The following is a 50,225-nucleotide window of genomic DNA, read 5'->3' on the forward strand; positions in this document are numbered from 1 at the left end:
AGGGGGCCACGCATCCCACTGCGTGTCACATACCAGCCCACCGAGGGAGGGAGCGCAGCGACCGACCGACCTGCCGCGCAGCGGCAGTGCGTGGCAAAGTTGCTGACGCCTGCGGGGGTCATAGACAACCAGCCCCCTTTAGGGGGCCACGCATCCCACTGCGTGTCACATACCAGCCCACCGAGGGAGGGAGCGCAGCGACCGACCGACCTGCCGCGCAGCGGCAGTGCGTGGCAAAGTTGCTGACGCCTGCGGGGGTCATAGACAGCCAGCCCCCTTTAGGGGGCCACGCATCCCACTGCGTGCCACATACCAGCCCACCGAGGGAGGGAGCGCAGCGACCGACCGACCTGCCGCGCAGCGGCAGTGCGTGGCAAAGTTGCTGACGCCTGCGGGGGTCATAGACAGCCGCAGTGCGTGGCAGAGTTGCTGACGCCTGCGGGGGTCATAGACACTCAGAACCGGCCGCTGACGGCGAGGCCGAGCTGCCCGGGCGCGAGGGCGAAGCTGGCCGCGAGCCGCCGCTTGTGCAGCGCACCGACCACGGTCATGGCGATGCCTCCGAGCAACAACACCCCGCCCGGCACGCCCATGGTCACCGCCGCGCGATCGCGGGCGTCGGCGAAGCAGTTGTTGCCCGCGGCCGGATCACAGGCCGCGGTCTGGCTCATGGCGATCGCGCCGCCGACGAGGACCGCGCCCGTGATCGTGGCGCCGATCCCCGCGCCGATCCAGCGCCGCGCCGCCAGGGCCTCGGGGCTGTCGCGCAGCGAATCGTAGTCGTCGTCGATGAACTCGTCGTCGTCGTCGATGAACTCGTCGTCGTCGAAGTCGGGCTCTGGGTCATCATCGAGCGCGGGCGCGGGCGGGCTCGCCGGGTTCAGCTCCGCTGGCGGCGGGGCGGGCTCGGCCTGTTCGCCGGGCTCGTCTTCGACGTTGGGGAGCGGGTCGGGCTCGCCCGCGTCGACGAGCTCGTCCGGTGGCTCCGCGGCGACCTCGACCGGCTCGTCCTCGGCGCTGAGCTCGACCGGCGGCGCGGCCGACCCGGTCAGCGGGGCGAGGGTCAGGCCGAGGGCGACAGCGACGCTGACGATGGCGCGGGACGGCGGCTCCAGCATGGACGCGAACACAGTAGAGCGCGGGCCCAGCGTTGCCAAGCTCATCGATCCTGACGCTGGATCCAGGTGTCTGCCCGGTGGCGCGCGTCGCGATCGCGGGCGGCCCAGGCCATCTGCGAGGTCGCGCCCGTGCCCCACCCGAGGTCCGAGACCGCGATCACGCCGACGCCCTCCTCGGGGCTGATCTCTCGGGTCACCAAACGGATCGCGTCGGCCGGCGTCTGGCCCCGAGCGAGCAGCTCGTAGACCCGCGCCGCGACCAACTCACGAATGATCGCCTCGCCCTTGCCGGTCGCCGCGACCGCGCCGTGCGGACCGGCGTAGAGCCCGGCCCCGAGCAGCGGCACGTCGCCGACCCGACCGTGAATTGCGAGCGTCGTGCCCCCCGTCGACAGCGCGGCCGCGTAGCGCCCCTGCGCCGTACGCACGACCACGCCGACGGTGTCCTTGGTCTCGTCGGGGGTCTCGTCGGGCGCCTCGCCCTGCGCCCCAGCCTCTGCGGCCTCGAGCAGCGCCATCGCCTCGTCGAGCTTGGCCGGCGCGGGGGTCGCGAAGTTCCAGTGCCGCCGCCAGTCCCACTCGGACCAGGGCCCGGCCTCGCCCGCGAACAGCTTCGCGTAGCCCCGCGCGAGCTTGGCCCGGGCCTGTGGGGTCGAGAGGTCCCGGGCCTCGAGCCCCAGCGTGCCCGCGAACGCCTGGGCGCCCTCGCCGACCAGGAGCAGGTGCGGCGAGGCGGCGACGGCCTCGGCCACGCGGATCGGGTGGCGAAGATCCGCGATCCCGGCGACCGCACCGAAGCGCGCGCGGTCGTCCATGAGCGCGGCGTCGGCCTCGATGCTGCGCGCGTCGAGGCGCAAGTTGGCGCCGGTCCCCGCGTTGAAGCGCGGGTCATCCTCGAGCGACTCGATCGTCGCGATCGCGGCCGCGACCGCGTCCTCGCCCTCCGACTCGAGCCGCGCGAAGCCCCGGTCGACCGCGACCGCGGGCCCATCGCTGCGCGAGGCCGGCGAGCCCTGCCCGCCGTGCGCGAGCACCAGCGGACCGACGCGCGCCGGATCGCTCGCCGCTCGCTCGACCGCGACCGCGTCCACGCTCCGCGGCGGGACCTCGCCGACCCGGGGCCGCGGGTCGCAGCCGAGCGCGAGGGGCAGGACCACGAGCGACAACCACGCGCGCAGCGAAGCGGCGCGGCTCGGAGAGGGTCGCGGGGCGCGGAGCGGCGCTGCTGCCAGCCTCGATCGTCGTCGCATCGGCCCAACCTATCGCAGGAGGCCGCTTGCGTCTGCTCGGCGCGACCGTCAAGCTTGGCCCGTGTACGGCGCCCTCCCCCTCGCGTTGGCCCTGACCCTGGGCCCCGCCAAGACCCCCGCCGAGACCCCCGCCGGCCGGGGCGCCGAGCACCAGACCCCGCTCAGCACCGAGCAGTGCCGCGAGCAGCAGCTGGACTTCTTCGTCGGCTTTGGCCCCGCCGAGGCCCCGACCCTGCTGAAGGTCTACCTCGATCCAACCGAGACCGAGACCAGCCCGCTGCGCGTGTGGCTCGAGCTCCGGCGGATCGCCGGCGAGCGCGGCGACGAGCTGCGCGTCGAGCTGATCCCAACCCGCGGCGGCCTCGCCAACCCCGACCCCGAGCCGGACTCCGTGCGCCTGTGGTTCATGGCCGTGGCCGCGCTCGGCGAGCTCGAAGAGGCCCTGCGCCTGCTCGATCGCCAGGACTGGCTGCGGATCGCGGCCGAGCTGCGCAGCGAAGACGGCCGAGACAGGCTCGCGCGCGCGGTCGGGCTCGACGCCGACGCGATCGAGGCCCTGCGCACGGGCGCGGCGGGGGGCTGCCTCCGCCGCAGCCTCGACCGAGCGTCCGCGGGCCTCGCGGTCCAGACCATGGGCCAGCGCTCATCGCTCATCGGCGTGGTCGATCGCGCGGGCACCGAGCAGTTCCAGTACGTCGACGCCGAGCTCAGCGAGCTGCGCACGCAGATCGATCGCCTGGTCACCGCCCCCAGCTACGCCGACGTGGCGATCGGCTTCGTGCCCTTCGGCCCGTCGATGATCAGCCGGACCTCGCGCCTCGATCGCACCTTCCCGGAGACCGGCGTGCTCGTCGGCGGCGAAGCCCTGCCCCACCGCCTCGTGATCTTCGTCGAGGATGAAGAGCACGGCCGCCTGCCCGACTGGCTCGGCCCGGCGATGCGCTACCGGACGCAGCACCCGGGTCGGATGTCCGTCCAGCTGATCGCCGCGGGCGTCGGGAGCCGGGCGATCGGGCTGCGGCGGCGGCTGTGCGCGGCCCGGACCCTCGGCCTCGAGGTCGAGTACTTGCTGCTGCTGTCCGAGCACCCCGCGGCCCGCCGCCTCCACGAGACCGATCTCCACGAGGTCCTCCAGCCCGTCGCCGACTCCGATGCATGCAGTGACAGCGAGCCGCTCGAGTCGCCGGGCGTCGGCGAGGAGCCGAGCTCGCGGCGCGGCGGCGACTTCGGTCATCCCCGCGGCGCGTGGTTCGACGGGCGCCCGGTCAACCCCGCCGACCTCGAGAGCCTCGAGTGGCAGCTCGACAGCGATCTTCAGCCGAGCATCATCGACTGGCTCACGACCCCCGACAGCCAGGCCATGGACGTTGTTTCGCCCGGGTTTTGAGCCCGAGCAGGCCACGCGCAAACGAGCTATCATCCGCGGCCACCCATGGACCTCAAGTACTGGGCCGCGACGGACGTGGGGCGCAAGCGCACCCACAACGAAGATAATTTCCTGATCGATCAGGATCTGCGCTTGTTCGTGGTCGCCGACGGCATGGGCGGTCACGCCTCGGGCGAGGTCGCCAGCGCGATGGCGGTCCACACGATCCGCGGCATCCTCGCGCGCGAGCAAGACCTGTTCGAGGCCGGCCGCGACGACGACCCGACCTGGCACATGGAGATCTGCATGCTGCTCGAGTACGCGGTCCACATCGCGTGCGAGCAGATCTATCGCAAGGGCGTGCAGGAGCCCGAGAAGAAGGGCATGGGCACCACGGTGGTGTCGCTGCTGATCGTCGGCGATCGCGGCTACATCGCCTACGTCGGCGACAGCCGCATCTACCTCCTGCGCGGCGGCATCGTCTACCAGCTGACGGAAGATCACTCGCTGATGAACGAGCTGATCCGCCAGGGCAAGATCACCGCCGAGGCGTTCGACGAGAGCCCCTACGCCCAGTTCAAGCACGCCATGACCCGCGCGGTCGGGCCCAACGAGAGCGTCGAGGTCGACACCCTCGACTTCGACATGATCCCCGGCGACTCGTTCTTGCTGTGCAGCGACGGGCTCTACGAGTACCTCGACGACACCGACATCTCGCGGATGTTGTCGCTGACCGAGGTCAAGGACATCCCCGGCCGGCTGATCGACATGGCCAACACCCGGGGCGGCAAGGACAACATCACCGCGCTGATCATCCAGGTCCCGGAGAACGCCGACGGCAGCGATCGCGCGGCCGAGATCAACTTCACCCTCGACACGCTCAAGTCGATCCCGCTGTTCGCCGCCCTGACCTACCAGCAGCTGGTGAGGATCATGAACCTCACCCGGATCATCCCCTTCGACGCGGGCGACCAGCTGTGCCACCAGGGCCAGCCCGCCGAGGAGCTGTTCGTGATCCTGCGCGGCGTCGTCGAGCTCGAGTCCAACGGCTCGCACGTCGCCACGCTCTCGCAGGGCTCGCACTTCGGCGAGATGGCGCTGGTCGACACGGCCCCGCGCTCGGCCACGGCCACGGCCCTGCGCCCGGGCAAGGTCCTGCTCATCAACCGCGAGGACTTCTTCGAGATCCTGCGCAAGGAGGCCCCGCTCGCCGTCAAGCTGCTGTGGGCCTTCGTCCAGGAGCTCAGCTCGCGCCTGCGTCAGACCAACCTCGACCTCACGCACGCGCGCACGGACAGCGCGGGGGCGCGCGCCGGGGGCGGTGTCGCGGGCGCGGAGCCCAGCGACGAGATCGTCGACCTCAGCGAGGAGATCGTCGTCAGCGAGTCGCACACCGAGCTGACCCTCGACGAGTCCCTGCGCGAGGGCAGCGACACGCTGGAGCTCGACCCCGAGGAGGTCGAAGAGCTCGACGAGCTCGACGAGCTCGGTCCGGGCGTCGCAGCCGGTGAGCTCGTCGAGGGCCGCGCCGAGCCCGACCGCGTCCTTCCAGGGCGCGGCGCCGGGCGGTCGACCCTGCCCAACGTCGCCAACCCCAACGCCGGTCGCTTCGGTGCTGGCGTCGGCACCTCCCCCGCCCCAGACGCCAGCGGCGCCCCTCATTCGCGCGACGCGTCGTCCAAGGACTAGGACTAGGACTAGGGTGACTCCGCTGCTGCCTGACGCCGCTGACAAGGCGGCGGCGCCTGGCATGGTCGTTGCTCACAGATCCGAGCCGCGATGTGGGATCAAACGAGTACCGTGGGAGATGAGACAATGTCGAAACCCGTGGCGCTCCTGTACGTGCCGCTGTGGGCCCTGCGGGCCAACGAGGCGAGCGCCATGGTCGGTCTGGGTGGAGGTCACTCGCGCCGGCTCGGCTGGTGGTGCGTGGTCACGCTCGTGTTGGTTCGGGTGTTCCTGCGGCTGCCTCGGATCGCGCGCTGGCATCAGGAGCAACGCCGCGCGGCGCTCGAGCGCGAGGCGATCGGTGCTCGCCAGCAGCTCATCGCGCAGCTCTCGCCCTCCCAGGTGCGGGAGCTGACCCAGCTCGAGCGCCTCGTCGACTACGTTCGCCAGCGCCAGCTAACACGCGATCAACAGACCGACTCGGAGCTCGTGTGTCGCCTCGACCAGCTGCTGTGGGAGTTTTCGCAGCGGGCCCGGCGACTCCAGGTCGCCCGCAGCGCCCTCGCGCTGACCCAGGGCGACACGGTCGAGAGCGTCGAGGTCGACGATCCCGTGTGCCCCGAGCTCGCGCAGTGGCGAGCGATGGCCCGGGCGCTGTGCGTTCGGCGGATCGAGGAGCTCGAGACCGAGCTCGCCCGCATCTCCCAGGTCGTGCGCCTGGTCTACGAGCAGACCCTCGCCTGTCACCTGCTCGGGGAGCCGGTCGACGCTGCCCTCGACGACGTGGTCGAGGAGGCCAGGCTCGCGCTCGTGGTCCGCGGGGAGGTCGAGGCCACGGTCGCCTGCCCGGCCTGAGCGACGCAGCCGCCGCACGGACGAATGCGCGAAATTTCTCGTCCTTGGGGGAAAGCACCTCGGCCGCGCTGGCCTCGTCGGGCCCCACGCCCAGCGAAGCAGAGGTCGCCTCAGCGGCACAGGCCGTGCAACCGAGCGCGATCACGAGGACAGATGATGGCCAAGCTCAGCGAAACCACGCCAGCCTTCACCCCGACCCCCGCGATCATCGACGATCCCGACCGGGCACGACGGGGCGCCCTCGGCGTCACGACCGGGCCCGTCGCGCGGACCCTGTTTGCGATCCCGTTTTTGGTCTTCGGCCTCAACCACTTCTTGATGACCAAGCAGATGGCCGCGCTGGTCCCGGAGTGGCTGGGCGCGCCCTCGTTTTGGGTCTACCTCACGGGCGCCGCGATGATCGCGGGCGCGATCGCGATCGTCACCGGGCGCTTCATCATCCCGGCCGCGATCGGGCTCGCGAGCATGCTCGCCGTGTTCATCCTGACGATCCACATCCCCGGGATGATGCACGAGCAGACCATGCAGCTCTCGATGATCAGCGCGCTCAAGGACTTCGCGTTGGGCGCCGCTGCGCTCATGACAATTCGTGCCGTGGGTCACGATCCGACCTCGGCTTGAGTCGGTCGAGGCCGGCGCGTGTGCCAAGATGGCGGGGTGAAGCGGTTGCCCCCGACGATCTTGCTGTGCCTCGCCAGCCTCGCCTCCTCGCCCGGCTGCGGCGAGGATCACGAGGCGCCCCACGGACCCGAGTTTCACTTTGGCCCGGCGCCCGAACAAGGGCCCGCGAGCGCGGCCCCGGCAGACGTCCACGCCGACGAGGCCGACGAGACCGACGTGGCCGAGGTGGCCGACGAGGCCGCGGCTCCGGGCGTGCGCGAGGACGGCAGCATCGTCTCGGCGGTCCAGTGGTTCGAGGGCGGGCTCGAGCAGGCCCTCGCCAGGGCCGAGTCCGAGGGCAAGCTGGTGTTCGTCGACGTCGGCGCGTACTGGTGCCCGCCCTGCCACGAGCTCGATGAGAAGACCTTCACCGACCCGCGCGTCGGCCGATGGCTGGCCGAGCGCGCCATCGCCGTCCACGTCGACGCCGAGAAGGGCGAGGGCCCGGACCTCGTCGAGCGCTACCAGGTTCAGGCCTACCCGACCCTGCTGATGCTCGAGGCCAACGGGATCGAGAAGGGCCGGCTCGTCGACTTCATCGAGCCCGAGGCGCTGCTGACCAAGCTCGAGGCCCTCGCCGGGGGCGACAACGTGCTCACCGAACTCGAGGCCGCGGTCGCGGCCGCGCCCGACGACGTCGAGGCCCGCTATCGCCTCGGCCACGCCTACGTCCTCGCCGCCCGCCGCGACGAGGCCGAGACCCTCTACGCCAGCGTCGTCGCCAATGACGCCGACAACGCCAAGGGCCTCGCCAGCAAGGTCGGCTACGACCTCGCGATGTTCTTCACCCTCAAGCTCGACAACGATCCCGAGACCGCGATCCGCGAGCTCGAGGCGCTCCAGGCCAAGTTCCCGACCAGCAGCGAGGCGACCAAGGCCCACCGCATGATCGGCCGCGCCTACTGCCAGCTCGGCAAGCCCGACGAGGCCGCGGCCGCGCTCGAGGCCATGGTCGCCGCCGATCCAGACGACGTCGGCCGCAAGTCGAGCTTCGGGTGGTTCGCGTTTCGCCAGAACTGCCGGCCCGACGCCGGGCTCGCGGCGGTCCTCGCCGGCATCGAGCAGGCCCCCGAGGACGCCGAGCTGCGCTACCTCGAGGCCGAGCTGCGGCGGCTGCTCGGCGAGCCCGAGCTCGCCCTCGCGGCGATGGAGGCCGCGCTCGAGCGTGAGCCCGAGAGCGCGTACTACCGGCGTCAGGTCCGTCGCTTCGAGGCCCTCGCCCGGGGCGACGCCGAGCCCGCGCACTGAGGGTCTGGCGCGAGCTCGAGCTGCAAGTCCGCGACGGCGAGGGCCGCTGGGTCATCCACGAGGCCGGGCCCGGGCAGCGCCTCGCGATCGCGGCGCTCGGAGTCGAGCTCGAGGTCGAGGCCATCTACCGCGACGCGATCGCCACACCTGCCTGAGCGCAGGGATCGAGCGGGCGCGGGGCCGGGTCCTTGCTATCGTGGGACCGGTGTTCGAGGCCGTCATCGCCGCCGCGATCATCGTCGCGCTGATCGCCGCCGCGATGATCCCCCCGCTGACCCTGCTGTGGATCGGCGTCGGCGTCGGCAGCCTCGGGGTCCTGCTCGGGATGCCCGCGGGCTTCGTCTACCACGGGCTGCTGTGGCGAGCGCTGCGGGCCGAGGAGCTCGGGACCGAGGGCATGTGGCTGCGGCCCTACCGGCTCCACGCCAAATTGTCGGACCCCCAGCGCGAGAAGGTTCAGGCGTGGTTCGCGGCCGGGGCCCTCGGCTTTGGCCTGACGATGCTCGGGGCGACCGCCGTGGTCACAGGCCTGGTCCGGCTGGCCGGGCAGTGAGCTCGTCGACACTGGCGAGGCGCGGGGCCGGGTTCAGGCGGTCACGAGCAGGATCGAGATCGACGAGCTCGCCGTGGCGGCCGAAGCCAACGATCACGTCGTGCGCGGCCATCAGCTCGACGAGCTGCGCGCCGTTGACCAGGCGCAGGCGCGGCTCGGCGGCCCCGGCCTCGCGCGCGGCCTTCGAGAAGTCCGAGGTCGTGATCAAGATCGCCTGGCCGAGGCGCCCGCGGACGAGCACGCCGATCATCTCGTCGACGACCCGCCGACCCAGCGACCTCGCCCAGCGCTTGGCCTGGGCCGCGACCGCGAGCTCGTGGCCCCAGCGGTCGCGGTGGACCGCGAGCACGTCGACGCCCCCGTCCCCGCTGCCCCCGACGACGCGGACCTGCCCGTAGCCCATCGCCGCGAGCAGCTCGGCGCAGATGCCCTCGAAGCGCGCGGGCGTGGCCCGGTGGAGCCAGTCGAGGGTCCGCTGCTTGGCCACGGCGTTGTGGTGGGCGACCATGCGCTCGAGCTGCTCCCCGAGCTTGGGGATCGCCAGCGCGCCCGCGGCCGGCTGCTCGGGCCCGATGAGGTAGCGACGCCAGCGAAGCAGGGTTCGGGCCCGGCGCCTGGCCGTCGAGCTCGACAGCCCGGTCAGCGCCTCGATCCGCCGGGCGAGCTCGGCGCTGGTCAGCGACTCGCCCGCGAACAACGAGGCGAAGGGCGCGAGCGGGGGCGCGGCCGCGATCGCCTGGCGAAACACGGCCCGCTCATCGAGCGAGCCCTCGGCCGTCGCGAGCAGGCGCTCGCCGAGGCTCGTGATCCGCAAGCCCTGCTCATCGCGCTCGGCGAGCGCGAGCAGCTCGGCGCCGTGGCGGTAGTAGTTGAAGTGGCGCGCGTCGACGCCGAGGTACTCCTGCAGCGTCGCCGGGTGGCTGACGCCGTCGCGGATCGCCAGCGCGAGGCGCCGCAGGTGGGCGAGTCGATCGGCCTGGGGTATGTCGATAGTTCGGCAAGTCGCGGGCTGAGGTCGGCGATACTTCGCGACCGTCTTCCCAACTCGAAGCGCACGACCCACGGTCTGAGCCTGCCATGGCCAGCCGAGGTCCGGCTACCCCGCCGCGAGGTCGGGCCCGCGCGCGGGCTCGCGCATACGAGCGAGGTCGAGCTCGACCGGCTAGCAGCCCGGGCTGCTAGTCCACGCGGCGAAACACCACGTAGTGAAACTGACCGCTGTCGCTGTTGAAGCGACGCTGCTCTCGCCAGCCCGCCTTGAAGCGCTCACGGTCGACCAGCTCGCGATAGATCTTCCCCCGCGGCGCGATCTTCTTGGCGCTGCGGCTGTGCACGACGATCACCCGCGGTCGCTGCTCGTCGAGGATCCAGTCGGCCGCGCGGCTCGGGTCACCGCGCAGGGGCGGCTCGGCGAACTGTGGCGTGTTGAGACAAAAGGCGTCGAGGATCGGCGCGTCGCCGGTCCAGCCCGCCACGCCGACGTCCCCGAGCAGGGCCCGCTCGCCAGGGTCGAGCTCATGGGCGAGGTAGCGCCCGAGCGCAGCGCGAGCGCGGGTCCGCGCGCCGTAGCCCTTGGCGCGCGCCTCCAGGTCTTCGCGCTCCGGGAGCCCCCCCAGCGGCGAGGCGCTGGCCAGGACCGCGAGCAAGAGCGCAGGCTCGACCCAGCGCGCCGCGATCCCGCGCCCGACCCACGCGGCCAGGCGAGTGGCGCTCACGCCCGCGAGCACGCACAAGAGCGCGTGGGCGGCGAGGAAGTGGCGCAGGTCGTGTCCGATCAGCGGATCGGCGCCGACCAGCGCGAGCGCGTAGACGGCCGCGAGGGCGATCGGCAGCAGCACGCGAGCGTCGAGTGAGCGCAGCGGCCACAGCAGGGCCAGGACCAGGGTCAAGGGCGCCGCGGACCAGTAGGCCCCGAGCAGCGCGAAGCGATCGTGATGACCGGTCTTGCACCGGACGGTGTTGGGCAGGAGCTCGCCGAAGTAGGCGTGGCGCCACGCCGCGTAGGCCAGCATCAGGGGCACGAACACGCCGACGAAGCCGAGCACCGCGCGGCGGTAGCCGCGGCCGTCGAAGCTGCGATCGTCCGACCGAGAGTCGATCCACAGCTGGGCCCCCGCGCCGACCCCGACGGCGGCCGCGACCAGCGGACCCTCGGGCCGCAGCAAGGAGCCCAGCATGCACAGGCCCCCGGCCACCGCCAGCGCCCGCGGACGCAGGGGTCCGCGGGCGAGGCCGACGCTGTCGCCTCCGCCGTCGCCCGCGTCGAGCTCGACCCGCTCGAAGCCGAGCCCGCGCAGGCACGCGAGCACCACGCCACAACACAGGGCGACGTACACCGAGGTCTCGAGCCCGCTGACCGACCACCAGATCACGCCGCGCTGCAGCGAGTAAAACGCGAAGGGCAGCAGGGCCGGGAGCGGCCGCACGAAGCGTCGGGCGATCGCCCACTGGAGATAGGCGATCGCGACGAGCGAGGCGCAGCCGAGCAGCTTGAGCGGCGCGGCGTCGAGCTCTCCGAGCGCGCCGAAGCCCGCGGCGATGACCACGTAGGCGAAGTTCGAGTAGCCCTCGACCGGGGCCTCGCCGAGGTTCCAGACCAGGCCGTCCCCGGCCAGCAGGTGCCGGGCGTAGCGCAGCGTGATGTAGGCGTCGTCGGTCGTGAACGACCAGGCCGCGGCGACCCGCGCGAGCGTGCGCCAGGCCAGCCACGCGCACGCGAGCACGAACGCGACCGCGCCGAAGCGCTCGAGCTTGCGACGGTCTCCCGGGACCTCGGAGCCCGCGCGAGCCGAGGGTGTCGGGCCGCAGGCCCGAGTCAGGCGACGATGAGCATCGCGCTGCGGCCCCTTCCCCATCGCCCGCTCAGGTCCCGGCCCGCAGCCGCCCCGGTCGCGCGTCGTGCTCGCGCAGCCAGGCGTCGACGGCGTCGCGCTCGGTGTGGACGAGCACGACCACGAGCTCACCGGGCTCGGCGAGCTCGAGCGCGGCGTCGAGCGACGCGACCTCGGACTCGGTGTGAAGGATCGCGCCCGGGTCGAGGCCGGCGGCGCGCAGGGCCTGATCGAGGATCCGCGGGACCTCGCCCGGCGCCCGCCCGCGCCGGTGACTGCCGAGCTCGCGCACGATGATCCGCCGCGGCCGAAACGAGACCAGCGCCCTCGCCTGGGCCCGGAGCTGGTCGTCGCCGCGGTCGCCGGCCATGCCAAAGCACAGCAGCGGCCGCCGAGCGAGGCCGCGCACGAGCTCGGAGATCGCCTCGAGCCCGGCGAGGTTGTGGGCGAAGTCGAGCAGCAGGTCGACGGTCTCGCCGCCTCGCCGCGTGACCTGCCAGACCCGCGCGCGCCCGGGGTTGTCCTCGGGTCGGGCTCCAAACTCGCGCAGCCCGGCGACGATCGCCGCGTCGTCGAAGCCCAGCCCCCGAGCCGCGGCCGCGGCCGCGAGCGCGTTTTGGACGTTGTGACGCGCGAGGCCCCCGAGGCTCAGGGGCATCTCGTCGACCCGGCACAGCTCGCTGCGCTCGAGCCCGACGCTCCGGACCACGCCCCCCTCGACGACGGTCCAGACCTCGCCGCCGCGGGCCCGCGCCTCGGCGAGCACGGGGTTGTCGGGCTCGCTCGAGACCCACACGATCGGGGCGGCGAGCTCCTGTGCGGCCGCCCAGGCGACCAGCGCCGGGCTGTCGGCGCCAAGGACCACGCGGCCGCCGGGCGCCACGATCTTCGCGACGATGCCCTTGGCCATCGCCATGCCCTCGACGTCGAAGATGCCGTACTCGCCGAGGTGATCGCTGGCCACGTTGGTGACGACGCCGACCGCACAGCTCGAGACCGCCGCGCCGCGCCGCAGCAGGCCCCCGCGCGCCGTCTCGAGCAGCGCGAGCTCGATCGCCGGGTTGCGCAGGACCGCCCGGGCCCCGCCGGGCCCCGTCCAGTCGCCGGACTCGACCTCGCGCTCGTCGACGCACAGCCCGTCCGTAGACGTGTTGCCGACGCGCACGCCCTGCCTGGCGGCGATCCGCGCGAGCAGCCGCGTGGTCGTGGTCTTGCCGTTGGTCCCGGTGATCAGCGCGATCGCTCGCCCGCGGAGGCGGGACCAGTCGAGCGACTCGGGCTCGGGCAGCGCGGCGACAGGCCAGCGCCCCGAGTCCGCGAAGTAGCCGAGCGAGAGCTCGTCGTCGTCGATCAGCCACGGGACCCCGCGGGCCTCGGCCGCGGCGATCAGCGCGAGCGCGCCGCGACGCTCGGCCTGCTCTTGCGCGGCCACGGCCGCGAGCCGAGCCATGGCGGCTGGCTCGGGCTCCGCCTCAGCTTCGAGCCGGGCCACGGCGACCGCCCACTCGTTGACCTCGGTCGCGGCGTAGAGGCGATCGACCGCCGCGCTGAACATCAGCTCGGCCCCGCGCAGGCCCTCGGGCGACTCGAAGGGGCGCGCGTGGAGCTCGGCGGTCCAGCCGAGCGCGGTCAGGGCCCGGGCCAGCGCCTCGCGCCAGCGGCCGATGAAGGCCTCACGGTCGACGCCCGCGCCAAAGCGCAGCTCGACCACGGCGCCCGCCGATCGGCAGTGCAGGTTGGGCCCCGTCAGCCGGCGCGAGTCGACGAGTTCGACCGCCGGGCCCACGCTCAGTCGTTCTCCTCGCGCGCCAGGCGGACCCCGCGCTCGTCGACGATCACGTCCTTGTCGCGCCCGATCGTCAGGGGTCGCGGGTCGCGAACCGGCTCGACGTCCCCCCCGCCGACCTCGACCTCGGCCCCCGCCCCGGCTTCGGCCTCGGCGGTCGCAAGGGGCACGATCGGGTGCGAGCCCGTCGCGAGGTCGCCGATCTGATCCTTGCCGGGGCTGGCCCCGGCCTCGCCAAAGCGAACGATCTGCTTCCAGCACCGGGTGATGTCGTCGCCGAAGATCACGAGCAGATCGCCGCGCTCGCCCGCGGCGAGTCCGGCGAGGATCGCGTCCTGCTCGTCCTCGATGATCGTGATCGCCTCGTCGGCCACGCCCGCCGAGCGCAGGGCCGCTCGCAGCAGCCCGGTGACCTCGCCCGGCTCGCGCCCGCGCAGCGAGTCGTCGCGCCGGAGCACGAAGCGGTCGAAGGCCGTCGCCGCGGCCGCTCCGATCGCGCGGATGTCTTCGTCACGGCGATCGCCGGGGGCCGAGAGCACGCACAAGCGCCGCCCGTTGACCTCCATCCGCCGCGCGGTCTCGGCCATCGCCGCGACCGCGGCCGGGTTGTGGCCGTAGTCCAAGATGACCTTGAAGGGCAGATCATCGAACACGTTGAGGCGCCCGGGGGCCTGGAAGAAGGTGGTGTCGAAGGTCCGCAGCCCGACCCGGATGTTGTCGACCTTCACGTCCATGACCCAGGCGATCAGGGCGGCGAACATCGCGTTTTGGACGTTGAACAGCGCCTTGCCCTCGAGCGTGGCCGGGATCAGGTGGGTCCACAGCAGCGGGATGTGGCTGCCGCGATCGTAGAGCGTGATCATCTGCCCGTTGATGCCCTCTTCGAGCACGCACGCGGCCCCGCCCGCGCGGATGTGCTCGCGGACCAGCTCGTGCTTGGGGTTTTGCGTCACGTAGGCGATGCGCTTGGCCCGGGAGTAGTCGGCCATCTCGAGGCAGCGCCGGTCGTCGGCGTTGAGCACCGCGCAGTCGCGGCTGACCTCGACGACGATCCGCTTGAGCGCGGCGAGCTCCTCGACGCTGTCGATCCCGCCGAGGCCGAGGTGGTCGGCGCTGACGTTGAGGACCGCGCCGACCTTGTTGGACCGGTAGCCGAGCCCGGCCCGCAGCAAGCCGCCGCGGGCGGTCTCGAGCACCGCGGCGTCGACCGAGGGATCGCGCAGGACCATCTGGGCCGAGACCGGCCCGGTCATGTCGCCGCCGACGGTCCGCTCGCCGTCGATGTAGACGCCGTCGGTCGTGCACAGGCCGACGGTGTGGCCCGACATCTTGAGGATGTGCGCGACCATCCGGCTGGCCGTGGTCTTGCCGTTGGTCCCCGTGATCGAGGCGATCGGGATCCGCGTGGGTGTGCCCGGCGGGAACAGCATGTCCATGACCGGCTCGGCGACGTCGCGGGGCGTGCCCTCGGTCGGGGCCACGTGCATGCGGAAGCCCGGCGCCGCGTTGACCTCGCAGATCGCCCCGCCGACCTCGCGATAGGAGCGCGAGATGTCGCGGGTGATGAAGTCGATGCCGGCGACGTCGAGGCCGATCGCCGACGCGGCCCGCTGGGCCATCTCGCGGTTGTCGGGGTGGACGACGTCGGTCAGATCGACCGCGGTCCCGCCGGTCGAGAGGTTGCCGGTCGAGCGCAGGTAAAAGACCCGCCCGGCGGCGAGGACCGAGTCCTTCGTCTCGCCCGCGAGCTCGAGCAGGCGCGTGGCCTGGTGATCGAGCTCGATCCGGGTCAGGACCTTCTCATGGCCGATGCCGCGGCGCGGATCCGAATTGACCAGGTCGATGAGCTGCTCGACGGTGTGCTCGCCGTCGCCGACGATGTGGCCCGGGACGCGCTTGGCGACCGCGCGCAGCGTGCCGTCGATGACCAGCATCCGGTGGTCGAAGCCCTCGATGTAGGTCTCGACGATGATCGTGCGCGAGTGCTCCCGGGCCTTGTCAAAGGCCACGCGCACGGCCTCCTTGTCGCCGAGGTTGATCGACACGCCGCGCCCGTGGTTGGCGTTGAGCGGCTTGACGACGACCGGGAAGCCGAGCCGCTCGGCCGTGGCCGCGGCCCGCTCGGCGCTGCGGACCAGGTACTGGCGCGGGACCGGGAGCCCGAGGTCGGCGAGGATCTGGTTGGTCTCTTCCTTGTCCGAGGCGATCTCGACCGCGATGTGGCGGGTCTCGGAGGTGACCGTGGCCTGGATCCGCTTTTGGTAGCGACCGTGGCCGAGCTGGACCAGCGAGTAGTCGTTGAGCCGCAGCCACGGGATGTCGCGGGCCTCGGCCGCGCGGACCAGCGAGGCCGTCGAGGGCCCGAGCTGGCGGCGCTGGGCCATGCCGATCAGATCTTCGAGCTCGTCGGCGAAGTCGAGCTCGGCCTCGTCGGGCACGCCGTCGAGGCCGAGCGAGGCCGGGATCAGCGAGTGGAGCAGGCGCAGCGCGAGCTTGCCCGCGGCCGCGCCGACCCGCTCCTCCTCGAACTGGTAGATGACGTGGTACTCGCCCTCGACCCCGGCCCCGCGGGTCTTGCCGAAGCTGACGTCGGCGCCCGCGAGGTTCTGGATCTCGATCGCGACGTGCTCGAGCACGTGGCCGAGCCAGGTGCCCTCGTCCTCGCTCAGGCGACGGATGAAGCCGCCCGCCCCGCCGAAGGAGCAGCCGTGCTCGTCGAGGGTCGGGATCGCCGCGAGCAGGGCATCGACGAAGCCCGGCAGCTTCGCGCTCGGCCACTGCTCGAGCTCGCCGAGCGCGACGCGCAGGCGGATGACCGGAAAGTGGGCGTAGAGGTTCGGGCCGCGGTAGATGCGTTGCTCGAGGATCTTCATCGGGACCTAGCGAAGGGCGAGGGTCCCGAGCATGCCTTTAGCAGCCCGTGGTGCAAACCTTCACGTCGCCTCGCGCCGGAAATTTCGTCGAGGGCACGAAGCCAAGACCAAACGAGGCGGCGCGACGGGGTGCACCACGGGCTCCTGGCCCCCCGCTGCTTCACTCAGTCCGTCACGCCAGGTGGCGGCGTCGCGACCCTCGCGTGCAGATCGAAGCGCGACCCACCGTTGAGAATGTGGAGCTTGATACCGGTCATGCAGATGCTGTCGCCGGCCGCCGCCGCCCCCATCGACGAGTGCTCGAGCTTGCTGGCGTCGATGACCGTGATCGCCCCGCTGCCGATGACCTCGAGCCGGTCGTCGCCGTCGATGAACGCGGCCGTGTCCTCGTCGAGCCCGATGCCGACCGCGAAGGGGTTGTAGGCCAGGGCCGCGAGCAGCCGGCCGATGCGGTCGCGCTGGCGAAAGTGCTGGTCGATGACGACGCGGTTGGTCAGGCCGAAGCCGGGCGCGAGCGAGACCATGCCCGCGCGCGGGGTCGCGCCGGACTTGCCAAACGCGATCATGTGCTCGGACAAGATCGCCGCCCCGGCCGAGGTCCCCCCGACCGCGACCCCGCGGGCGTTGGCCGTGCGGATCGCCCGGGCGACGTCGGTCCCGCCGAGGATCGTCGAGATCCGCAGCTGGTTGCCGCCGGTCAAGAACACGCCGGTCGCCCCGCGGAGGTAGGCGAGCCACTCGGGGTTGTCGGCGTCGACGCGGCGCTTGTAGTCGAGCACCCGGGCGTCGCCGGCCCCGAGATCACCAAAGATCCGCTCGTAGCGGGCCCCGGTGTCGTCGAGACGCGAGGCCGTCGGGATCACGGCGATGCGGGCCTCGTCGGCGCCCGAGATCTCGACGAAGCGCCGGAGGATGATCGGGTCGCTGTCCTTGTCCTCGGCGCCGCCGACCGGAACGATGTATCCGCGACGCTGGTTGTCTTCGATCTTCGCAGGGGACACGGGATGCCTCTAGAGGCGATGTGTCGCCGATGCGGGCCCGTTCCACAAGCCCGCGAAGCCCGCGTCAGCCTGGTTCAGCCGGTCCGCTTGATCAGGTGGTAGCCAAAGTCGGTCTCGACCACGCCGCTGACGTCACCGATCTCCATCGAGAAGGCCGCGGTCTCGAAGGCCGGGACCATCTGGCCCTTGCCAAACTGGCCGAGATCGCCGCCCTTGCGGCCCGAGGGGCAATCCGAGTGGGTCTGCGCGAGCTCGGCGAAGTCGGCTCCGCCGTCGACCTTGGCCTTGATCTCCTTGATCAGCTGATCGGCCTCGGCCTTGCTGCGGGTCGCGCTCGACCGCGCAGAGCCCTTGTACATGAGCAGGATGTGTGACGCGCGCACGCTGGACATGGGCCGTTGGTACCAGCCGATCGCGCGCTTGACCAGGGAGCTCGCTCCGTCAACGCGCACGCGAAGGGAGCTTCGCGTTGACGCTCACTTTGGTTGGGAGCCCTCGAAGGGACCGCGAACGACGGCCTCAGCTCCGCGCACGAGCCAACGACCGCGCGCGAGCAGCCCGTCGACCTCGAGCGCGTCATCGAGGATCAGCAGATCGGCGTCGTGACCCACGGCGATCTCCCCCTTGCCGCGCAACCGTAGCAGCCTCGCGACGTTGGTCGTGAACAGCGGCAGCAGCTCGGCGAGCTCGAGGCCGTGGTCGGCGCTCGCCTCGCGGATCGTGGCCAGGAGCGTCGCCGACTGACCGACGCCGTAGTGCTCGAGCTGCCCCTGGGCGTCGAAGTGGGGCATGCAGCCGCCTCCGTCCGAGGAGCAGGTCAGGTGCGAGAAGGGCAGCCCCTCGCGCTTCCACGCGGCGATCGCCTCGGCCGCCGAGAGCCCCTCGCCGACCTCGTCGGCCGGGAACGCGGTCAGATCGATGCAGGGCGCGAGCTCGGGCGCGCCGCGGACCAGCGCCGAGGCCTCCGTGAACAGCTCGCGCTTGCGGTTGACGTGGGTCGGGTGGAACACGCGAGCCGGCAGCTCGCTGTGTTCGAGGGCCCGACGGACGAGCTCGAGCCCGCGCGCGCCGTCGCCGAGGTGGAGGTGGAGCACGCCGGCCTTGCCGCTGATCATGCCGGCCACGTGGACGTCGGCGGCGACGCGCAGGAACTCGTCGAAGCTCGGCTGCGACGAGCGGTGATCGCTGATCGCGAGCTCGCCGACGCCGATGACCGGATCGACGAACACGATGTCGTCGCGGACCGAGCCCGTCAGGGTCTTGACCGGGATCTCGTAGTTGCCGGTCCAACACCACGCGCTGAGGCCCTCCTCGCGCAGGGCGTAGGTCCGCGCGAGCAGCTCGCGCATGGTCCGGGTCGTGGCGTCGGTCCCGAGCAGCCCGACCACGCTGGTGACCCCGGCCAGGCTCAGCTCGGTCAGGGTCAGGGGCGGCACCCGGCTGGGGAAGCCGCCCTCCCCGCCCCCGCCCGTGACGTGGACGTGGGCGTCGACGAGTCCCGGGACCACGCGCCGACCGGCGCAGTCGTGCTCGTCGACGCGGAGGCTGGCGGGCAGCGCCTCGAGGGCCGCGTCGCGCTCGGACAGCGCGACGATGTGCGAGCCGGCGATCAACAGATCCCGGCGCCCGAGGGGCGCGGGAGCGTAGAGGTCGGCGTCGCGCAGCAGCGTCAGCATCTACAGACCGTAGCGCTCGCGGAGGTGGTTGAGCAGGCCCTTGCAGGCGGCCTCGACCAGATCGAAGGCCAGGCGAAAGTCCTCGGGCCCGCCGTAGTAGGGATCGGGGATCTCCGCGCTGTCCGGCGAGATCGGGTCGAAGGCGCGCAGCAGCCTGATCTTGGCCCTGGCCTCGGCGCTCGGGGCCAGCGCCTCGAGATCACTGACGTTGCCGCGGTCCATGCCGATCAGCAGGTCATGGTTGTCGAAGTCCTCGGGCGTGATCTGGCGGGCGATGCTGTGGAGCTCGAAGCCGCGGCGCCGGGCCTCCTTGCGGGCCCGCTTGTCGGCCAGCTCGCCCTTGTGCCACGCCCCGGTCCCGACGCTGTCGACTCGGATCCGCCCGCGGAGGCCCACGTCTGCGACGAGCTTGGTGAGCACCCCCTCGGCCGTGGGCGAGCGGCAGATGTTGCCGAGGCACACGAAGCAGATGCTGACCTTCTTCTGGGCGGGAGCGCTCATGAGACTCGAGACCGACGGCGCGTCGGTCAGCTCAGCCGATCGAGCAGCGCCTGCTGCTTGGCGAGATTGTCGCGAAGGTCGGCCTGGCGCAACCTCTCCTTGGCCACGACCTCGGCCGGCGCCCGCTGCAAGAATTTCTCGTTGGCGAGCTTCTTGTCGAGGCCCCCGAGCTCCTTGCGCTTCTTGGCGATGTCCTTGGTCAGCCGCGCGCGCTCCTCGTCGAGATCGACGAGCCCCTCGAGCGGCAGCCCGACCTCGAAGCCGGCGACGACGGCCACCGAGCACTGTTTGGGCAGGCTCGCGTCGCGCCCGAGCACGGTCAGCGACTGCATGCGACCGACGAAGCTGGCGGGCTCGCGGATCCGCTCGAGCGAGGCGAGGATCTCGGGGTCGTCGCTGCGGACGAGGACCTCGACGGGCTGGGCCGGTGAGATCTTGGACTCGGCCTTGAGCATGCGGTGGCTGGTGACCACGGCGATCAGCCGCTCGATGTCGCGCTGAGCCTCGGTCACCCGCGCGTCGGTCAGGATCGAGCCGACGGCGTGGACGGGTCCGGCCATGGTCCGGGACGCGCCCTCGCCCTCCGACAGCGGCCACGCGGCCATCATCAGGGTGCCCGACCCGCTCGCCTCGGGTTGCGAAGCTTTGGGCAAGCGCTGCCAGATCTCCTCGGTGATGAAGGGGATCATCGGATGCAGGACGCGCAGGACGAGGTCGAAGACCGTGGCCAGGGTGCCCTGCGTCGCCGCGCGCTCGGCCGGGTCGGCGTCGGCGGCGAGGCGGCGCTTGGCGAGCTCGAGGTACCAGTCACACAGCTCGTGCCAGACGAACTGGTAGGCCGCGTGGGCGGCGAGGTCGAGGCGCCAGCCGTCGAGCTGGGCGGCGAAGCCCTCGGCGAGCTCGAGCGCGCGGCCGAGGATCCAGCGGTCGGCGATCGACAGCCGCGCGAGGCCGTCGTCCGCGTCGAGGACCTCGGCGCGCCAGCGATCGAGATCGAGCCCGTCGAGCTTCATGCTCGCGAAGCGGGCCGCGTTCCACAGCTTGTTGCAGAAGTTCCGGTAGCCCTCGACCCGCGCGCGCGAGAACACGATCCCGGTCTCTTGCCCGGCCATCGTGCACAGGTAAAAGCGCAGCGCGTCGGCCCCGTAGGCGTCGACGAGCTCGACGGGGTCGACGACGTTGCCCTTGGTCTTGGACATCTTCTGGCCGTCTTCGCCGAGCACCATCGAGTGGAGGTAGACCGTCCGAAACGGGACCTGGCCGGTGAAGTGGAGCCCGAACATCATCATCCGCGCGACCCAGAAGAACAGGATGTCCCAGCCCGTCTCCATCAGCGAGGTCGGGTAGAAGCGATCGAGCTCGCTGTCTTCGGCCGGCCAGCCGAGGGTCGTCAGGGGCCACAGGCCCGACGAGAACCACGTGTCGAGCACGTCCTCGTCCTGGTGGATGGCGGCGCTGCCACAGCCCGCGCACGCGCTCGGATCCTCGCGCGCGACCGTGATGTGGCCGCACTCGTCGCAGTGCCACGCCGGGATCCGGTGGCCCCACCACAGCTGGCGAGAGATGCACCAGTCGCGGATGTTCTCCATCCAGCGGAAGTAGTCGGCGGCGCGGTGCTCGGGGTAGATCACCGTGGCGCCGCTGCGCACGGCCTCGATCGCGGGCCCGGCGAGGGGCCCGACGTCCACGAACCACTGGAACGAAGGCAGCGGCTCGACGATCACGCCCGAGCGCTGGCTGCGACCGATGCTGAGCGCGTGGGCCTCGGTCTTGACGAGCAGGCCCTCGGCCTCGAGATCGGCGAGCACCGCCGCGCGGGCCTGTTTGACCGTGAGCCCGACGTACTTCTCGGGCGCCGGGGCCTGGATCTTGCCGTCGAAGTCGATGATCTGGATGAGCTCGAGATCGTGACGCTTGCCGGTCTCGAAGTCGTTTTGGTCGTGGGCCGGGGTGACCTTCACGGCCCCGGTGCCGAACCCGACCTTCACGAGGATCGCGTCGGCGATGATCGGGACCTCGCGTCCGGTCAGCGGCAGCTTCACGCGCTCACCGATCAGATGCTGGTAGCGCTCGTCGTCGGGGTGCACGGCGACCGCCGCGTCGCCGAGCATGGTCTCGGGGCGCGTGGTCGCGACCACGAGCTTGGTGTCGGGGCGCCCGGCGACCGGGTAGGCGATGTGCCAGAGGCTGCCCTGGGTCTCCTCGTGCTCGACCTCGAGGTCGCTGAGCGCCGTGTGCGAGCCCCAGTCCCAGTTGATCAGGCGATAGTCGCGGTAGATCAGCCCCTGCTCGTGGAGCCGGACGAAGGCCTCGCGGACCGCCCGGGACGAGACCTCGTCCATCGTGAACCGGTAGCGCGACCAGTCGAGCGAGGCGCCGAGGGCCTCGTGCTGGCGATCGATGATGCCGCCGTGGGCTTGTTTCCAGTCCCAGACCCGCTCGAGAAACGCCTCGCGGCCGATCTCGTGGCGGCTCTTGTTCTCGCGCGCGAGCAGGTCTCGCTCGACCATGACCTGAGTTGCGATGCCAGCGTGGTCGGTGCCCGGCAGCCACAGGGCCCGAGCGCCGCGCATGCGATGCCAGCGGACGAGCGTGTCTTCGATCGTCGCCGTGAGCGCGTGGCCCATGTGCAGGCGGCCGGTGACGTTGGGCGGCGGCAGGACGCAGGTGAAATGGGGACCGTCGCCCTCCGCCGGTGAGAACAGGTCATTGTCGCGCCACTGCGCGTACCACCGCTTCTCGACCGTCGCCGGCTCGTAGACCTTGGCGAACTCCTGATCGGACATCGCGTGAACCTGCCACAGCAAGCCGGGCATTGCACCGGGTCACGACACCACGCAGACACCACGCAAGAGGCCCGTGCGATTCCTCGCACGGGCCCAACTCGAGCGGCCTGAAGCGGCACGACGCGTGCGCGCCTGGAGCTACTGGACCTTCTGCTTGATCAGCTCTTCGGCGAGGTCGGGCACGACCTCCCAGACCACCTGCTCGACCACTTCCTGGCTGAGCTGAAGGAGCGCCTGCACAGCGGCTGGATCGAGGCCGGCGACGGCGCCGTTGGTCCCGGCCGCAGCCTTGATGCGCTCGAGCATGCCGGAGGTCGGCGAGCCCGCAGCGGTGAAGGGGATCGGGATCGCGATCGGGATCTGGCCAGCGGGGGCGGACGACGGCGCCGAGCCCGATGCCGAACGTGGCGCAGAACCTGGAGCCGATCGTGGCGCCGATCGTGGCGCAGACCGTGGCGCAGAAGCCGGGGCCGAAGACGGCGCGCGAGCGGGCCGAGCTGCCGGAGCTCGCGCCGCGGGCTTGGCCGCAGGCTTGGCAGCCGCGGGTGGACGCGCCGCTCCGGGCGGACGCGCCGCTGCAGGCGGACGCGCCGCTGCAGGAGGACGCGCCGCTGCGGGCGGACGCGCCGCTGCAGGAGGACGCGCCGATCCGGGCGGACGCGCCGCTGTGGGCGGACGGGCGGCCGGAGGCCTCGCGGCTGCGGGCGGCTTGGCGGCCGCGGGCGCCCGCGCGGCAGGAGCCGCTGCGGGCGGTCGCGCGGCGGCGGCGGGACGAGCCCCCCGACCGAGCGAGGCGGCGACCTTGTCGATCAGCTCCTGGCTGTCGAAGGGCTTGCCGATGTAATTGTCAGCGCCGGCCGCGGAGATCTCGGCCTCACCGATGCCGCCCTTGGCGGGGATCAGCATGATGACCGGGATGTTGGCCGTTGCCGGGTTGGCCTTGAGCGCCTGTACGACCTCGAAGCCGCTCGGCTCACCCGGGGCGAGGCTATGATCGATGAGGATGACGTCGGCCTGCATCTGCTTGGCCCGAGCGACGGCCTCGGATCCCTTGCTCACCGCGGTCACCTTCGCGTCCTCAGCCGCGAAAGTGATCTTGATGGCCAAGCGCATTGTCTTGGAATCGTCGATCGCAAGGATCTTGGTGGGCATATGTGGGGTCCCCCGAACTTCGGTGTGGCGGGCAAAGGCGTACCATGGGCTCCGTGAGCGGGTCAACGAAGCGGCCTGAACAGGACCCGGCAAATCCCCACGCCGATCCGCGCTCGGACCACGCGGCCCCCCCCGTACCCGAGATCCGCGCGGCGATCGACGGACTCGAGCGCCCGATCGACCTGCGCGCACGCGTAGTCTCCCCGCGTCACGTCGAGCCACAGCCAGCCGACTCGAGCGCGCGGGGCCGCTCGCCCTCAACGAGCGCGACGGGTCCGTTTCGGCTCGGCTCGGCCTGGTCACGGCTGATCGACAGCCTGGTCGGCGACGTGATCCTGACCCACATCCCCGGCCAGCGGGTCCTCGACCTCGGCTACGGGAGCCCCGAGCTCAGCGAGTGGGTCGAGGCTCGGGTCGGCGAGCACCTCTCGATCGTCGAGAAAGGCGCGCTCGAGCACCCTCCGAGCAAGATCGTCGACGCCTCGGGCTTTCTCCCGGCGAGCGAGTTCCTCGACGCCGACGGCAAGCTCATGATCCCCGAGGACGACGAGGCCGACGGACCCGCCCTGAGCCTCGCGGAGTACGCGGACGCCAGCTTCGACGTGGTCTACTGCGTACGGACCTTCCCCCACCTGGGCTACGACACCGAGAGCTCCGAACGGCTCGGGCGCCAGCTCCTGCGCGAGGCCGCGCGCGTGACCGTCGACGGCGGGACCGTGTTCGTGCAGATCGCCAACCCACGCAGCCTCCGCGGGATCGTCGAGGGCATCCGCAACCCGATCACCGTGGTCTCGCGCCGCCGCATGATCCTCGGCGATCGCTACGGGCTCACGCGCTGGGACACGATCTCGAGGTTTTTGCGCTTCTTGCCCCCGGAGCTCGAGCTGGGCCGCTTCCACGGGCTCGGCGTCATGATCCCCCACAACGCGACGCTGCAGCTCCCGGTCGTTGGCCGCGTGCTCTCGCGCCTCGAGTGGCGGCTGCGCGACCTGGCCGTGGTCCGTCGCTTCGGGGCCCAGATGCTGATTGTCCTGCGTCGCCTCCACCGCAGCGACCCGACCCTCGCCGAGGGCGGGCGCCCACGCGCGAGCCTGTCGGCGAGCCTGCGCGAGGCCCTGTCATCCAGTACCCGCAGCCTGGGGAAGTCTTGAGAATCGGCCCCAGCGCCAAAACACACGGCCGCGCGAGCGCCCGCGCGCGCGGCCTCGTCCTTCGCGGGGTAAGCTGCCGACGGTGAGCGAGGCTGTGCCGCTACCCGGTCGGGTGCTCGTGGTCGACGACGAGTTGGCCATGCGCGAGGTCCTGAGCGTGTGCCTGACCCGGGCGGGTCACCAGGTGGCCGCGGCCAAGTCCGGCGCCGACGCGCTGCGCATGCTCAGCGACGAGGGCCCGGGCTTCGACGTGGTCATCACCGATCTAACGATGCCCGGAGTCCCCGGCATGGAGGTCCTGCGCCACGCCTGCGCCCTGCCCCACCCGCCGCCGCAGGTCATCATGGTCACGGCCTACGCGACGACCGACACCGCGGTCGAGGCCATGAAGATCGGCGCCTACGACTATCTGATCAAGCCGTTCAAGATCGACGAGATCCAGCTCCTGGTTCAGCGCGCGCTCGAGCGCCGCCACCTCAGCACCGAGAACCGCAGGCTGCGCGAGCAGCTCAAGGGCGTCCACACCCTCGACCGCATGGTCGGCCGGTCCGAGGCGATGCAAAAGGTGTTCGAGCTGGTCCGCCGGGTCGCCGGGACCCGGACCAACGTGTTGATCCGCGGCGAGTCGGGCACCGGCAAGGAGCTCGTCGCCCGGGCCCTCCACAACCTCTCGGACCGCGCCGAGGGGCCCTTCGTGCCCGTCAACTGCGGGGCGATCCCCGAGCAGCTGATGGAGTCCGAGCTGTTCGGGCACGTCAAGGGCTCGTTCACCGGAGCCGCGGGCGACCGCCCGGGAATGTTCGAGATCGCCGAGGGCGGGACCTTGTTCCTCGACGAGGTCGGCGAGCTCGATCCGGCCACCCAGGTCAAGCTGCTCCGGGTCCTGCAAGAGCGCACGATCCGTCCGGTCGGCGGCAACGAGGAGGTCCCGGTCAACTGTCGGGTCGTGGCCGCGACCAACCGCGACCTCGAGGCCGCGGTCGAGAGCGGCGAATTCCGCCAAGATCTGTACTTCCGCCTCGACGTCGTCCGCATCGTGCTCCCGCCCCTGCGCCGCCGGACCGAGGACATCTCGCCGCTGATCGAGCGCTTCTTCGAACGCTTCAACCGCGAGATGCAGCGCGGGCTCGAGGGCGTCTCGCCCGAGGCCTTGAACTGGCTCGACGCCTACGACTACCCCGGCAACGTCCGCGAGCTCGAGAACCTGATCGAGCGCGCGGTCGCGCTCGAGAGCTCGTCGGTCCTCACCGCCGACCACTTCCCCGAGCGCAGCCTGCGGGTCGCCGACGTCGGCCAGCGGCCGAGCGAGTTCCCCGACGAGGGCCTCGATCTCGACGCGCGCCTCGCCGACCTCGAGCGCGAGCTGATCCTCGCCGCGCTGCACAAGTCCGGAGGCGTCCGCAAGCGGGCTGCCGGTCTGCTCAAGATCAGCTTCCGCTCACTTCGATACCGGCTCCAGAAGCTGGGCATCGAGGTCGGGCGATCTGGCGAGATGTAGGCCTTCACCGACTGATCCGCACAGCTCGGTCCTGTCCTGGAGACCAGCGTAGTGATCTCCCGGACGGTGGGGATCGCGTGCATTCTCCGCGAAGCTCACTATCCTTTCGATCTCGATGACAAATAACGGCACTGTGCCAAAGATCGTCCGACCTTTGACGACATTCTGCGGCACGATCGTTTTGAGGCGCGACAATGCACAAGTCACGATACTCTAAGTTGTTGTGATCATTGATGATCGCCAAGACGCTCTCCGAGGTCCGGTCCGGCATGACTACTGCTAACACCCAAGCGAACCCGATGCGAACTCCCACCCCACGACGCCGCGCATGCTCCGGGACCTCACCGGGTCGCGCCGCTCGCCAGCGAGGCTTCACCCTCGTCGAGCTGCTCACCGTCGTCGCGATCTTGGGCATCATGGCGACGCTCGCACTCGTTGGCTACACCAAGAACGTTCGCAACGCCCGACGCACCGAGGTCATCGGCGATCTCTCAAACCTCTCGCTGCGCGAGAACGGGTTGATGTCGGTCCGCGGTCACTACGCGTCGACTTCGACGAGCGAGGACGACACCTACCCCGTCGCCCCCAACGAGCTCCAAAACAAGGACGGCGCGATCCAGTGGGACATCTCGCAGCCGGGCTACACGCTCGACGCGGTCGCAATCGGGACGCCCTACTTTCAAGCCGGCGGCCTCGAGCACGGCTACGACGCGATGGGCTTCATGCCCGAGGGCGGCCACTCCTGGTGCGTGTACGGGGTCATCTCCGGCGACGGGACCAACGGCGAGTTTGGTGACGAGCCGCCCGCGCTGCCGCTCGCGGCCGAGGTGTTCCCCAACGGCGCGCAGCTCGACCGCTTCTACGCCCGCGACTGGTTCTACGCCTTTGCCAAGTGCGACTTCGATCGCGACGGCACCTACTGGGAATTCACGACCGCTCACTTCTCCACCGACGTGTCGATGGGCGACAGCAACTTCGGCGAGTGAGCACCACGACTCAGCCAAACCACAGCAAGACCGCCTGACCACCGTCAGGCCTCACATCAGGACGACGAAGGACAGGACAACATGAAAAAGATCGATCTCAAGCAGCTCAAGGACGCCAAGGGTTTCACGCTCATCGAGTTGATGATCGTGGTCGCGATTCTCGGCATCCTGGCCGTGGTCGCCGTCCCGGCGCTGCAAAAGTACATGCGCCGGGCCAAGACCGCCGAGGCCAAGACCCAGCTTGCGAAGCTCTACGACGCTGCGTCGAGCTTCTTCAAGAGCGAGCACGCCGACCGTGGCGCGACGGCGTTCATCGGTGACGGCGGTAACGTCGCGGACATGGCCCCGCACCGCTGCCCGCACCCCGAGGGCGTCCCCGCTGGTGGTGAGGCCGGCATCACGCCCGACATCGGCTTCAACTGCAACGAGGGCCCCGGCGGCCGCTGCATCCCGGGCGATGGCGGCGGCGGCGGTGGCTACTACGACATCGCGCTGTGGAACGACAACCCGGTCTGGAACGGCCTGAACTACCTCCAGGAGCAGGGCCACTACTTCCACTACAACTTCATCGCGGTCAACGAGACCACCGGCTACGGCCGCTGCCAGTTCACCGCGCAGGCGTTCGCGGATCTCGACGACGACGCGGTCTTCTCGACCTACGAGCGCAGCGGCGCGGGCGACCAGCAGGGCGTCAACGCGGCGATCGGCCTCTACGTCGACCAAGAGGTCGAGTAACAGTCGATCCGCGCTGGCTCGCGCAGCCAGACACGAGAGCGGGGGCCGAGGCCTCCGCTCTTTTGCGTTTGGTCGCTATACTCCCGAGGTGCGAAGGCTGGCCCTGGTGCTCCTGCCCGTGTTTCTCGCGGCCATGGTCCTGAGCCACCGCAGCGTGAAGCAGCGCCGGTCGCAGTTCCCCCGCGATCAGGACGTCCTCTACCTGCCGCCCGCCGAGCACCTCGGACCAATGAGCTTCGGCTATCGCGAGGCGCTCGGCGATCTGATCTGGATCCGCACGGTCATCTTCGCTGGCGACCGCGTCGGCGCGACCAACTACAAGTGGATCATGGAGTACCTCGAGGCGATCTACTCCTTGTCGCCCCAGTTCCGCCGCCCCTACGCCTGGGGCGGCGTCGCGTTCATCTACAGCGGAGAGGACATCGACCGCGCGATGGTCGATCGGGCGCTCGCGCTCTACGAGCGCGGCCTCGCCCACTTCCCCGAGGACCACGAGCTGCTGTTCGCCGCGGGCATGCTCCTGACCCGCGACGTCCAGACCGTGCCCGGCTACAGCGAAGACGAGCGCGCCGCCGCCATGACCGAGGGCGCGGCCCTGATCCGCAAGGCCGCGGCCTTCGGCGCCCCCCCGCTCGTCCGCGAGCTCGCGGTCACCCTCGTCAGCGAAGGCGGCGCAGATCAGCTCGCGATCCAATTCCTCGAGAGCCAGCTGCTTCAAGCCGAAGATCCCGACCACCGCCGCCTGCTCAAGCAAAAGCTCGAGGCCGCGATCGGCGAGACCGGCTTCGAGTCCCTCGAGCAACTACGCCAGGAGTTCGAGGCCGAACGCGAAGCCGAGCGGCCCTACCTGCCCCCCGACCTCTACATCCTCATCCGCGATCCTTCTTGACCCCCCCAGGCTCGAGCCCCCCAGGCTCGAGCCCCCAAGGGGGGCTTGTCGATCCCCCGCGGCCGCTTGCGGCCGCGGAGCACCCCCCACAACCTAGCGAGCGGGGGAGCGAAGCGAGTCCGCGACCGGCCGCACAGCGGCCGTGCGTGGCAAAGACTACTTGCTGCCCTTGAGGAGCTTGGACTCCTTGTCGGCGACGGAGACCTTCTGCGTGTCGGTCTTGCCGTCGTCCCACTTCCACTTGACCGTGTGGGACCCGGCCGAGACCTTGACGAACACGGGGGCGCGGCCCTTCTTCTTGCCGTCGACGTAGACGGTCGCGGGCGGGTTGCCGGGCGCGACGCCGATCTTCAGCTCCGAGTTCTTGGGCTTGCTCGGCCTCTTTTTGGTCGTCTTCTTGGTCGGCTTGCTGGCCGGCGGGGTCTCGACGGCGGCGGCCTTGGCGACGAGCGCGAGCGTGACCTCCTGGGTCGGGTCGCCCGTGAACACGATCGGCGCCTTGGCGTCCTCGAAGCCCTCGGCGACGCCCTCGAGGGCGTACTCGACGCCCGGCTCGCGCTGGAGCTTGTACTCGTGGCTGGCGGCGCCCTTGCCGACCTCGGCAGGGGTCGCGCCTCCGACCAACGTGACGCTCGCGGCGACCGGCGTGACCTTGATCGTCAAGGTCACGTCGCGGGCGTGGAGCTTGATCGGCAGCGGCATGGTCTCACCCTCGCTGAGGGTCACCTCTTGCGTGTACGGCAAGAACCCCTCGCCCTGGCTGACCTCGATCTTGTGCGGACCGGCCGACAACCCGCTGATGTCGCGCTTGGCTTCGCCCGGGTAGTCCTTGCCGTCGATCTTCACCGTGGCGTCCGCGGGCGTGACCTCGAGGGTGAAGCCTGCGACCGCCGCCGTCGGCTCCGCCTCTTCTTTGGCGTCGGCTTGCTCTTCCTCTTTGTCGTCGCCCCCGAGCCCCGGCCCGATCACGAAGAACGCGACCACGCCGAGGATCGCGATGACCCCGCCGAGGATTCCGATGATCAGCCCGATGTTGCTCTTGGACTCGGGCTCTGACGCCGGCGCCATGGCGGGCGGCGGGGCTTGCTGCTGCTGCTGCTGGTAGGCCTGCTGCTGCTGCTGCTGCTGATAGGCCTGCTGCTGAGACTGCTGAGCCTGCTGCTGCTGGTAGCCCTGCTGCTGCTGCTGCTGTTGACCGTAGGGTTGAGCGTGCTGGTGCGCGAGGGGCTGGCCCACGGGACCACCGGGGCCCGGACGGCCGAGCGGCGCCCCACCCGGCTGACCACCCGGCACGGGCAGACCACCCGACGACCCGCCAGGTGGCGGGAGCCCCGGACCGGACGGGGCCGGACGCCCCCCAGGACCGGGGAGGCCGCCAGGGCGCCCGCCGGGGCCCGGGAGGCCGCCACCTCGTGCTGCCGCTCCACCTCCGACGGGACCGCTCGGCGGCGGCATCGTGGCTTGAACGCTGACGGGGCCGGCCGCGCCACCGGGCGGCGGCATGGTCCGGTTGACCCCCGACGACGCAGGCGCGAAGGCCTCGTCTTCTTGGCCCTCGAACAGCTTGGTCTCGAGCTCGTCGTCATCCCAATCGAAGTCGGCGCCCCCGCGCCCCTTTCCGCGGGGCGGGAGCTTCTTCTTGCCCATGCCGGGGATGTCCGGCTTGGAGTTGGTCATGACCATCGTCTTGGCCCGCGCGCGCCCGGGCTTGGGCGGGCTGCGCTTGGCCGGCGCCGCCGCGGGGGCCGCCTGACCGGCCGACGGGAGCGAGGGGTGCGCCTCGGTTGCGATCGCGGACTGCCGGCCTGGTTTGGGTGGCGGCGGTCGGCGTGCGGGTGGAGGAGCCGGAGGCTTCTTGGCGCCGCCGGGCGGCGGAGGCGGACGACTTCCGGGGTTCACCATGGTCCTCTTGGGGCTGGCCTTGCTCGGCGGCGGCGGGGCCGGCGGAACTTGGCGTGCCTTCTCCTTCTCCGCCTCGATGTCGCTGGCGAAGTGCTCTTGCATCCACTCCGCGAGGTTCTTGCGGCTGTAGAACAGGCCCTCCTCGAACATGAACGCCTGGAGGGCGTCGTGGAGCTCGGACGCGGACTGGTAGCGCTCGTTGAGGTCGGCCGCGAGCGAGCGCATGACGATCTGCTCGAGCTTGTTCGGGACCGCCGGGTTGATGCGGCTGGGCGGATCGACGTTGACCGTGCGGACCTTCTCGAGCGTGGCGAAGTCCGTCTCGGCCTGGAACAGGCGCTGGTTGCAGAGCACCTCCCACAAGACGGCGCCGAGCGAGAACACGTCGCTGCGCCGGTCGATGGTCGCGCCGCGGACCTGCTCGGGCGACATGTAGCCGAACTTGCCCTTGAGGATGCCGGCTTGGGTCTGCGACGCCCGGCCCGCCGCCTTGGCGACGCCAAAGTCGATGAGCTTGACCTCGCCCTCGTAGGACACGAGCACGTTGGGCGGCGAGACGTCGCGATGGATCAAGCCGAGCGGGCGCCCGTGGCGATCTTTTTTGTTGTGGGCGTACTCGAGACCCTCGCAGACCTGCATGATGATGTAGCAAGCCTGGGCCAGCGGCATCGGCCGCTTGATCTGGCGGCTGTGCTCGAAGATCGACCTCAGATCCCTGCCAGGCACGTACTCGAGCACGATGTAGAAGGTCTCGCCTTCGGACTTGAGCTCATAGATCTGAGCGATGTTCGAGTGCTGAAGCTGCGCCGCAATGCGCGCCTCATCCTTGAACATCGTGATGAACTCTTCGTCCTCGGCGACGTGCGGGAGGATTCGCTTGATCGCTACGACCTTTTCGAAGCCCTCGACACCACGTGATACGGCTTTGTAGACCTCGGCCATCCCACCCAAAGCGATGCGACCGAGGATCTGGTATTGGGCGAGTTTTTTGGGCAGGTCCAACAAGGAATGCTCCAGCGGAGGGCGCGCCCTAGTGCACGCCATGGAGGCCCGATCACACCCGTGACAGCCACGAAAGTCAATGCTTTCAACAATTTGGGCCCTCGAGGCGGGGGGCGGCCTCCGCGAAGCTGCTCCTCTGCGCAGGTAAAACGCGATGCCCGCGAGGCTCGTGAGCCATACGCGTCATCTCAAAGCGGTGCTATCGTCTCCGCGCAGGGCCAATTCACGGCAAGGATATGAGCAGCTCCGACGAGATCGACCTCGACCCCAAGGTGCCCGGCGCGGCCGCTGTGGGCGGTCCCAGTGCCGCGAACCCCGTTGGGGCGACCCACGGAGTCGAGGCCCCGGCTTCGACCCAAGCTAGCGCCGAGATCGCAGAGGCCCTCGCCAGCGGCCGCATTGACGCGCTCGCCGCCCAGGAGCTGCTCATCGATCAAGTGCTCGCGGAGCAGCTCCCCGCCGACCTGCCGCCCGCGCAGCTCGAGCGACTCCGCGCTGAGCTCGCCGCGCTGCTCAGCGAAGATCCAAACCTCGCTAGCCTCTTGAGCCCCGTCTAGCAGCCCGGGGTGCTAGCAGCCCGGGGCTTTTGAAAGGCCCCTTGAAGACTGGACGAGAAGGCCTGAGTCGAGCGCGCAGCGCTCGATTCAGGTTTAGAGCGAGTCAGCCGAGTAGACGGCGGACCTGCGGCGACACGAAGTGCTCTTCGGTGTCGAAGCGACGCAGCGCGTCGGCCACGACCTGGAGGCGCTCGGGCGGCTTGAGCCGGCGATCCATGATGATGCGGTAGCGACCGCGCACTCGACACAGACCGCCGACCCCCTGGACCATCCCGGCCATGGGCTCGTAGCTGACGTCGACGTCGAGATCGGTAGCAAGGCGCTCGAGCTCCGATAGCTGGTCTTGGGCGTTCATCGATTTCCTCGTTGCGTCGGCATCGGAGCTTGCCCCAAACCGACGATCGAGCCAAGGCTCCAATTGCCCCTCAGGGGTCAGCTGGACCCGAAAAAACGACGCTCAGAGCGAGCGCCGAGATCGCCGAGGCACGATCTCACCGTGCTCGCGTCACGGGTCCCCAGCAGGATCGATCCCAGGGTCGATCCCAGGGTCGATCCCAGGGTCGAGGGCGGGATCTCGGCCAGCCTCGCTCGCGATCGGGAGCGTGAAGTGGAAGGTCGTCCCGACGCCGACGATGCTCTCGGCCCAGGCCTCGCCGCCGTGGGCCTCGATCAGCTTGCGGACGATCGACAGCCCGAGCCCGGCGCCGCCGTGCTGGCGCGTGGAGCTCGAGTCGACCTGATAGAAGGCGTCGAAGATGCGTGAGAGCTGATCTTCGGGGATGCCGATCCCGGTGTCGCTGACCGAAACCCGCAGCGCGTCGGGGACCTCCTCGCCGAAGAAGTCCTCCTCGAAGGGGCGACGGATCGGCGCGAGCTCGGCCCGCACGGTCACGTGGCCGTCGGGGCGGTTGAACTTGATCGCGTTGGAGACCAGGTTGATCAAGACCTGCTGGATCTTGTCGGCGTCGACGACGACGTTGGGGATGTCCGCGTCGAGCTCCTCGATGAGGTGGACGGACGCGCGCTCGGCCGGGATCGTCGCCGCCGAGAACGCCCGCGCGACGATGTCGCCGAGCGACGCGTGCGCGAGGGCCAGGCGCATCGTCCCGACCTCCATCTTCGACATCTCGAGCACCTGGGTGATCAGGCGCAGGAGCTCTTCGCCGCGCTCGAGGATCGTGTTGGCGTACTCGGTCTGCTCTTCGTTGAGCGGGCCAGCGATGCCCTTGGCGAGCATCTCCGAGAACCCGATGATGCTCGTCAGCGGCGTCCGCAGCTCGTGGCTGACGGTGGCCAGGAAGTTGCTCTTGAGCTGATCGACCTCGCGCAGGTGGGCGACGGCGCGCTCGAGCTCGGCGTTGCGTTGTTGGAGCGCGCGGTGGTTGCTCTCGCTGGCCGCGAGGTGCATCTCCGAGGTCACCCAGGTCGCAAAGCCGGCCTGGAGCACGGCCCCGAGCACGCCCGCGAGCGCGTCGGCCATCGTCGAGAGCCTCACGCAGTCGGCGCTCGCGGCGGGCATCGAGACCACGAAGCTGCCGACCCGATCCGCGCCCGCGAAGCACGGGCGAACGACGAACTGGTGCTCGTCGAGGCCGAAGTCTCGGTCACCGCCGCGGCGCATCGCCGCCAGCGCCTCGGGCGGGAGCTGCTCCCAGTGCCGCATCGGGCCCCCGCCGACCTCGACGAAGAGCACGCCTTCATGATCGAACACGGCCATGCCGTCGATCTCGCCGAGGACACCGCGCGAGAAGGGCGTCAGGGTGCGGGACAGATCATCGCGGCGCAGCAGTCGCTCGAGCGGTGGTCGACGATCCGGTGCGCCGATACTCTCGACCGTGGCTTCACCGACGCCGCTCACGGCGAAGGCTCCTCCGCCGCTGCCCGGTTGGGGTCGAAGAGCTCGCCGATCCGGGCCATGAAGTCCTGCTGGTTGACCCCGAAGCGCTCGGCGAAATTAAACTTGAGGTCGAGCTTCTCCCAGGTGAGGCAGGCGAGGCCCTTGAAGGTCTCCGGCACCCCGAGGCCCTCGATCGCCACGGCCGAGAACACCGGCTCCTTGCCCTTGGTAGCGATCCGTTTGACCTCGGCGTCGCTGCGGATCCCGGGCAGATCACGCTTGTTGAACTGGATGACCAGCGCGATGTCGTTGAAGTCGAGGCCGTTGTCGCGCAGGTTCTGCTTGAGGTTGGCGAAGGACTCGTTGTTGCTGCGGGTCTGGGCCACGCGCGAGTCGGCGATGAACGCGACCCCGTCCGCGCCCTGGAGCACGATCTTGCGGGTCGCGTTGTGGATGACCTGGCCCGGGACCGTAAACAGCTTGAGACGGATCTTGAAGCCGCCGGTCGTCTCGAACTCGAGCGGGAGCAGATCGAAAAACAGCGTCCGATCGTCGCGCGTGTCGAGGGTGATCAGCTCACCGCCGATGTGGCCGTGCATCGCGGCGTGCAGCTGCTGGAGGTTGGTGGTCTTGCCGCTGAGCGCGGGTCCGTAATAGACCAGCTTGAGCGTCACTTCTCGATGCTGAATGTCGATGTAGACCATGAACGAGGGGCGACCTTCACGTGGTCGTCGAGAGTTTATCGTGTCGTGGGCTGATTCGTCGAAATTGCGCGGCGAAACCCTGCGGCTCGCTGTTCAAGAGTTCAGACGAGGTCGCCTGTGGTCGCGGGCCACCGCGCGAGGCGAACGCTGCGGGATTCACGCCCCTCCCCCACCGCGAACTCCAGTCCGGAGTTTGCGGCGGTGGCTGACCCCGCTCCGAGCCGCTGGGCGCCGACCTGCTCAGTTCTTGTGCTTTCGACCGTCGTGAGCAGCGAGCGCGGCGAGCAGCTCGCGATGGCCTGGAAGCACGGGCTCACGCTGCATCGCGCGGTCGAGCTCGAGCAAGAGCTCTTTGGTGCGGGTGCCGTCGAGCTGCTTGGGGGTCTCGATCTGAAGCTCGACGTACTGATCCCCGCGACCGCCCCGGCTGTCGGGGACCCCCTTGCCACGCAGGCGCAGCTTGGCGCCGCTCTGAACCCCGGCCGGAACCTCCATGTCGACCCAGCCATCGATCGTGGGCACGGGGATCTTGCCGCCGAGGGCCGCGCGCGTGAACGGCAGCGGGAGCTTGGTGACCAAATTCTGGCCGTCGCGTTCGAGCCACTGATGGGGTTTGACGTTGACGGTGATGCGCAGGTCACCCGGCTCCCCGCCGAAGCGCCCCGGCTCTCCCTGACCGCGGAGGACCTTCTCGGTCCCGGCGGTGGTCCCGGGCGGCAGGCGGACGTCGAACACACGCTGGCTCCGGATGATCCCGCGGCCGCGACACGCGGCGCAGGGATCTTGTTGGATCATCCCGAGCCCGTCACAGCGTCCGCACTTGCTCCGCCGACTGAACAGCCCGCCGGTCTTGACCTCGCCGCTGCCCGCACAGTTGGGGCACTCGACGGCCTCGCGCCCTCCGGGCTCGGTCCCGCTGCCCTCGCAGACCTCGCACGCCCCCCTGCCCTCGAAGCTGATCGTGTGGCTCGAGCCGAGGACCGCGTCCGCGAGGGTCACCGTCAGGGTGTAGCGGATGTCTCGGCCCTTGCGCCGCTTGTGACGGCGGTTGCCGAACACGTCGCCGAACATGTTGCCGAAGATCTCGCGGGCGGTGGCCACGGTCGGAGGCTTGGTGAGATCGAGGCCCTGAGGCAGCAAGCGCGAGCTGTCGTAGCGCGCGCGCTTGAGCGGATCGCTGAGCACCTCGTAGGCCTCGGAGGCCTCGCGGAAGCGCTCGTGGGCCTCGTCGTCGTCGGGGAAGCGGTCGGGGTGGCTCTCGAGCGCGACGCGACGATAGGCCCGCTTGATCTCGGACTCGTCGGCGCTGCGAGCGACGCCTAGGATCGCGTAGTAATCGGGCCGCGCCATGACACTGATCCAGATCGGGCGAAGAGAGCGAGGAGCCTCAGTCCTCGTCGGCGTCCGAGGCCTCGGCGTCGGAGAGCATGGCCTCGTAGATCTGGTGGGACGAAGTCTCGAGCGCGCTGAGCCCGTCACGGATCGCCATGGAGTCGACCTCGGAGGCCTCGAGGGCGGTCCGGAGCTGGTGGAGATCGCTCTCGATGTCGCCGCGATCGCTGGGGGAGAGTGACCCGCCGAAGGCCTCGAGCGAGCGCGCGCAGGTGTAGATCAGGGTCTCGGCCCGGTTGCGCAGCTCGGCGAGCTCGCGCCGCGCGGCGTCCTCGGACTTCTTGGTCTCGGCCTCCTCGGCGAGCTCCTCGAGCTGCTCTTGGCTCAGGCCCGAGGTCGGCTGCACGGTCATGCTCGCCGACTGGCCGGTGCCGAGGTCCTGGGCCGAGACCGCGAGGATGCCGTCGGCGTTGATGTCGAAGCTGACGCGGATCTGGGGGACGCCGCGGGGAGCCGGCGGGATGTCGGTGAGCTGGAGGCGGGCGAGGCTCTTGTTGTCCTCGGCCATCTCGCGCAGACCCTGGAGCACGTGGACGGGGACGACCGGCTGGTTGTCGACGCTGGTGCTGAAGATCTCGGACTTGCGCGTGGGGATGGTGGTGCCCTTGGGGATCAGCGAGGTGAACACGCCGCCCGCTGTCTCGACGCCGATGTTGAGGGGCGCGACGTCGAGCAGGACCACGCCCTTGACCTCGCCCTCGAGGATCCCGCCTTGGATCGCCGCGCCGCAGGCGACGACCTCGTCGGGGTTGACGCCGGTGCTGGGCTCGGTCCCGAAGAACTCCCCGACGAGGGTGGCGACGAGCGGCATGCGGGTCTGACCGCCGACGAGCAGGAGCTCGTCGATGCCGCTGGCGTCGAGCTCGGCGTCGTCGAGCGCCGACTTGCACGGGCCGAGGGTGCGCTCGATCAGCGCGCGCGTGAGCTCCTCGAGCTTGCGCCGGCTGAGCGTGAGCTCGAGGTGCACGGGCTGGCCGCTGACCGCGGCGATGAAGGGCAGGTTGATCTCGGTGTCGAGGGACCACGAGAGCTCGTGCTTGGCCTTCTCGGCCGCCTCTTTGAGGCGCTGCTTGGCGAGCTTGTCGTCGCGGAGCTCGACGCCGTGCTCGGCCTTGAAGTTGGCCGCGGCCCAGTCGACGATCGCGTTGTCGAAGTCCTCGCCGCCCAAGAAGGTGTCGCCGGAGGTCGAGAGGACCTCGAACGCGCCCTCGCGCAGCTCGAGGATCGAGATGTCGAAGGTCCCGCCGCCGAGGTCGTAGACCGCGACGGTGATGGTCTGGTCGCTGTCGCGGCCGACGCCGTAGGCCAAGGTCGCGGCCGTGGGCTCGTTGATGATGCGCTCGACCTCGAGGCCCGCGATCTTGCCGGCGTCTTTGGTCGCCTGGCGCTGGGCGTCGTCGAAGTAGGCCGGGACCGTGATCACGGCGCGGGTGACCTCTTCGCCGACGAAGTCCTCGGCGCACTCCTTGAGCATGCGCAAGACCGCGGCGCCGACCTCGCTCGGTGAGTAGCGCCGCCCCTCGACCGAGATCCACGCGTCGCCGTTGTCGGCGGCGACGATCTCATAAGGAAGGAAGCGCGCGAGCTCGCGGACCTCTGGGTCCTCGAACTTGCGCCCGATCAGGCGCTTGGCCGCGTAGATCGTGTTTGACGGGTTGGTGATCGCCTGGCGCTTGGCGATCTGACCGACGAGCTGCTCACCCTTGTCGCTGACGGCCACGACCGAGGGGGTCGTGCGCGCGCCCTCGGCGTTGGGCACGACCCGCGGCTCGCCCTCGTCGAGCACGGCGACGCAGGAGTTGGTGGTCCCCAGATCGATGCCGATGATTCGCTCGCCCATCCGTCGTCTCCACGTGGCTCGACACGCCGCGGCCCGGCGCTAGTTGGCCTCGCTCGTCTCTTCGCCCGAGGCCCCACCCGCAGCGGAGTCGGGGTTGGCGTCGGCGGGCTTCCCGGTCGACCCGGGCCCGGCGACGATGACCCGCGCCGGCCGCAGGAGCTTCTCGCCCCGCAGGTAGCCCTTCTCGTACTCCATGACCACGACACCCGGCGCGTGGTCCGGCGAGTCGGTCTGCTGGAGGGCGTCGTGGACGTTGGGGTCGAAGAGCTGGCCGATGCTCTCGATCGGCTTGATGTTGTGCTTGGCCAGCGCGCTGAAGAACTCCTGGCGGACCATCTCCAGGCCCTTGATGAGCGGGCTGAGCTGCTCGTCCGGCTCCGAGGGCGCCACGCTGAGGGCCCGCTCGAGGTTGTCGCCGACGGGCAGGAAGCTGCCGAGCAAGCCCTGGGTCGCGCGGTGAACGGCGTCGTCGATGTCCCGCTTGACCCGCTTCTTGTAGTTGTCGAGATCCGCGATCGCCCGCAGCCATTTGTCTTTGAGGGCTGCGGCCTCAGCCTGGGCTGCGGCGAGCTGCTCGCCGAGGTCGGGCGGGTCCTCGGCGTCGTCTGACTCGCTGCCGCGTACCTGGTCGACGGCCTGTTCGGCGGCGCGCAACACCTCGTCGATGTCTGCGCCGGCGTCCGAGTCTTCGGGGTCCTGATCTGGGCTCATTGGGCTCCGTGCGAGTGCGCTGCGATTCTTGGCGGTGGGCCCGACCGGGCGGTCGGGAGGGGTTCGACGATGTTCTCGGCCGACGAGCGCGACTCGGACGAGAACTAGCCGCGAGCGGCCATCGCTCGCGCCGCGTACTCTACCAGAGGAATCACGGCCTCGTAATCCATGCGCGGGCTGCCGAGCAGGGCCACGGCCCCGGTCGCCGGGGCCCCCGAGCCCGGGCTCGGCCAGCGCAGTCGACAGCCCACGAGCGTGAGCCCGCTCGCCCGCGCCCCACGCTCGCGCTCGGACACGGCGTGGACCAGCGGCAGCCCCGTGGCCCGGCCCGGCTCGCCGCTGCGCGAGCCCAGCTGCTGCAGCGCGAGGTCAACCCGGACGGACGCGCGCGGGTCGATGTCGGCCTCGGGCAACAGCTGGCACAGGATCTCTGCGAGGCGCTGGTAGTCCTCGAGCACCGCGAGCACCTCGGCGACAGGCTCGCCCTCGGTGTTGGGGTCGCCGGTCAGGAGCCGGCCGTGGCCGGCGACCTGCATCCACAGCGGATCGAAGGACGCCACGCACAAGAGCAGCCCGATGCGGAGGGCCTCGCCGACGAGGCGATCGACGCGCTGTTCCTGGGCGTCGAGCAAGCCCTGCAGCTGCTGGCGGGCCTGCTCGAGGCTGCGCCCGAGGGTCAGCTCGCGCAGCAGGTCCTGGAGCCGACGCAGCTCCCCCTCGCGCGCGAACAGATCGCGCTCGATGTCGACCGTGCGGACCGAGCTGGCCCCGTCTTCGAGGCCCATCATCACGAGCACGCGCCCGCTGTCCTCGGTCCCGGTCGTCAGCGGGACCAGCTCGAGGGCGCGGACGACCCCGGGCCGGGCCTCGCCGAGGAAGCCGATCGCCACGCAGCCCGCGATCTCCGAGAGCACGCGCGCGGTCGAACGCAGGCCCGAACCCAAACCTGAACCCAAACCTGAACCCAGCCCGGCGCGAGGATCCGCTCGCTCTCCGAGGCCGACGTCGACGAGGCGTTGGTGCTCGGGGCGCGCGTCCCCCCGTGGCAGCGCCTCGACATAGATCCGCCAGCCCTCGGCGGTCGGCACCCGGCCGCTGGCCGCGTGCGGCTTGTGGACCAAGCCGGCCCGCTCGAGCGCAGCGAGCTCGTTGCGGACCGTCGCCGACGACCACTCGAGCCCTGCGTTGCACAGGGCCGCCGACGCGACCGGGCGTCCCCCGACCACGTGCTGGCGACAGAGCACCATCAGGATGCGCCGCTGCCGCGGGCTGATCGCGTCTTCGGACACTCGGCCAATTCTTACGCGCGCACCTCCGCAGACGCAAAGCGGCCTCAGCGGGGCGCCAACAGATCGACCGCGATCGTGTCGTGCCACAGCCACCGGCCTGGGGCGACCCCCAGCTGCGCGCGCTCGGCCGACCAGCGCAGGTTGCCCAGCTCGACCTGGCGGGCGACGCGAGCGTCGAGCCAGGCGAGATCGACCCCAAAGCGGTCGAGGAAGCGCCCAACCTCGATGCCCTGCAGGCGCCGCAAGCCCAACCACAGACCCTCGGCCGCGGCCTGCGTGCCCTCGAGGCGCTCGTGCTCGGACGGCGCGTCCGGCTCGAGCCAGGCCGCGAGGCCGCGCGGGTTGACCCACCGCTCCACGACGCCCGATCCCGATCCCGATCCCGATCCTTCGCTGCGGCGATGGCGGACCGAGGCTGCCGAAGGCCCGAGGCCGATGACGTCGAGCCAGCGCCAGTACTTGCCGTTGTGGACGGCCTCGGCGCCCGGTCGGGCGTAGGACGCGACCTCGTAGTGAACGAAGCCGCGGTCGACGAGCTCGCGCTCGGCCCAACACAGGAGCTCGGCCTGGGCGTCGTCGTCGGGCAGCACGCGCAGGCCACGGCGAACCAGCTTGGGCCACGGCGTGTCCGGCTCGATCGTCAGCCCGTAGATCGACAGGTGCTCGACGCCGGCGTCGGTCAGCTCGGCGAGCTCGCGCCCGAGCTGCGCGGAGGTCTGGCCCGGCCAGCCGACGATGAGGTCGGCGCTGGTCCGCAGCCCATGCGTGACGCACGCAGCGACGCTCGCCAGCGCGTCCGCGCGCTCGTGCCCACGACCGAGCTGGCGCAGGCCCGCGGGGCTCAGGCTCTGAACGCCGACGGAGACCCGGTCGACCCCGAGCTCGACCAGCGCGTCGAGCCGCGCGGGCGAGGCGTGCTCGGGGTTGAGCTCGACGGTCAGCTCGCGCAGCTCGCCGGGCTCGACGCCGAGCGCGTCGCCGAGCCAGCCGAGCAGCGCGCGCATCCGCCCGATCGGGATCGCGCTCGGGGTCCCGCCACCAATATAGAGGGTGTCGAAGACGGAGCCCGCGAGCTCGGCCGCGCGCCGCCCGAGCTCGCGCTCGAGGCCCGCGAGCCAGGCGTCGACCCGGCCCTCGAACCCGGGCCCGCGCCCGACCTCGAAGTCGAAGTCGCAGTAGGGGCAGGCGCGATCACAAAAAGGGACGTGGACGTAGAGCCCCGCCCGATCGTCGCCCGGTCCCACGCTCACACGATCAGCTCGCCGAGCCGATCGCTGCTCGGGAGCTCGCCCCACAGCTCGACCTGATCTGCGTGATTGGTGTTGCCCGAGCGGGCCGCGACGCCCCGCCACCACCAACCCGGCAGCGTGTCCATGTCGATGCCGCGGTCGGCGAGCAGCGAGGACTGCTCCTCGAGGCTCTCGACCATCGACGCGTGGAAGGGCTCGCCGCGCCCGCGCATTTGGGCGCCGAGGCGCTTGGCCGTACGCAGCGGGGTCTGCTCTTCGTGGTTGTCGACGGCGCTGCGGATCGCCTTGCGGACCACGCCCATGTCGGGGAACTCGTAGACCTGCCCGCTGACCGGCAGCGTCTCGCCGCTGATCAGCGCCATGCGTGAGGCCCAGCTGGAGATCAAATGATCGTGGACCTCGAGCGACTGTCCGAGTTCCTGGACCGACTCGCGTCGGAGCACGGCGATGGTCTCGTCGGGGTTGGCGTAGACGAAGGACACGCTCGGCGACCGGATCAGACCGAGGCCCGCGCGGACCATCATGGTTGCGAGCTCCGGATCGAGGATGTCCTGCTCGGTTGCCCGGCTGGCGATGATCTGCTCGAGGGCTTCGGTGTCCGCGGCGATCCGCACGACGAGCGAGAAGCCGTCCATCGGAACGTGATCGCCGAACACCTGAAATGCCGAAAACGCGTTCCAGGACGACTGCGGGAGCATGGACCGCGAAGGTACCGTGCCGCTCACTTCGCGGTCAAAATGGTGTAGCCGAAATAGAACAGCGCGCCGAAGATCACGACCACGGCGATCCACACGAGGGGGTTACTGCGCCGGGTCTGCTCGGACACGACCCCCTGACCAAATGAACCGGTGACCCCAGCCTCGAGCGCGCTGGTCGAAACCGTGTGGCGGGGCCCAGTCCGCGATCCCGTCCTCAAACTGGTCCTCGAGCCCGTCCGGGAGGCGACGCGCGGGCCCGAGCGCGAGGCCGAGCTGGACCGCGCGGACCGCGGAGGCCGCGCGCTCTTGGCCTGGCCTGACCCGGCCCCGACAGACGGCACCGAGCCGGACCCGGCCCGGGCGTCGGCCGCCGCGCGCCTCGCCGAGGAGTCCTCGCGCTTGCGCACGCCGGACTCGTCAGCCTGGTCCTTCTTCATGGTCGCGACCAGCTCCTCGAGGTTGCCGATCGTCATCGAGCGGCGGGCCTTCTTGGGCTTGGCGCTGCCCTCGTCGCCGGCGTCGAGGCTCTTGGCCCAGTCGGGCTGCTCGTCGTGGGGGGCCTCGCCGATCTGATCGAACTGGTCGAAGTCGAGCGCCTCGTCCTCGAGGTCGTCGTACTGGTCGTCGTAGTTGACCTCGGCGGGCGCGCCCTCGCCGAACATCTCGTTCATGAAGGCGCTGATGCGCCGCGGCGTCGCGGCGAGCCCGTACTCCTGCATGAAGCTGTCGAGCTCGCGGTACATGTGATCGCAGTTTTGGTAGCGATCGTTGGCGTCGACCTCGAGCGCCCGCATGATGATGGCCTCGAGCTCGGGCGGGAACTCGGGATCGACGAAGGTCGGGGCCGGGACGTCACCCGACAAGATCCGCTCGCGGACCTCGGCTGGCTTGCCGCGAAACAGGCGGCGGCCGACGCACATCTCGTAGAGGATGACGCCGATCGCGAAGATGTCGGCGCGGCCGTCGAGGGCCCCGCCGTAGACCTGCTCCGGGGCCATGTACGACAGCTTGCCGGCGAATTGCCCGGGGCCCTTGGACACGGCCGTGGCCCGGGTCGCGGCGATGCCGAAGTCGACGATCTTGCACAGGCCGTCGTAGCCGACGTGGATGTTGGTCGGGTTGATGTCGCGGTGGACGAGCCCGAGCGGCTCGCCGTTCTCGTCGGTCCGGGCGTGGGCGTAGTGGAGGCCCTCGAGCGCCTGCATGATGATGCCGATCGCCAGATCCATCGGGATCATGTGACCGGTCGTGATCGCGCGGCGCAGGACGGCGACGAGCTCCTCGCCGACGAGCAGCTCCATCGCGATGAAGTACTCGCCGTGGAGCTCGCCGAGGTCGTAGGTGTGGACGACGTTGTTGTGGGTCAACGTGGCCGCGACGCGGGCCTCGTCGAGGAACATCTGCACGATCTCGGGTCGCTCGACGAACTCCTCGCGCAGGCGCTTGACGACCAGCTCTTTGGCGAAGCCCTCGATACCCGTGTACTGGGCCCGGTAGACCTCGGCCATGCCGCCGGTCGCGATGTGCTCGACGAGCAGATACTTGTCGCCGAAGGGCGTGGGCTCGATGTTGCTCAAGACGCCGACAGAGTAGACGATCCACGGATTGGGCGACAAGGGCACGCGCGAGGTCGATCTCGCCGATGCCAGCTCGGCGTCGCGCGCGAGGCTGCGCCCAGCCGGCCTCGCGTTGTGGCGACACGCGGCGTTCTGAGCGGCCCTGGGCCGTGGGCCACCCCAGGATCCCCACGCTGGGTTTCGAATTGCTAGATTCGAGCTGCGACTCGGAGACAGCTCGATGACAACCAGGCCACGCGACCCTTCACCCCGCCCGACGCGGACGCCACGCTCCCTCGCCGCCGCGCTCGGGCTCCTGCTCGGGCTCGGCCTCGCGTCGGGGTGCTCGTCGAAAGAGCTGCCAGATCCCAACCTCGATGGCGGCGACGACAGCGGGACCAGCGACGACACGGACCCGGGCACGGAGTCGGCCGATCAAGGGATCGACAGCGGCGATGGCGACACCGACACCGGGTCCAACGACACCGGCTTCGTGCCGATGACCGACGGCATCTCGACCAACACCTGCGACCCGGCCGAGCAGGACTGCCCCGCGGGTGAAAAGTGCACGGGCTACGTGGTCCAGCCGGGCTACTGCTGCGTCGACGCCAACAAGTGCGTGTCGGTGATCGGCAGCGGCCAGCTCGGCGATCCCTGCGTGCGGACCGAGGACAACGACGACTGCGATCTCGGCTTGTTTTGCATGACCGTGAGCTCGGGCTCGACCGGCGACGGCGTGTGCCTGGCCTTTTGCGACGTCGGGACCCAAGACTGCGCCGACGACGGCCTGCCCGACGCCAACTGCATCGCGTTCAATGACGGGACCTTGCCGCTGTGCCAGGACAGCTGCGACCCGATCACCCAGGACTGCGACGGCAGCCTCGGATGCTACGGCGTCGGCGCCCAGGGCTTCGTGTGCTCGGTCCCGGGCTACGAGGACGGCCTCGGCAACGCGGGTGATTCGTGTTACACGATCCAAAGCTGCAAGCCGGGCCTGGGCTGCACCGCGGCCGAAGTGCTGCAAGACTGCGGGGGCTCGCGCTGTTGCACGCCCTACTGCGACCTGAGTGAGCCCGACCCCTGCGAGGCCCCCGAGCAGTGCACGGCCTACTACGAACTCGGCACCGCCCCGCCCGGCTACGAGAACGTCGGGATCTGCGCGCTGCCAGCCTGAGCTCGCCGAGCAAGTTGGCGAGCAAGTTGGCGAGTAGGGTCGGAGCTCGCCACGCGCTCCTCGTGCTCGCGCTCGCGCTCGCTGGCTGCCCGCGCCCCGCCTCCCCGCCTGGAGAGGACGGCCAGCCCAGCGCCGAGGCGGGCGGCGAGAGCGGGGGCAAGGGATCCGCCGAGGGATCGCGCGCCAGCGACAACGGGCCCGACAGTAGCGATCCCTTCGCCGGCCTCGAGCCCCTGCGCCCGCACCCGTGGGCCGGGTGGCCGGTCGAGAACGTCGACATCGAGGGCTACGACGGCTGGCGCATCAGCCCGGTCACCGGCGGCTTCGAGCGGGATCGGGGCCTGGTGTTCAACACCGATCCGGGCGCCTTCGTGCTCGCGATCGCCGACGCCCAGGTCGTCGAGATCGGCCGCAACGACCAGGATCAGCTCGAGCTGACCCTCGACCACGGTCAGGGGATCGAGAGCCACCTCGGACCCCTGTCGGACGCGTTGGTCCACGCCGGGCTCCCGGTCACGCGCGGGGCCGTGGTCGGCCTCGCCGCCGGCAGGTCCCTGCGCCTGCGGGTGAGCGTGGACGGCCTCGACATCGATCCGCTCCTGGCCCTGCGCCAGCCGCTGCACCGCTGGCCTGCCCTCCTGCGCGTGCTGCCGACGCCGCCCCCCGAGTGAGGAAAGTCGGATCGTCGATCTCTGCGGACCGATCCCGATCCGATCTCATCAGCGCCACCGCAACATCCGGCTGATCGGCGTGCGCTTGCCGGCTCGGAGGTAGCGCAGCCGGGCGCGCCGGAGATCCTGCAGCGCCGGCCACGGCTGCGGCTCGAAGCGGCGGGCCTCGAGCTCCTCGAGGGTCTCGAGCAGCTCGAGGGGGTAGTCGATCGGCGCGCGGGCGACGTGGAAGGCCCCGGCCGCGTCGGGCACCAGACGCAGCTCCCACAGCGCGCTCGGCCCCTCGTCATCGACGCGCCCGAAGGGGCCGACGGTGTCGAACAGACGCGCGACCACGCCCGAGATCCGGTCCCGGACCCAGGTCGGCTCGCCGGGGTAGACCTCGAACAACCCGACGATCGAGCGGGCCGCGGCCGCGCGCAGGGGGACCTGCTCGTGCCCACGCAGCGCCCGCCAGGCCCAGGTGTCGCCGGGCGCCGCGTCGGGAGTGGCGGGGACGTCGCACAGCGCCCAGTCCATGCGCGCGACCTGAAGCAGCGCGAAGTCCGGATCATCCGGCACGAGGCCGCCGATCTGCTCGTCGAAGCGCGCGAGCAAGGGCGCGACCCGGGCCCGCCCGGCGGCGCCGGAGAAGGCCTCGGCCGCGAGCGCATCGAGGGCCTCACCCGCGGGCGTGATCCGCTCGACCGCGACCCGCGCCTGGACCGTCTCGCGCGCGGGCGGCTCGTCGTCCTCGCCACGCCCGCGCGGACCCGACGGCCGCGGCGCGACCGGCCGCCGCCGCCCGAACGCTCGCCAGAGACCCGCGGCCATGCCCCAGAGTACCTGTCAGCGTGCGGCGTGGTCGCGGACCTTGGCTGCGAAGCGCTCGAACAGGCGGTCGGAGTCGTTGGGGCCGGGCGCGGCCTCGGGGTGATACTGGACCCCGGACACGGGCCGGCCGTCGAGCTCGAGCCCGGCCACGGTCCGATCGAACAAGTTGAGGTGGGTCAGGGTCGCGCCCGCGCCGAGGCTGTCGATGTCGACGGCGAAGCCGTGATTTTGCGAGGTGATCGCTATTGAACGGTCGCGCTCGTCGCGGACCGGGTGGTTGCCGCCGTGGTGGCCGAACTTGAGCTTGTAGGTCTGCCCGCCGAGCGCGAGGCACAAGAGCTGGTGCCCGAGGCAGATGCCGAAGATCGGCAGGCGCTCGCTCGCGTCCACGAGCTCGCGCAGGGCCGCGATCACGTGCTCGAGCGCGGCCGGATCGCCGGGCCCGTTCGACAGCAGGACCCCGTCGGGCCGGGCCGCGAGGACCTCGGCGACCGGCGTCGAGGCCGGGACCACGGTCGTCTCGATCCCCTGATCGCGAAGCTTGCGCAGGATGTTGCGCTTGATCCCGAAGTCGTAGGCGATCACGCGCGCGGCCACGGGCGGGGTCGCGCGCGCACCCCAGCTCGGCGTGTCCCAGGTGTAGCGCGCTGGGGTCGTGACCGCGTCGACGAGGTTGCGACCGAGCATCGGCGGGGCCGCGGCCGCGCGGGCGCGCAGGGCCTCGACGTCGTCGGTCTCGCTGCTGAGCGCGGCCATCATCGCCCCCTGCTCGCGCAGGTGCCGGGTCAGCGCGCGGGTGTCGATCTCGGCGATCCCGACCACGCCCCGGCCCGCGAGCCAGTCGTGGAGGCTGGCGGTCGAGCGATGGTTGGACACGACCGGCGACAGCGAGCGGATGACCAGGCCCTCCGCGGCCGGCTTGTCCGACTCCTCGTCGTCGGGGTTGGTCCCGACGTTGCCGATCTCGACCGCGGTCAGGCACACGATCTGCCCGGCATAAGAAGGATCGCTGACGATCTCCTGGTAGCCGTAGAGCGAGGTGTTGAACACCAGCTCACCGATCGCCGTGCCCCGGGCGCCGAAGCTGCGCCCGCGAAACACCCGGCCGTCGGCCAGGACCAGCAAGCCTGATCCGTGGTAGCGCGGGTCTTGGTGGTTGTCAGCCCGACTCACGGCGGCCCGCATATCACGTTCGCCTCAGACCAGCTACCATGGCCCATGGTGGCGACGAGCCGACCAAAGGCCTCGATCTTGTTGATCGGCAACGAGCTGCTCTCGGGCAAGATCCGCGACGAGAACGGCTGGTACCTGACCCAGGTCTGCCGGCGCCGCGGCATCGAGGTGCGCGAGATCGCGGTCGTGCCCGACGAGATCGACACGATCGGCGCCGCGCTCTTGCGCCTGCTGCAGGAGGTCCCGCTGGTGTTCACCTCCGGCGGCGTCGGCCCCACCCACGACGATCTCACGATCGAGGCGATCGCGCGGGCCACGAAGCGCCCGATCGTCCGCGACGCCCAGATGGAGGCGATCTTGCGCGAGCACTACGCCGGCCGCTCGACCGAGACCGCGCTGCGCATGGCCGACGTGCCCGAGGGGACCAAGCTGCGCGCGCTGCCCGGCTGGCCGGTCATGCGCCTCGACCTCGAGCCCGGCGAGCAGTTCGAGCCGCACCCGCCGCTGGCCCACGCCGCCCGCCTCTACATCCTGCCGGGGATCCCTGCCCTGCTCCGGTCGAAGATCGAGACCCTCGAGGGCCTCGACGGCGAGCTCCCCGACGTCCGCGACTGGGCCCTGGTCACCCTCCACACCCGCCTCGAAGAGAGCCGCCTCGCGCCCTTCCTCGACTCGGTCGTCGCCGCGTTCACGGACGTGGAGATCGGCTCCTATCCGCGCTGGGATGCCGACGAGAGCGGGCGCCTCCGGGTCCGGGTCAAGGTCACCTTCGAGTCGGGCGACCCCGAGCGAGCCGAGGCGGCCCGCGTGACCCTGGCCAACAGCCTCGACCCCGCCGACATCCTGGACGAGTAGCCAGTCGCTGCGACAGCCGCGCGCCCGGCCGCCCTCAGCGGCGAGCCCCGACGTTCACCGTGGTCTGGGCCGTGGTGGGTTTTTCAGTAGCCTGCTAGGGTGCGGCCATGCGCGCGACCAGTACGCTTGTGCTGACGGCGGTCCTGGGCCTGGGGCTCACGGCCTGCTTGCCCAAGGACCACCCCGAAGCCGAGTGGATGAAGCCGCCCAAGAGCTACGATCCGATCAAGACCGAAGGCCTGACCTTCAACAAGGACGGGCTCGACGCGCTGACCCTCAAGGAGAAGGGCGACGAGCGCGACGCCTACGTCGAGTCGCTCAAGGCCGAGGGCGCGTTCAAGGGCCAGGCCAAGTGTCAAAGCGGCGCCGGGACCGGAGACCTCGACCACTCGCAGTGGGGCGACTACGAGCTGACCTGCGACGCGGGCACGATCCTGTTCGACATCGAGCTCAAGTACCACCTGTTCACGACCCGCGCGGTCGGCAAGCCGCTGAGCGCCAACGCCTACGTAGAATTTGGTGGCACTTTGGTCGATTTCGACTATCACGACGAGTCAAAGCCGCGCTCGATCACCGCCAAGGTCATGGTCGGTGAGAACCTCTCGCGGCTCAAAGATTAGCGCGACGCTCGCAGACTGGCGCGACATTCGCCGGTTGCGTCGGCCTCCCCCTAGAACCGAGCCTCAGGACTACACATTTGGGTTTCGCAAGCGTCGGCTCACCGCTGCTCTGGGGCGCCTTCTTGGTGGGCGTCCTGTTCATGCTCGCCCTCGATCTCGGCGTGTTCCACAAGGACACGCACCGGGTCACCTCGCGTGAAGCGCTGATCTGGTCGGCGGTCTGGGTCACGCTCTCGCTGTGCTTTTGCAGCTTCGTGTGGTGGCAGTTCGGCCGCAAGCCCGCGCTCGAGTGGCTCTCGGCCTACGTGATCGAGAAGTCGCTGAGCGTCGACAACATCTTCGTCTTCATCGTCATCTTCCGCTACATGAAGGTCCCGCGCGACCACCTCCACCGGGTGCTGTTCGCCGGGATCCTCGGCGCGCTGATCCTCCGGGCGGCGTTCATCCTCGTCGGCCTCGGGCTGATCGAGCTGTTCACGTGGTCGCTGTACCTGTTCGGCGGGTTCTTGATCTTCACCGGCCTCAAGCTACTGATCGCCGGCGATGACGAGCCCGGCGAGGACGCAGGCGACTCCTGGGTCAAGCGCAAGGCCGAGCAGTGGATGCGAGTCACCCGCGACTTCGAGGGCCCCAAGTTCTTCGTCAAGAACGACGGCAAGTGGTTCGCAACCACGCTCTTCGTGTGCCTGCTGATGGTCGAGACCGCCGACGTGATCTTCGCGCTCGACTCGATCCCCGCGATCTTCGGCATCTCCCGCGACCCCTTCATCGTGTTCACGAGCAACGTGTGCGCGGTGCTCGGCCTCCGGGCGATGTTCTTCCTGCTCGAGAACGTGATCGACCGCTTCCACTACCTGCCCTACGGGCTTGGTCTGGTGCTCGCGTTCATCGGGGTCAAGATGGTGCTCGCCGAGGGCCTCGGCGGCATGGGGCTCTACGCGCTCGGGGTCTCGGAGCGCGCGTGGCTCGAGCCCTTCGAGGTCCCGATCGGGCTGTCGCTGGGCCTGGTCGCCGTGGTCCTGCTGATCTCCGTGCTCGCGAGCTTGCTGCTGCCGCCGCCCGCGTCGAGCTCGGGCGACGCAGACTGACTCCCCGCACCGCTCGAAATCGCGCAGTTTTGCGTCGCATCCAGGTTATGCTCGGCCCGTGGCCGACCTCGACCGCTACCTGCGGTATCTCCAGCGTGACGACGTCACAGAGCTCGTGCTCCAGACCGGCAAGGTCGCGGCGCTCAAGCTGACGTCGGGCAAGCTGCATCCTCTAACCAAGAGCCCCCTCGGCAGCGCCCACATCGTGACCTTGCTCGAGGGCGTGAACTGGGGGCCCCTCGTGCCCAGGCACGACACGGGCGGCCAGAGCCAGGCTGCGTCGAGCAACGGCGTCGACTATCGCTGTCGGATCGCCCGGCGCGAGGGCCAGCTGCAAGTTCGCGTGCTGTCCGACGAGAGCCCGCCGGTCCAGGCGCAGCAGGCCCCGGCGCAGCAGGCCCCGGCGCCCTCGCCCTCGCCCTCGCCCAGGGTCACGCCCACGCCCTCGCCCAGGGTCACATCCACACCCTCGCCCTCGCCCTCGCCCAGGGTCACGCCCACTCCCAAGCC

Annotated in this window: 42 protein-coding genes and 1 pseudogene; 18 read left to right on the plus strand and 25 right to left on the minus strand. The window is 70.5% G+C overall.

Features of this window, described 5'->3' with window-relative positions:
• Positions 1-455: 455 nt before the first annotated feature.
• Positions 456-1,118 (minus strand): hypothetical protein, encoded by a 663-nt coding sequence (locus ENSA5_RS24480; RefSeq protein WP_146156070.1) that lies wholly within the window; start codon positions 1,116-1,118, stop codon positions 456-458.
• Between the two features lie 41 nt (positions 1,119-1,159).
• Positions 1,160-2,275 (minus strand): isoaspartyl peptidase/L-asparaginase, encoded by a 1,116-nt coding sequence (locus ENSA5_RS24485; protein WP_181198099.1) that lies wholly within the window; start codon positions 2,273-2,275, stop codon positions 1,160-1,162.
• Positions 2,276-2,429: 154 nt separating this feature from the next.
• On the opposite strand from ENSA5_RS24485, the gene ENSA5_RS24490 reads away from it, so the two are divergent.
• The 6 genes from ENSA5_RS24490 (at position 2,430) to ENSA5_RS24515 (ending at position 8,718) form a co-directional block, all read left to right on the plus strand.
• Positions 2,430-3,755 carry a hypothetical protein gene (locus tag ENSA5_RS24490; RefSeq protein WP_106394118.1) on the plus strand — a complete coding sequence of 442 codons (1,326 nt, stop codon included), beginning with the start codon at positions 2,430-2,432 and terminating at the stop codon, positions 3,753-3,755.
• 45 nt (positions 3,756-3,800) lie between these two features.
• Positions 3,801-5,423 carry a cyclic nucleotide-binding domain-containing protein gene (locus ENSA5_RS24495; RefSeq protein ID WP_106394119.1) on the plus strand — a complete coding sequence of 541 codons (1,623 nt, stop codon included), beginning with the start codon at positions 3,801-3,803 and terminating at the stop codon, positions 5,421-5,423.
• A 126-nt stretch (positions 5,424-5,549) separates the two neighbouring features.
• The gene (locus ENSA5_RS24500; RefSeq protein ID WP_146156071.1) at positions 5,550-6,257 is read left to right on the plus strand and encodes a hypothetical protein; all 708 of its coding nucleotides are present in this window, start codon (positions 5,550-5,552) and stop codon (positions 6,255-6,257) included.
• Between the two features lie 153 nt (positions 6,258-6,410).
• Entirely contained in the window at positions 6,411-6,878 is a 468-nt protein-coding gene (locus ENSA5_RS24505; protein ID WP_181198100.1) for a DoxX-related protein, read from the plus strand.
• 36 nt (positions 6,879-6,914) lie between these two features.
• Positions 6,915-8,165, plus strand: a complete 1,251-nt coding sequence (locus tag ENSA5_RS24510) for a tetratricopeptide repeat protein (protein ID WP_181198101.1) — start codon at positions 6,915-6,917, stop codon at positions 8,163-8,165.
• 205 nt (positions 8,166-8,370) lie between these two features.
• A complete protein-coding gene (locus tag ENSA5_RS24515) occupies positions 8,371-8,718 on the plus strand; it encodes a hypothetical protein (protein ID WP_106394123.1) in 348 nt (115 codons plus the stop codon).
• Here the strand turns inward: ENSA5_RS24515 and ENSA5_RS24520 are convergent.
• The 10 genes from ENSA5_RS24520 to ENSA5_RS24565 form a co-directional block, all read right to left on the minus strand.
• A complete protein-coding gene (locus tag ENSA5_RS24520; RefSeq protein WP_106394124.1) occupies positions 8,687-9,781 on the minus strand; it encodes a restriction endonuclease in 1,095 nt (364 codons plus the stop codon). The genes ENSA5_RS24515 and ENSA5_RS24520 overlap by 32 nt on opposite strands.
• A gap of 115 nt (positions 9,782-9,896) precedes the next feature.
• Positions 9,897-11,573, minus strand: coding sequence for a DUF8728 domain-containing protein (locus ENSA5_RS24525; RefSeq protein WP_106394125.1), 1,677 nt, complete (start codon positions 11,571-11,573; stop codon positions 9,897-9,899).
• 7 nt (positions 11,574-11,580) lie between these two features.
• A complete protein-coding gene (locus tag ENSA5_RS24530) occupies positions 11,581-13,335 on the minus strand; it encodes a Mur ligase family protein (protein ID WP_106394126.1) in 1,755 nt (584 codons plus the stop codon).
• A 2-nt stretch (positions 13,336-13,337) separates the two neighbouring features.
• The gene (gene cphA / locus ENSA5_RS24535; protein ID WP_106394127.1) at positions 13,338-16,208 is read right to left on the minus strand and encodes a cyanophycin synthetase; all 2,871 of its coding nucleotides are present in this window, start codon (positions 16,206-16,208) and stop codon (positions 13,338-13,340) included.
• Positions 16,209-16,372: 164 nt separating this feature from the next.
• Positions 16,373-17,209 carry a cyanophycinase gene (locus ENSA5_RS24540; protein WP_106394128.1) on the minus strand — a complete coding sequence of 279 codons (837 nt, stop codon included), beginning with the start codon at positions 17,207-17,209 and terminating at the stop codon, positions 16,373-16,375.
• Positions 17,210-17,283: 74 nt separating this feature from the next.
• Positions 17,284-17,601: a peptidylprolyl isomerase gene (locus ENSA5_RS24545; RefSeq protein ID WP_106394154.1), complete on the minus strand. Its 318-nt coding sequence runs from the start codon at positions 17,599-17,601 to the stop codon at positions 17,284-17,286.
• 84 nt (positions 17,602-17,685) lie between these two features.
• Positions 17,686-18,885 carry a beta-aspartyl-peptidase gene (iadA, locus tag ENSA5_RS24550; protein ID WP_106394129.1) on the minus strand — a complete coding sequence of 400 codons (1,200 nt, stop codon included), beginning with the start codon at positions 18,883-18,885 and terminating at the stop codon, positions 17,686-17,688.
• Positions 18,886-19,386, minus strand: coding sequence for a low molecular weight protein-tyrosine-phosphatase (locus ENSA5_RS24555; RefSeq protein WP_106394130.1), 501 nt, complete (start codon positions 19,384-19,386; stop codon positions 18,886-18,888). It abuts the gene before it with no gap.
• Positions 19,387-19,412: 26 nt separating this feature from the next.
• Complete coding sequence (locus ENSA5_RS24560) at positions 19,413-22,202, minus strand: valine--tRNA ligase (RefSeq protein WP_219906851.1); 2,790 nt, start codon at positions 22,200-22,202, stop codon at positions 19,413-19,415.
• Positions 22,203-22,310: 108 nt separating this feature from the next.
• Positions 22,311-23,324, minus strand: coding sequence for a response regulator transcription factor (locus tag ENSA5_RS24565; RefSeq protein WP_106394131.1), 1,014 nt, complete (start codon positions 23,322-23,324; stop codon positions 22,311-22,313).
• Positions 23,325-23,377: 53 nt separating this feature from the next.
• On the opposite strand from ENSA5_RS24565, the gene ENSA5_RS24570 reads away from it, so the two are divergent.
• The 5 genes from ENSA5_RS24570 (at position 23,378) to ENSA5_RS24590 (ending at position 28,583) form a co-directional block, all read left to right on the plus strand.
• Positions 23,378-24,475, plus strand: a complete 1,098-nt coding sequence (locus ENSA5_RS24570) for a class I SAM-dependent methyltransferase (RefSeq protein WP_181198103.1) — start codon at positions 23,378-23,380, stop codon at positions 24,473-24,475.
• Positions 24,476-24,557: 82 nt separating this feature from the next.
• Positions 24,558-25,973 (plus strand): sigma-54-dependent transcriptional regulator, encoded by a 1,416-nt coding sequence (locus tag ENSA5_RS24575; protein ID WP_258183003.1) that lies wholly within the window; start codon positions 24,558-24,560, stop codon positions 25,971-25,973.
• Positions 25,974-26,272: 299 nt separating this feature from the next.
• The gene (locus tag ENSA5_RS24580) at positions 26,273-26,959 is read left to right on the plus strand and encodes a type IV pilin protein (RefSeq protein ID WP_106394133.1); all 687 of its coding nucleotides are present in this window, start codon (positions 26,273-26,275) and stop codon (positions 26,957-26,959) included.
• Positions 26,960-27,040: 81 nt separating this feature from the next.
• A complete protein-coding gene (locus ENSA5_RS39575; protein WP_106394134.1) occupies positions 27,041-27,694 on the plus strand; it encodes a type IV pilin protein in 654 nt (217 codons plus the stop codon).
• An 88-nt stretch (positions 27,695-27,782) separates the two neighbouring features.
• Entirely contained in the window at positions 27,783-28,583 is an 801-nt protein-coding gene (locus ENSA5_RS24590; RefSeq protein ID WP_146156072.1) for a hypothetical protein, read from the plus strand.
• A 156-nt stretch (positions 28,584-28,739) separates the two neighbouring features.
• On the opposite strand, the gene ENSA5_RS24595 is transcribed toward ENSA5_RS24590, so the two are convergent.
• Positions 28,740-31,487 carry a serine/threonine-protein kinase gene (locus ENSA5_RS24595; protein ID WP_181198104.1) on the minus strand — a complete coding sequence of 916 codons (2,748 nt, stop codon included), beginning with the start codon at positions 31,485-31,487 and terminating at the stop codon, positions 28,740-28,742.
• A 236-nt stretch (positions 31,488-31,723) separates the two neighbouring features.
• Between ENSA5_RS24595 and ENSA5_RS24600 the strand changes: the two genes are divergently transcribed.
• Positions 31,724-32,044 carry a hypothetical protein gene (locus ENSA5_RS24600; RefSeq protein WP_106394137.1) on the plus strand — a complete coding sequence of 107 codons (321 nt, stop codon included), beginning with the start codon at positions 31,724-31,726 and terminating at the stop codon, positions 32,042-32,044.
• Between the two features lie 103 nt (positions 32,045-32,147).
• Here the strand turns inward: ENSA5_RS24600 and ENSA5_RS24605 are convergent, their stop codons facing one another.
• The 10 genes from ENSA5_RS24605 to ENSA5_RS24645 all read right to left on the minus strand — a co-directional run bounded on the left by ENSA5_RS24605 (position 32,148) and on the right by ENSA5_RS24645 (position 43,387).
• Positions 32,148-32,399, minus strand: a complete 252-nt coding sequence (locus tag ENSA5_RS24605; RefSeq protein WP_106394138.1) for a hypothetical protein — start codon at positions 32,397-32,399, stop codon at positions 32,148-32,150.
• A 150-nt stretch (positions 32,400-32,549) separates the two neighbouring features.
• Positions 32,550-33,902, minus strand: a complete 1,353-nt coding sequence (locus ENSA5_RS24610; RefSeq protein ID WP_106394139.1) for a sensor histidine kinase — start codon at positions 33,900-33,902, stop codon at positions 32,550-32,552.
• The gene (locus ENSA5_RS24615) at positions 33,899-34,555 is read right to left on the minus strand and encodes a GTP-binding protein (protein WP_258183004.1); all 657 of its coding nucleotides are present in this window, start codon (positions 34,553-34,555) and stop codon (positions 33,899-33,901) included. The genes ENSA5_RS24610 and ENSA5_RS24615 overlap by 4 nt, the downstream gene beginning before the upstream one ends.
• Before the next feature lie 270 nt (positions 34,556-34,825).
• Positions 34,826-35,935, minus strand: a complete 1,110-nt coding sequence (gene dnaJ, locus ENSA5_RS24620) for a molecular chaperone DnaJ (RefSeq protein ID WP_106394141.1) — start codon at positions 35,933-35,935, stop codon at positions 34,826-34,828.
• A gap of 37 nt (positions 35,936-35,972) precedes the next feature.
• Positions 35,973-37,817: a molecular chaperone DnaK gene (gene dnaK, locus ENSA5_RS24625; RefSeq protein WP_106394142.1), complete on the minus strand. Its 1,845-nt coding sequence runs from the start codon at positions 37,815-37,817 to the stop codon at positions 35,973-35,975.
• A gap of 39 nt (positions 37,818-37,856) precedes the next feature.
• A complete protein-coding gene (locus ENSA5_RS24630) occupies positions 37,857-38,528 on the minus strand; it encodes a nucleotide exchange factor GrpE (protein WP_106394143.1) in 672 nt (223 codons plus the stop codon).
• Positions 38,529-38,632: 104 nt separating this feature from the next.
• Positions 38,633-39,817: a hypothetical protein gene (locus ENSA5_RS24635; protein ID WP_106394144.1), complete on the minus strand. Its 1,185-nt coding sequence runs from the start codon at positions 39,815-39,817 to the stop codon at positions 38,633-38,635.
• A 44-nt stretch (positions 39,818-39,861) separates the two neighbouring features.
• Complete coding sequence (locus tag ENSA5_RS36340; protein WP_181198105.1) at positions 39,862-41,061, minus strand: coproporphyrinogen-III oxidase family protein; 1,200 nt, start codon at positions 41,059-41,061, stop codon at positions 39,862-39,864.
• Positions 41,062-41,063: 2 nt separating this feature from the next.
• Positions 41,064-41,765 (minus strand): hypothetical protein, encoded by a 702-nt coding sequence (locus tag ENSA5_RS36345; protein WP_146156074.1) that lies wholly within the window; start codon positions 41,763-41,765, stop codon positions 41,064-41,066.
• Between the two features lie 23 nt (positions 41,766-41,788).
• Entirely contained in the window at positions 41,789-43,387 is a 1,599-nt protein-coding gene (locus ENSA5_RS24645; RefSeq protein WP_146156075.1) for a serine/threonine protein kinase, read from the minus strand.
• Between the two features lie 175 nt (positions 43,388-43,562).
• Between ENSA5_RS24645 and ENSA5_RS24650 the strand changes: the two genes are divergently transcribed.
• Positions 43,563-44,495, plus strand: a complete 933-nt coding sequence (locus ENSA5_RS24650; RefSeq protein WP_106394147.1) for a ribulose phosphate epimerase — start codon at positions 43,563-43,565, stop codon at positions 44,493-44,495.
• 26 nt (positions 44,496-44,521) lie between these two features.
• The gene (locus ENSA5_RS24655; protein ID WP_181198106.1) at positions 44,522-45,166 is read left to right on the plus strand and encodes a M23 family metallopeptidase; all 645 of its coding nucleotides are present in this window, start codon (positions 44,522-44,524) and stop codon (positions 45,164-45,166) included.
• Positions 45,167-45,214: 48 nt separating this feature from the next.
• Here ENSA5_RS24655 and ENSA5_RS24660 read toward each other — a convergent pair whose 3' ends face one another.
• Together ENSA5_RS24660 and carA are read right to left on the minus strand one after the other, a co-directional pair.
• The gene (locus ENSA5_RS24660) at positions 45,215-45,979 is read right to left on the minus strand and encodes a hypothetical protein (RefSeq protein ID WP_106394149.1); all 765 of its coding nucleotides are present in this window, start codon (positions 45,977-45,979) and stop codon (positions 45,215-45,217) included.
• Positions 45,980-45,994: 15 nt separating this feature from the next.
• Entirely contained in the window at positions 45,995-47,152 is a 1,158-nt protein-coding gene (gene carA / locus ENSA5_RS24665; RefSeq protein ID WP_258183005.1) for a glutamine-hydrolyzing carbamoyl-phosphate synthase small subunit, read from the minus strand.
• A gap of 45 nt (positions 47,153-47,197) precedes the next feature.
• Between carA and ENSA5_RS24670 the strand changes: the two genes are divergently transcribed.
• From ENSA5_RS24670 to ENSA5_RS24685, 4 genes and pseudogenes are all read left to right on the plus strand, one after another.
• Positions 47,198-48,007: a competence/damage-inducible protein A gene (locus ENSA5_RS24670; protein WP_106394151.1), complete on the plus strand. Its 810-nt coding sequence runs from the start codon at positions 47,198-47,200 to the stop codon at positions 48,005-48,007.
• A gap of 107 nt (positions 48,008-48,114) precedes the next feature.
• The gene (locus tag ENSA5_RS24675; protein WP_146156076.1) at positions 48,115-48,627 is read left to right on the plus strand and encodes a hypothetical protein; all 513 of its coding nucleotides are present in this window, start codon (positions 48,115-48,117) and stop codon (positions 48,625-48,627) included.
• 77 nt (positions 48,628-48,704) lie between these two features.
• Positions 48,705-49,715: a TerC family protein gene (locus tag ENSA5_RS24680; protein WP_106394153.1), complete on the plus strand. Its 1,011-nt coding sequence runs from the start codon at positions 48,705-48,707 to the stop codon at positions 49,713-49,715.
• Between the two features lie 58 nt (positions 49,716-49,773).
• A pseudogene (locus ENSA5_RS24685) lies at positions 49,774-50,225 on the plus strand (hypothetical protein); the annotation flags it as partial.

This window comes from Enhygromyxa salina (genome assembly GCF_002994615.1).
Classification (GTDB): Bacteria; Myxococcota_A; Polyangia; order Nannocystales; family Nannocystaceae; genus Plesiocystis; species Plesiocystis salina_A.

Coding starts and splice junctions, on each gene's coding strand:
- ENSA5_RS24675 (WP_146156076.1), top strand. CDS start 48,115: ATGCGCGCGACCAGTACGCTTGTGCTGACGGCGGTCCTGGGCCTGGGG.
- ENSA5_RS24565 (WP_106394131.1), bottom strand. CDS start 23,324: ATGCCCACCAAGATCCTTGCGATCGACGATTCCAAGACAATGCGCTTG.
- iadA (WP_106394129.1), bottom strand. CDS start 18,885: ATGCTGACGCTGCTGCGCGACGCCGACCTCTACGCTCCCGCGCCCCTC.
- ENSA5_RS39575 (WP_106394134.1), top strand. CDS start 27,041: ATGAAAAAGATCGATCTCAAGCAGCTCAAGGACGCCAAGGGTTTCACG.
- ENSA5_RS24630 (WP_106394143.1), bottom strand. CDS start 38,528: ATGAGCCCAGATCAGGACCCCGAAGACTCGGACGCCGGCGCAGACATC.
- ENSA5_RS24480 (WP_146156070.1), bottom strand. CDS start 1,118: ATGCTGGAGCCGCCGTCCCGCGCCATCGTCAGCGTCGCTGTCGCCCTC.
- ENSA5_RS24580 (WP_106394133.1), top strand. CDS start 26,273: ATGCGAACTCCCACCCCACGACGCCGCGCATGCTCCGGGACCTCACCG.
- ENSA5_RS36345 (WP_146156074.1), bottom strand. CDS start 41,765: ATGCTCCCGCAGTCGTCCTGGAACGCGTTTTCGGCATTTCAGGTGTTC.
- ENSA5_RS24605 (WP_106394138.1), bottom strand. CDS start 32,399: ATGAACGCCCAAGACCAGCTATCGGAGCTCGAGCGCCTTGCTACCGAT.
- ENSA5_RS24545 (WP_106394154.1), bottom strand. CDS start 17,601: ATGTCCAGCGTGCGCGCGTCACACATCCTGCTCATGTACAAGGGCTCT.
- dnaJ (WP_106394141.1), bottom strand. CDS start 35,935: ATGGCGCGGCCCGATTACTACGCGATCCTAGGCGTCGCTCGCAGCGCC.
- cphA (WP_106394127.1), bottom strand. CDS start 16,208: ATGAAGATCCTCGAGCAACGCATCTACCGCGGCCCGAACCTCTACGCC.
- ENSA5_RS24500 (WP_146156071.1), top strand. CDS start 5,550: ATGTCGAAACCCGTGGCGCTCCTGTACGTGCCGCTGTGGGCCCTGCGG.
- ENSA5_RS24495 (WP_106394119.1), top strand. CDS start 3,801: ATGGACCTCAAGTACTGGGCCGCGACGGACGTGGGGCGCAAGCGCACC.
- ENSA5_RS24650 (WP_106394147.1), top strand. CDS start 43,563: ATGACAACCAGGCCACGCGACCCTTCACCCCGCCCGACGCGGACGCCA.
- ENSA5_RS24505 (WP_181198100.1), top strand. CDS start 6,411: ATGATGGCCAAGCTCAGCGAAACCACGCCAGCCTTCACCCCGACCCCC.
- ENSA5_RS24670 (WP_106394151.1), top strand. CDS start 47,198: ATGGTGGCGACGAGCCGACCAAAGGCCTCGATCTTGTTGATCGGCAAC.
- dnaK (WP_106394142.1), bottom strand. CDS start 37,817: ATGGGCGAGCGAATCATCGGCATCGATCTGGGGACCACCAACTCCTGC.
- ENSA5_RS24560 (WP_219906851.1), bottom strand. CDS start 22,202: ATGCCCGGCTTGCTGTGGCAGGTTCACGCGATGTCCGATCAGGAGTTC.
- ENSA5_RS24660 (WP_106394149.1), bottom strand. CDS start 45,979: ATGGCCGCGGGTCTCTGGCGAGCGTTCGGGCGGCGGCGGCCGGTCGCG.
- ENSA5_RS24600 (WP_106394137.1), top strand. CDS start 31,724: ATGAGCAGCTCCGACGAGATCGACCTCGACCCCAAGGTGCCCGGCGCG.
- ENSA5_RS24555 (WP_106394130.1), bottom strand. CDS start 19,386: ATGAGCGCTCCCGCCCAGAAGAAGGTCAGCATCTGCTTCGTGTGCCTC.
- ENSA5_RS24525 (WP_106394125.1), bottom strand. CDS start 11,573: ATGGGGAAGGGGCCGCAGCGCGATGCTCATCGTCGCCTGACTCGGGCC.